This window comes from Streptomyces sp. NBC_00377 (assembly GCF_036075115.1).
In the GTDB taxonomy this organism is placed as follows: domain Bacteria; phylum Actinomycetota; class Actinomycetes; order Streptomycetales; family Streptomycetaceae; genus Streptomyces.
Window position 1 is genome coordinate 6,755,923 of record NZ_CP107958.1, and the last position, 57,671, is coordinate 6,813,593.

Sequence of the window (57,671 nt, forward strand, 5' to 3'; positions counted from 1 at the left end):
GCCGCCGCCGCGGCTACGGGCGTCCGCTGACCCGCCCCTGGAGCAGCCGCGACAGCGCCGAATGGACGTCGTCCAGGGACCGCTCCGGCTGGAAGGCCTGCCAGTCCAGCGCGGCCACCAGCACCATGCCCACCAGGGCCGCCGCCGTCAGCTGCACATCGATCTCCTCGCTGAACTCGCCGTTCTCGACGCCCTCGCGCAGCACCCCCTCGACGACGGCCACCGCCTCCTGCCTGACCACCATGAGCGTGGACTGCCAGGCCCGGTTGGTGCGCCACAGCTCGGCCACGTAGAGCTGGGTGAAGGACGGGTAGCGGTCGATGAAGACGAGTCCCGCGCGGACCATCGCGTCCAGGGCGTCGACCCTGCTGCCGCCCTCGCGGGCCGTGCGCTCGGCCGCTTCCCGCAGTGAGGCGGTGAGCAGACCCACGCCATGCCTGAGCAGCTCCTCGAAGAGGACCGACTTGCTCGCGAAGTTGTAGTAGACGGTGCCCTTCGCGACGCCGGCCCGTTCGGCGATCTCGTCCACTGTCGTCGCGGAGAAGCCCTGCTCGGCGATGAGCGTGACGGCTGCCTCGTAGAGCTTCTGCCGGGTGGCCTCGCGGCGGGTGCGGCCGCCCGGGGTGGTGCTGCTTTCCATGGTCTCGATTGTCACAGGTACCCCGCCCGCCGGACGCCCGATCCTCACAGGCTCAGCTCCGGGTGCAGCCGGTCCACGGTCCAGACCTGGCGGCGGCGTGCCGACAGGGCGGTCAGCGCGAGAGCGCCCGCGGTGAAGGCGACGAGCACCACGCACGCGTGCCACACCGGTCCCGGACCGCCGCCCGTGATCAGCCTGCGCAGCGCCTCGACGACGTAACTCATCGGCAGGTAGGGGTGGATGGCGCTGAAGAAGCCGGGGCTGGTCTGCACCGGGTAGGTGCCGCCGGCCGAGGTCAGCTGGAGCATCAGCAGGGCGAGGACGAGGATCCGGCCCGCTGCCCCGAAGCGCGCGTTGAGCCACTGCACGAGGGCCGCGAAGCACGCAGTCACCAGGAAGAGGAAGCCCACCGTGCCGGCCGCGTGCGCCATCTCCAGGCCGATCGCCCAGTGCAGCACGGCCATCAGGGCCGTCGTCTGGAGCACGCCGATCGCGACCACCGGCAGCCAGCCCGCCAGCGCGATCCGCCACGCCGGGGCGCCCGCGGCGAGCGCGCGCCGGTTCATCGGCGAGATCAGCATGTACGCCACCATGGCGCCCACCCACAGCGACAGCGGGATGAAGTACGGGGCGAAACCGGTGCCGTAGTTGGGTGCCTTGTGCAGGTCCTGCGAGGCGAGCTGCACCGGGTCGGCCATGACGGCGGTGCGCGCGTCCCGCTGCCGCGCGTCGTAGTCGGGGATCTGCCCGGCGCCGTCGTGCAGGCCGTCGGCGAGCTTGCCGGAGCCGTCGGAGAGCTTGTAGATGCCGCCGTTGAGGTCCTGGGCACCCGTCTCGAGCTTGGTGACGCCCGCGTCGAGGTCGACCGACCCGGTCCTGGCCGTGCCGATCCCGGTGTGCAGCGCCTTGGCGCCCTTGGCGACCTTGGCGGCGCCCGTGTTGAGCGCGTTGACCTTGGTCACGGCGTCGTCGAGGTCCTCGGAGAGATGCGGGGCGCTGTCGGCGAGCGACTGCGCCTGCTTCTGGAGGGCGGCCAGGTTCGTGCGGAGCGTCTTGAGGTCGCCGTCCTGGTCGGCGACGAGCGTGTTGAGGTCGTCGGCGACCTTCGCGACGTCGGCGGCCGCGTCCTTCGCCTTCTTCAGGTCGGCGCACGCGGTGTCGGGCAGCACCGGCGTCTCACAGCGTGCCTCGTACACGGCGGCGAGCGTGTCCGAGGCCGTGTGGGCACCCTCGGCGGCGGTCGGCGCCACCTTCACCAGGGTCGCGAGGTTGTCGCGGATCACCTTGGCGGAGTCGGCCACCAGCTGGGCGGTGTCCCCGATGGTCTTCTCGTTCTTCTTGACGAAGGGCCCCAGGGTGTCGGCGACCCCGTTGACCTTGTCGGCGAGTGTCTGGGTGCCGTCCGCGACCTTCTGCGACCCGTCCTCGAGGTCGTCGGCGCCCTTGTCGAGCTTCTTCAGGCCCTTCGCCAGCTTGCCGCTGCCGTCCTGGGCGTCGCTCAGCCCGTCGGCGAGGTCCTTGGAGCCCTTCTCGGCCTTACCGATTCCCCCGGTGAGGTCGTCTGCCCCGTCGGCGGCCTTCGCGGTCGCGCCGTGGATGTCGGAGAACGAGACGAAGATCTTGTCGAGGAAGGACCGCGAGGCCTTCGTGGACGCCGCCCTGCGCACCTCGCCGAAGACCGTGCGCGAGATCTGCCCGACGATGTAGTTGTTCGCGTCGTTCGTGCGTACCTGGAGGGCGCTCGTCTCGGGGGAGTCGCCCGCGCTGGAGGCGATCCGCCTGCTGAAGTCGGCCGGCATGGTCAGTGACAGGTAGTACCTGCCGTCCTCCACGCCCGCACGCGCCTCGGCTGCGCTCACCTCACGCCAGTCGAAGACCTCGCTGTCGCGCAGGCCCTTGGTGATGTCGTCCCCGGCGCTGAGCCTCTTCCCGTCGGCGGTGGCCCCCTTGTCGTCGTTCACGAGCGCCACGGGGATGCGGTCGAGGTGCCCGTACGGGTCCCAGAACGACCACAGGTACAGCGCGCCGTACAGCAGGGGCAGCAGCAGGAGCGCGACGAGAGCGGCCCGGGGAAGCCTGCCCCGTCCGAAGCGCCGCAGCTCAAGGACGGCCAGTCTCGGCGATCGCATCCGTCTTCTCCTCTTCCTGCTCGGTGCCGGTGGACGGGGTGGAGCCGGCGGGCTCGGCGGGCTCGCTGGGCTCCTTGGGCTCGGCGGGCTCGGTGGGCTCGCTGGGCTTGACGGACTGCGTCGATGCGGCGGTCCCGGTGGACGCGTCGGGCAGGGCGATCGAGCCCGTGGAGACCACGACCGCGCCCTCGGGGGCCTCGCCGCACACCGCGAGGACCGTCGTCCCGGCCTCGGCGAGGGACCTGAGCAGAGCCCAGGCCTCCTCCCGCTCGGCGTCCGCGAGCTTCAGGTCGACGTCGTCGACGCCGAGGAGGCCGGGGCGCCCGATGAGCGCCAGCGCCACGGACAGCCGCAGCGCTTCGAGCCGCTCCAGATCGCGGACGGCGGTCCGCGGCCCCTTGGGCAGGGATTCCTGGTCGAGCCCGGCGGCCGACAGGGCGGCGTCGACGCGCAGCCGCACCCCGGCCGCCCGCTCCGCGCGCGGTCGCAGCAACTCGCGTACGGAGCCGCCGAACCGCCGCTCCAGCAGCGCCCGTTCGCGCAGGTGCTCCCCGACGGTCAGGGCCGGGTCGAGATCGGTCACGCCGGTGACGTGCGCGAGCGCGCCGACGCGCCGCACGGCCGCCGACTGCTTCGGCAGCCGTGCCCCGCCCACCGTCGCCGTCCCCTCGGTGGCCTTCATCCGCCCGGTGAGGGCGAGCAGCAGGCTGGTCCGGCCGGAGCCGGAGGGCCCCTTGACCGCGATCAGCGAGCCGGGCTCCGCGTCGACGCCGATGCCTCGGAACACCCATCCCCGAGGGCCTCGGAGCCCGAAGCCGTCGGCTGTGACACCGACTCCGTCCACAGGTCCCCCTGGTTTCAACAATTTGAACTGACTGGTCAGTGCAAAAAATAACCCGAACCTGCGCTCGAAGCAAAAGCCCAGGTCAGAACGGATTGTCAGTGGCATACCGCACGATGGGCCCATACGGCACCCCGTATCGGGGCGTGCCGTCACACAGACGACAGGAGGTTCGTCATGGCCACCTACCACGCAGCCGCCGCACACCGGCGCCGCGCCACCGGCCCTGCACCCTCACTGAACGGCCCGGCGAGCGATGTGCACCCCGTGCTGCGCCGCACCACGGCCCCGCCCGCCGCCCTCGACCTGCTCGCCCAGGCCCGCGCCGGGCTCGACGAGGCGGCCGTCCTCGAAACCCCCAACGAGCGCTACGCGACGGCCCATCTCGCGGCCCTGCGCACCGCGGCGGCCGTGCTCGCCGCCCGGGGCCGCCCGGAACCCTCCCCGCGCCGCCGGGCCCGCATCCGCAGCGCCTGGGAGGTACTCCCCGAGATCGCAACCGAACTCGCCGAGTGGAGCGCGCTGTTCGCCTCCGGAGCCCGGCGCCGCGCCCGGGCCGAGGCGGGCATCCAGGGCGCGGCCACCCGACGGGACGCCGACGACCTGATACGCGACGTGGCGATGTTCCTCCGTCTCGTCGAACGCATGCTGGTGCTCCAGCCGGTCCTGCCGCAGCCACGCCAGGAGGGGGACGACCCGGACGGCTCCGGGGCGGGGCGTGACCTCCCGGACGCGGGCTGACGTGGGCCCCCGCCACGGCGTACCGCCGTGACCGGGCGAGGTGCCGGAGGCAATAGGGTGGAAGGCGCCTGAAGCCTTCTCTCCGCCCGCCCGCTCTGCGGGCCGGACCGGCCCGGGGAGGCAGCCCGTTCGCTCCGCCGCGCAAGAGGCGGTGCCGCGCCGAGGAGTCAACTGCCGTGTCGGACCCGATGCGCCCGCCCGTCTCCCCCCACCGCCCCGGAACGACCCCGCAACGCTCCGAAACCCCTCGGCCCCGGGCCGCCCTCCGCACCGCCGTGGTCTGGGAGGTCCTCCAAGAGGCTCTCGATCGCCGGGTCAAGGCGACCGGGCGGGAGTCGCTCGACGTCCTCGACACCGGCGGCGGCAGCGGCAACTTCGCGGTGCCCGTCGCCCTCCTCGGGCACCGGGTCACGGTCGTCGACCCCAGCCCCAACGCGCTGTTCGCCCTGGAGCGCCGTACGGCCGAGGCCGGCGTCGCCGACCGGGTCACGGGTGTCCAGGGCGATGCCCACGGACTCTTCGACGTGGTCGAGCGGGGCGGCTTCGACGCGGTCCTGTGCCACGGCGTCCTGGAGTACGTCGACGACCCGGCCGAGGGTGTCCGCAACGTGGTGGCCGCGCTGCGTTCCGAGGGCGTCCTCAGCCTGCTCGCGGCGGGCCTCGGCGGAGCCGTGCTCGCGCGCGCCCTCGCCGGCCACTTCAAAGAGGCCCGGCAGGCCCTCACCGGCCCGGACGGGCGCTGGGGCGCGGGCGACCCCGTGCCGCGCCGTTTCACGGCGGAGCAGCTCACCTCCCTGGTCGAGGGCGCGGGCCTGCGCGTCGGGTCGGTGCACGGCGTGCGGGTCTTCGCCGATCTCGTCCCGGGTGTGCTCGTGGACACCGAGCCCGGCGCCCTGGAAGCCCTGCTGAAGCTCGAGGAGGCAGCCGCCGCGCTGCCCGCCTTCCACTCCGTGGCCACCCAGCTTCATGTGCTGGGGGAGACACGGGGGACCGACGGGACCTGAGCGTCTCCCGGGGCGGAGCGCTGATCAGGGCCTTGGCCGCGCATGGAGTACGCCACAGGCCCCCCGTTCGGGCGCGCTGCGCCGTATGATCGGGGGAGACCGCCCGGCATGACGGGTCGGCCGCCGGGGAATGGAATCCTCAGCGAGTCGGGACGTCCATGACGGGATCCGGTTGGCCAATTGGCGTAGAGGGGCGGGTTTCACGGGGGCGATTCCCTGCCTATCCTGAAGGGACCCCCCGGGTCGCCCCCCGGCGACTGCACGATGAGGAGGACTCCGTGCCGCTCTCGGAGCACGAGCAGCGCATGCTCGAGCAGATGGAGCGAGCGCTGTACGCCGAAGATCCCAAGTTCGCGTCGGCGCTCGAGGGAAGCGGGCTGCGTACGTACACCCGGCGGCGGGTCTACCAGGCGGTCGCAGGCTTCCTCGTGGGTATCGCGCTCCTCATGGCCGGTATGGTCGCCAAACAGGTCTGGCTGAGCGTGGTGGGCTTCCTCGTCATGCTGGGCTGCGCGGTTCTCGCGGTGACCGGCTGGCGCAAGGCCCCCAAGCCGGGCGAGCAGTCCTCGGCAGGAGCCCCGGGCGCCCCGCACACCCGCGTGCAGGGTCGGCAGAAGCGCTCCATGATGGACCGGATCGAACAGCGCTGGCAGCGCCGCCGTGACGAACAGGGCGGTCACTGACATCCCGACATCACCCACAGACGGACAGTGTTGAGGGGCGACCACCCGGCCGGGTGGTCGCCCCTCAACACTGTCCCGCCACAACCCGACCCCGCCCCGCCCCGACCCCGCCTGCCGGGCCCCGAGCCGTGCCAGACCCCCGCCGACCCCGTGCCCAGCGCTTAGGGCCCGCCCCAGGGCCACCACCCCGGGCCTCACCTCTGGACCCTCCTGAACCCGGCCCCCGCCTCGCGCCCCGCGCTGTGGGCGCGTGTCAGGTGAGGCCTTCCGCCGATGCGTCGCGGGTTGTGCCCGTGGCCGTGTCGTGCCGACGCGAGGGGTCCCGGGGCGCGTGCCAGGTCGGGCCACGACGCCCCGCCCCGCGCTGTGGGCGCGTGTCAGGTGAGGCCTTCCGCCGATGCGTCGCGGGTTGTGCCCGTGGCTGTGTCGTGCCGACGCGAGGGATCCCGGGGCGCGTGCCAGGTCGGGCCACGACGCCCCGCCCCGCGCTGTGGGCGCGTGTCAGGTGAGGCCTTCCGCCGATGCGTCGCGGGTTGTACCCGTGGCCGTGTCGTGCCGACGCGAGGGGTCCCGGGGCGCGTGCCCCGTCCCGCAGACCTCGCGTCCGGGGCCGCCCCGGCAGAGGCTGGGGCCGGGCCCCCCAGCCTCTGCCGGCCGCCCCAGGCCTCCTCGGGCTCGCCCCAGGGCCTCCTCGGGCCCAGGGCGGCTCCTCCGCCTCGGGGCCGGTTCGGCTCACAGGGCGGGCGGATCGGATCTCTCGGCTCAGCCGCCCTGCTGCTGGCCTGACGGGCGGCGTACGAGGGCTGCCAGACGAGCCGCCCAGGACGCCTTGCGGGACTTCCAGCGGTCGGACAGGTCCCATACCGCGCGGACGGCCGAACGCGGCGCCACGACGGCACGCACGCGCGCGGACCAGCCGGCCTTCTCCCGCAGAGCCGCCCGCACCCTGCGGACGTCGTCGGCGAGCCCGGCCTCGGCCCTGGGTTCCGGGGCGAACAGCACCTGTTCCACGGCGCCCGCGACCCGGTGCACCGAACGGCCCACAGTCTCGTCCAGCTCCCCGATCCGGACGATCCGCGCCGCCGCCCGCCGTGGGGTCAACGCCTCGTTCGGCTCGATGCCGTAGTCCCAGGCCGTGTCGGTCAGCTCGCGCCACACTGCCAGCACATGCCCGACGGCCACGTCGTCGGCCTCCTGCGGCGGCACGTCCAGCAGGACTCCCGGACCGGTGTCGTCCGGCTGCTCACCGTGGGCGCCGTCCTTGCGCCGGCCCGGGGGCGCCCCGGCCTGCGAGGACGTGGAGTGCTGAGCGGACGCCAGCCGCACCGAACGCCGTCGCAGCCGCCACAGCATCGGCAGCAGCGGTACGGCGAGTACCGCCAGGCCCAGCAGCGTCCACCCGGCGATCGCGTACCAGCGGGGACCGTCGCCGTCCTGCTGCGTCGGGTCCAGCGGCAGCGCCGCGGCGCACCCCTCGAGCTTCTTGTCCTGGGCCGAGCAGCTGGTGCTCGCCGAAGGCTCGGTCGAAGGCGCCGCGTTCGCCGAGCCGGAGGGCTGCGGCAGCGCGGGGACGTCCTCGCCCGTGCTGTCGGGCAAGGTGTAGGTGGGCGTCGAGCCCCGGGTCGGGGTCGGCTCGAAACGGGTCCAGCCGACACCCTCGAAGTACAGTTCGGGCCAGGCGTGCGCGTCCTTCAGCCCGACCGCGACCGAGCCGTCCGACTGCGGAGTCCCCGGCGCGAAGCCCACCGCGACCCGCGCCGGTATGCCCAGCGTGCGGGCCATCGCGGCCATCGCGAACGAGAAGTGGACGCAGAAGCCCTGCTTGTCCCGCAGGAAGCGGGCGATCGCGTTGGAACCGCTGCCGACCTCGACCTCGGTGTCGTACTCGAAGCCGCCCGTCACCGCGAAGTAGTTCTGGAGCTCGACCGCCTTCTGGTAGTCGCTCGTGGCGCCCTTGGTGATCTCCCGGGCCTGCCGTGCCACCACCGGCGGGAGGGAGTCCGGAACCTTGGTGTACGCACTCTTCACGGAGCCGGGCGCGTTGGGTGCCGAGGCCAGCTGCTCCGCCGTCGGCTGCACATCCAGGCTCGTCACCTGGTACGTCTTGCCGCTGGTGTTCTGGCCGTGGTCGCCGACCAGTGTCATGCCGACCGGCTCGTACCGCCAGTTGCCCTTGATCCGGACGCGGCTCGGCGGGTACGGCATCGGCAGCCAGTCCTGCGCGTACCCGGCGGCGGCCGCGATGCGGGTGGTGATCTCCGCGCGCTTGACGTCCGGGCCCAGTCCGGTGGGCGAGGGGAACTCGTCCGGGACGGCGACGATGTGACGCTTCGCCGGTTTCCACGTCGTGCCGTCGAAGTCGTCGAGCGACACGATCCGCAGGTACATGTCCGAGATGTTCGCCGCGTTGGTCCGCAGCGTGAGGACCGTGCGGTCCTCGTCCACGTTCAGGCTGTCGCGCAGCGAGACGAGCGGGTTGACCGCGGAGATGGTGCCCCCGCTGCCGTTGCCCATGCCCACGCCGGTGCCCGTGCCGCCCAGCAGGCCGCCCTGTATGGCGGGCAGCGGGAGGAGCGGCACCACGAGGGCCACGCCCAGCGCGGCCATGCCGATCCGCCGGCCGGTGCGTACCGGAGCCACCGGGCCGGGTTGCTCGCCCGCTCTGCGCGGCCCGCCGCCGAAGACCCGGCCCCACTGCGAGAGCCGCTCCCGGCCCTCGGCGAGCAGCAGCATCAGATAGCCGGCCGCGGCGACGAGGAACCACAGCCAGTCGGTCGCCCCGTCGGACAGGCCCGCGGCGACCGAGTACAGCGCCAGCAGCGGCAGACCGGCCGGAGCCGCGTTGCGGTAGGTCACCGCGAGGGTGTCCACCGCCAGGCCGATCACCAGCACGCCGCCGATGACCATCAGCCGGATGCCGTCGGACAGCGGGGCCGGGATCGCGTACCGCCCCACGTCGTCGGCGCCCGTCTGGAGCAGATCACCGAGGTGGCGGAAGACGTCAGGGCCGGGAACGAGGCCGGCGAGGGCGTACTCCCGGGCGAACAGCAGGGTCAGCAGCACCAGCGTGACCAGGGACTGGGCGGCCACGGTCAACGGCCGGGCCATCGGCACCCGCCGGGTCGCCACGCCCACCCCGGACTGGATCGCCAGCAGGAACGCCGCCTGGAGGAGCCAGGTCGCCGGGGTGACGAGAGGCAGCATGGCGCACGCGGCCATCAGCGTCGCCGCCGCCGAACACAGCGTCATCCGAGCCCGCCCGCTCATGCCCTGCCCTCCCCGCCGCTCGTCCCGCCCGCCGTCGTCAGACCCGCCCGCTCACGGTCCGCCTGGCGCCACAGCTCGCTCAGCGAAGCGCCCCGCGGCACGCTGAGGGCCGTCCAGCCCGCCTCGCGCAGCATCCGCAGCCGCTCCTCCTGCCTGTTCATCGGATCGGGTGCGCCGTTCGGTTCACGCACCCAGCTGTCCCCGTCCAGCAGGAAGGCCACCGCGCCGCCGCTGCGCTGGCGCATCTTCGCGGCCACCGCGGCCTGCTCCTCGTCGAGATCGCCGAGAAAAGCCACCAGCAGCCCCTCGTTGCCGCCGCGCAGCACGTCGTACGACCGGGACAGGCCCGTGCCGTCGGAGTGGTCGACCACCGCGAGGGTGTCCATCATCAGACCGGCCGCGTCCGCCGACTCCTGGCTCGGACCGGCGAATCCGTCGGCGCCCTCCCCGGGCACCGAGTCGCCCGTGTCCGTCAGCAGCCGCACCGAGAAACCCCGCTCCAGCATGTGCACCAGCGCGGAGGCCGCGCCCGAGACCGCCCACTCGAACGCGGAGTCCGGGCCCGCCCCCTGGTAGGCCAGGCCCCGGGTGTCCAGCAGCACCGTGCAGCGGGACCGCTGGGGCTGTTCCTCGCGGCGCACCATCAGCTCGCCGTAGCGGGCGGTCAGCCGCCAGTGCACCCGGCGCAGGTCGTCGCCGTGGCGGTAGGCGCGCGGGATCACGTCGTCCTCGCCGGCCAGCGCCAGCGAGCGCTGCCGTCCGTCGCCGTACCCCTTGGCCTCGCCGCTCAGACGGACCGGGGGCAGCGGCTCCACGCGCGGGATCACCGTCAGGGTGTCGTAGGTGGAGAAGGCCCTGGTGAGCTCGCACATGCCGAACGGATCACTCAGGCGCAGCTGGAGCGGGCCCAGCGGATAGCGGCCGCGCAGGTCGGAGCGGACCCGGTAGGAGACCTCGCGGCGGCCGCCCGCCTCGACCCGGTCCAGGACGAAGCGGGGACGCGGGCCGAGCACGTAGGGCACCCGGTCCTGGAGCATCAGCAGGCCGGTGGGCAGCCGCGAGACGTTGTCCATCCGCAGGTGGACGCGGGCCTCGCTGCCGGCGGGCACGCGCGCGGGGGAGAGCCGTCGGCTGCCCGCGACCCGGTAGCGGGTGCGGTAGACGACGGCCGCGCAGATCAGCGGCAGTGCGGCGAGCAGCAGCCCGACCCGCAGCAGGTCGGGCTGTCCGAGCACATAGGCGCAGATGGCGGCCGCGATGCCGGCGGCCAGGAAGGAGCGGCCGCGGGTGGTCAGACCGGCCAGGGCCGTGCGTGCGCCGCTTCTCTCGCTCTTGTCCCCGCGGCCCGTCGACGACTGCCCGGCCCCGCCGGCGGCCATCACAGCCTCCGCGACTGCTGGCCGTACGCCGGTGTGCCGTGGGCCAGCCCGTACCCGTGCTGCTGGGGGGAGGCGGGCACCGAGGTGTGCTGGATGATCTCCTCGACGACCTGCTCCGCCGTGCGGCGGTTCAGCTGCGCCTGCGCGGTGGGCAGCAGACGGTGGGCCAGGACCGCCACGGCGAGGTTCTGCACGTCGTCCGGCAGCGCGTAGTCCCGGCCGCTGAGGGCGGCGGTGGCCTTGGCGGCGCGCACCAGGTGCAGCGTGGCGCGCGGGGAGGCGCCGAGTCTGAGGTCGGGGTGGGTGCGGGTGGCGGAGACCAGGTCGACCGCGTATCGGCGGACAGAGTCGGCGACGTGGACACCGCGCACGGCGTCGATCAGCTTCACGATCTCGTGGGCGTGGGCGACCGGCTGAAGGTCGTCCAGCGGGCTGACCCCGCCGTGCACGTCGAGCATCTGGAGCTCGGCCTCCGCGCTCGGGTAGCCGATGGACACCCGCGCCATGAAGCGGTCGCGCTGGGCCTCGGGCAGCGGGTACGTGCCCTCCATCTCGACCGGGTTCTGCGTGGCCACCACCATGAACGGGCTGGGGAGCTCGTAGGTCGTCCCGTCGACGGTGACCTGGCGCTCCTCCAGTGATTCCAGGAGCGCCGACTGCGTCTTGGGCGAGGCACGGTTGATCTCGTCGCCGATCACGATCTGCGAGAAGATCGCGCCCGGCTTGAACTCGAATTCGCGGCGCTGCTGGTCCCAGATGGACACACCGGTGATGTCCGAGGGCAGCAGGTCGGGCGTGAACTGGATACGGCGGACGGAACAGTCGATGGACTTCGCCAGTGCCTTGGCGAGCATCGTCTTGCCGACGCCCGGCACGTCCTCGATCAGCAGATGCCCCTCGGCGAGGAGCACGGTCAGCGAAAGCCGTACGACCTCGGGCTTGCCCTCGATCACTCCCTCCACCGAACTGCGGACACGCTCCACAGTGGCGGTCAGATCTGTGAGGCTCGCTCGCTCGTCATAGGTCGTCACCCGGCCCTCCTCGGCCCAAAACTTTCTCCGGGCCGACGCTCTGTGCGGCAAACCGGCCCACCCCGAATCACGGACGCCGTCCAAGAACTGCTCAGCGTGGCGTCACACCCGCATTCTTGCCGCCGTTACCGATTCGTGTCACTCGCCTGTGGACAACTGTCCGCGATATGTCGGTGTTATGGCCATATGGGCGCCCACGGTGCGGAAATCAACAGCGAAACGACAGCGAACGACAGTGACGGACGGCACGCAGGACGGCGCCCGTGAACGGTCGCACAGGGTCCGAGGGGTGTTTACGCGGGGTCGACCTCGCGCAGCAGACCCGTCTTCACGTCGAAGACGAACCCGCGCACGTCGTCGGCGTGCACCAGGAACGGTGAGGTGCGCACCCGCTGCATCGACTGCCGTACGTCCTGGTCGACGTCCCGGAAGGCCTCAACCGCCCAGGCCGGACGCTGGCCGACCTCCATTTCCAGCTCGGTGCGGAAGTCCTCGGTGATCGCCTCCAGACCGCAGCCGGTGTGGTGGATGAGAACGATGCTGCGCGTGCCCAGCTTGCGCTGGCTGATGGTGAGCGAGCGGATCACGTCGTCCGTGACTACGCCGCCGGCGTTGCGGATCGTGTGGCAGTCGCCGAGCTCGAGACCGAGCGCCGCGTGCAGGTCGAGACGGGCGTCCATGCAGGCCACGACCGCCACGCGCAGAACGGGACGGGCGTCCATGCCGGGATCGGTGAAGGCGGCCGCGTACCGCTCGTTCGCCTCGACGAGGCGGTCGGTGACGGGGCTGGTGGCGCCGTCGATTATGGCGCCTTCGGGCCGTGCGGGAACCGATGCGGAAGTCGTCATACCTATGACGGTACTGGTCACGGCCCTCCCGGTCCTGCTGTGAGAACGGAAAAAGAGCGTCATCACGTGCTCTTTGTGAGGTAAGCCACAGGTGGGAGGGCGGCTGATCCGGCCGGGCCGCGCCGCGCAGGCCGGTTGATTGACCGCGAGACAGCGTGGACTAAAGTGACGCGGAGCGGGAGGCGACGATCTCCCTGCTGGACTGAACCCCGTGAGACCCCGGCCCGGCCGCCGAGATCTCCCCGCGGCGCCGGCAGGCCTTCCCTTCCTGAGGGGGCGGGGGACCCGGCGGTGCGTACATCCGCCGGATCTGAGAGGGCCCCTTGAGTCACAGTCGACACGTCCCGGTGATGCTCCAGCGGTGCCTGGACCTGTTGGCCCCCGCCCTCCAGCAGCCGGGATCGGTGGTGGTCGACTGCACGCTCGGCCTCGGCGGCCACAGCGAGGCCCTGCTGACCCGGTTCCCCGAGGCCCGGCTCGTCGCTCTCGACCGCGACAAGGAGGCGCTGCGCCTGTCCGGTGAGCGCCTCGCCCCGTTCGGCGAGCGCGCCACCCTCGTGCATGCGGTCTACGACGAACTGCCCGAGGTACTGGACCGGCTCGGCATCGCGCGCGTGCAGGGCGTCCTGTTCGACCTCGGCGTCTCCTCCATGCAACTCGACGAGGCCGACCGCGGCTTCGCCTACGCCCAGGACGCCCCGCTCGACATGCGGATGGACCAGACGACCGGCGTCAGTGCCGCCGAGGTCCTCAACACCTATCCGCCCGGCGAACTCGTGCGGATCCTGCGGGCGTACGGCGAGGAGAAGCAGGCCAAGCGGATCGTCTCCGCGGTCGTGCGCGAGCGCGCCAAGGATCCGTTCACCAACAGCGCGCGGCTCGTGGAGCTGATCCGGGGTGCGCTTCCCCAGGCCGCCAAGCGCACCGGGGGCAACCCGGCGAAGCGCACCTTCCAGGCGCTGCGCATCGAGGTCAACGGCGAACTCTCCGTCCTGGAACGGGCGATCCCGGCCGCGGTGCAGGCGATCGACGTGGGCGGGCGGATCGCCGTCCTTTCGTACCACTCGCTCGAAGACCGGCTGGTCAAGCAGGTGTTCGCGGCCGGCGCCGCCAACACGGCGCCGCCCGGGCTGCCGGTCGTCCCCGAGCGCTATCAGCCCCGGCTCAAGCTGCTCACCCGTGGTGCCGAACTTCCCACGGAGGAAGAGGTCGCCGAGAACCGGCGTGCCGCTCCGGCGCGCCTGCGCGGGGCCGAGCGGATCAGGGAGTCCATCGAATGACGGGCGTGAGCCGAGGGTCCGGAGCTTCCGGCCCGGGGGAGGGCGAGTGAGCAGGAAACCCGAACTGAAGGGGAGGGCCGCCCGGCTCGCGCGGCTTTTCCCGGCCGGCCCCCGGCAGGCGGCCCGCACCCCGTTCGTCCTCCTGGTCGTCCTCCTCCTGGGCGGCGGGCTCATCGGACTGCTCGTGCTGAACTCCGCGCTCAGCGAGGGCTCGTTCAGGATGGACGACCTCCGGAAGGACACCAAGAGCCTCACCGACGAGCAGCAGGCGCTCCAGCGGGACATCGACTCATACTCCGCCCCCGACGCCCTCCAGCGCCGCGCGCGCGAACTCGGCATGGTCCCTGGTGGGGACCCGGCCTTCCTGAACCCCGACGGCACCGTGAAGGGCGTCCCCTCGGCCGCCGCCGAGCAGTCGCAGGACGTCCCCGTCGCCGTCCGGCCGCCCGAGGCCGTCTCGCTCCCCCGGACGCTCGGGGCGCCGCCCTCGGCCGCGGGGCCCACGCCGGGCACCCCCACAGGACCGAGCGAGCCCCCCGCTCCGAGCGCCGCCCCGACCGAAGCCATCCCCGAGACCCCCGGCAGGTGACGGAAGTGTCCGACAGGGAACCGCCGCGCCGGCGCGTACCCGGCCCCGCCCGGCCCTCCCGCCCCGCGTCCGCCCAGCGGCGCCCGGGACCCGGCGCCCGTCCCGCCCGCCGCCCGACCGCACCCGCCGCACGCCCCGGGGCCGCCCGCGCCATCAGGCTGGGCAGCCCCCGCCCCCGGCTGCGGATGGTCGGCCTCGCGCTCGCCCTGGTGCTGATCGCCTTCGTCGTCCGCCTCCTCCAGGTGCAGGCCGTCGACGCGAGTACCTACGCCGCCAAGGCCGAGCAGAACCGGTACGTCGGCCAGGTGCTGGCCGCCGAGCGCGGCGAGATCACCGACCGCACCGGAGTGGCCTTCGCGACCAGCGTCGACGCCTACGACATCACCGCCGACCCCACGATGTTCACGCGCCGGCAGCTGAAGGTCGACGACGGTCCCGAGCAGGCGGCCGCCCTTCTCGCGCCGATCCTCGGCCAGGACCAGTCCGCGCTCGTCAGGAAGCTGCGCCCCGAGGACGCGAACCTGCGCTACGTCAAACTCGCCGGCCGGCAGACCCCGCAGGTCTGGAAGCAGATCAGGGACCTGAGGTCCGCCCTGTCCGCCAAGGCGGAGACGGACCCCTCCACGGTCAACGCCCTCGCGGGCGTCTTCTCCGTCCCCAGCAGCAAGCGCGTGTACCCCAACGGCGAACTCGCCGCCGGGATACTGGGCTGGGTCAACGCCGACGGCAAGGGCGGCGGAGGTGTCGAGCAGCAGCTGAACTCGACTCTGACGGGCAAGGACGGCAAGATCCGCTACGCGCAGTCCGGTGGCCGCCAGGTGCCCACCGCGGGCTCCACGGAGACCCCCGCGGTGCCCGGCGCCGACGTCGAGCTGACGATCGACCGGGACATCCAGTGGGCCGCGCAGAACGCCATCACCGAGCAGGTGAAGGCGTCCCGCGCGGACCGCGGTTACGTCATCGTCCAGGACAACCGCACCGGCGAGATCCTGGCCATGGCCAACTCGCCCGGCTTCGACCCGGGCGACCTCTCGCGGGCCGACTCCGCGGACCTGGGCAACCCGTCCGTCCAGGATGCCTACGAGCCCGGCTCCACCGCCAAGGTCATGTCGATGGCCGCCGTGCTGGAGGAGAACGCCGCCACCCCGCTCACCCATGTCACCGTGCCCAACCGGCTGCACCGCGGCGACCGGCTCTTCCAGGACGACATCGACCACCCCACCTGGTACCTCACGCTCAACGGCGTGCTCGCCAAGTCCAGCAACATCGGCACCATCCTGGCCACCGGCCAGCTCGGCAGGACGCAGGCGCAGGCCAACCAGGTGCTCTACTCCTACCTGCGCAAGTTCGGCATCGGCAGCCTCACCGGACTGGACTTCCCCGGTGAGACGCGGGGCATCCTGGCCCCGCCCGGCAAGTGGTCGACCTCGCAGCAGTACACGATCCCCTTCGGCCAGGGCATGTCGCTCAACGCGCTCCAGGCGGCCTCCGTGTACTCGACGATCGCCAACGGCGGGGTGCGCGTCGAACCGACCCTGGTGCGCGGCACCAAGGGTCCCGACGGACGCTTCACGCCGGCCGAGGCTCCCGCGAAGACCCGGGTCGTCAGCCAGAAGACGGCGAAGGCCCTCGCCCAGATGCTGGAGTCGGTCGTGGACGACCAGGAGGGCACGGGCGCCAAGGCGCGTATCCCGGGCTACCGCGTCGCGGGCAAGACCGGTACCGCCAACCGTGTGGATCCGGCCACCGGCACCTACAAGGGCTACACCTCGTCGTTCGCCGGGTTCGCGCCCGCCGACAACCCGCGGGTCACCGTGTACTGCGCCATCCAGAACGCCACCCAGGGCAGCTACTTCGGGGGCCAGATCTGCGGTCCCGTCTTCAAGCAGGTCATGGAGTTCGCCCTGAAGACCCTCCAGGTCCCGCCGACCGGCGCCAAGGCCGCGAACCTCCCGGTCACCTTCACCCCCTGACCGTCCCGCACCCGCCCGCACCCGACCCCGACCCGTCACTGTTCAGCGCCGAACAAGCCAGGAACCAGCCCGTGACCATGATCACTCCCGACCCCGGGAACCCCGCACCGCCCGCGACGTCCCCCGCGTCCCCGCCCTCGCTTCGCCCGCAGGCGGGTGCGCCCGGTACGCTCACCGCCGTGCCACACGCTGATCAGTCCCAAATCACCCAGAAGGGCGCTTCCGTGACATATCCGGGGCCGCCGCGACCGGTCCGGGTCTCCGCCACACCCCTCGCGGAGCTCGCCGGCCAGCTGGGTGCCGAGCCGCCGGAGAGCGCCGCCGTCGAGGTCACGGGCATCACCCATGACTCACGCGCGGTCCGCCCCGGCGACCTGTACGCCGCGCTTCCGGGCGCCCGCCTGCACGGCGCCGACTTCGTCACGCAGGCCGCGGGACTGGGCGCCGTCGCCGTCCTGACCGACCCCGCCGGCGCGGAACGCGCCGCCGGGACCGGTCTGCCGGTCCTCGTGGCCGACGATCCGCGCGGGCGGATGGGCGAACTGGCCGCCACGATCTACGGGCGCCCCGGCCGCGGCCTGCTCCAGATCGGGATCACGGGGACCTCCGGCAAGACCACCACCGCCTACCTCGTCGAGGGGGGCCTCAAGCCGGTGAGGTCCACCGGGCTGATCGGCACCGTCGAGACGCGCATCGGCGACGAGCGCATCAAGTCCGAGCGCACCACCCCCGAGGCCACCGACCTCCAGGCGCTGTTCGCCGTCATGCGCGAGCGCGGTGTCGAGGCGGTCGCCATGGAGGTCTCCAGCCACGCGCTGGTCCTGGGCCGGGTCGACGGCTGCGTCTTCGACATCGCCGTCTTCAACAACCTCAGCCCGGAGCACATGGAGTTCCACTCCGGCATGGAGGACTACTTCCAGGCCAAGGCGCAGCTGTTCACCCGGAAACGCAGCAAACTCGGCGTGGTCAACTTCGACGACGAGTACGGCCGCCGGCTGATCCAGGAGGCGGAGGTCCCGGTCGTCACCTTCTCCGCCGAGGGCCACCCGGACGCGGACTGGCGCGCGGTCGACGTCGAGGTCGGCCCGATGGACTCCACGTTCACCGTGCTGGGTCCGGACGGGGTCCGGGTCGCCGCCAGGTCGCCGCTGCCCGGCTCCTTCAACGTGGCGAACACCCTCGCCGCGATCGTCTCCCTGGCCGCCGCGGGCCTCGACCCGCGGACCGCCGCCGACGGCGTCGCCGCGGTGCCGGGGGTGCCGGGCCGGCTGGAACGCGTGGACGCCGGACAGTCCTACCTCGCGGTCGTCGACTACGCGCACAAGACGGACGCCGTCGAGTCGGTCCTCAGGGCGCTGCGCAAGGTCACCAAGGGCCGGCTGCACGTCGTCCTCGGCTGCGGCGGGGACCGGGACCGCACCAAGCGGGCCCCGATGGGCGCCGCGGCCGCCCGGCTCGCCGACATCGCCGTACTGACCTCCGACAACCCTCGCTCCGAGGACCCCCTCGCCATCCTCGCGGCCATGCTCGAGGGCGCGGCGTCCGTGCCCGCGCACGAGCGGGGTGAGGTCCTGCTGTTCGAGGACCGGGCCGCGGCGATCGCCGCGGTCGTCGCCCGCGCGCATGCCGGGGACACCGTGCTGGTCGCGGGCAAGGGCCACGAGCAGGGCCAGGACATCGCCGGGGTGGTCCGTCCGTTCGACGACCGCCAGGTGCTTCGCGAAGCTATCCAGCAGACCCAGGGATGAACTTGTGATCGCCCTCTCCCTCGCCGAGATCGCAGCAGTCGTCGGCGGGCAGACGTACGACATACCGGATCCGTCCGCGGAAGTCACCGGACCGGTCGTCCGGGACTCCCGTGACGTGGTGCCCGGCAGCCTCTTCGTCGCCTTCGTCGGCGAACGCGTGGACGGCCACGACTACGCGGCCGCGGTCGTCGAGGCGGGGGCGGCGGCCGTACTGGCCTCGCGCCCCGTCGGCGTTCCCGCGATCGTCGTGGACGACGTCCAGACGGCGCTGGGCGCCCTCGCCCGGCACGTCGTGCACAAGCTCGGCACGACCCTCGTCGCGCTCACCGGCTCGGCCGGCAAGACCAGTACCAAGGACCTCATCGCGCAGGTCCTCATGCGCAAGGCGCCCACCGTCTTCACACCGGGCTCGCTCAACAACGAGATCGGGCTGCCGCTGACCGCCCTGTCCGCGACCGAGGAGACGAGGTTCCTCGTCCTCGAGATGGGCGCCCGCGGCATCGGCCACATCCGTTACCTCGCCGATCTGACGCCCCCGAGGATCGGCCTCGTCCTCAACGTCGGCACCGCCCACATCGGCGAGTTCGGCGGCCGCGAACAGATCGCACAGGCAAAGGGCGAGCTCGTCGAGAGCCTGCCGCCGGCCGCTGGGGGCGGCGTCGCGATCCTCAACGCCGACGACCCGTTGGTACGGGCCATGGCCTCCCGTACGAAGGCGAAGGTGGTCTTTTTCGGAGAGTCCGGCGAAGCGGACGTTCGGGCCGAGAACGTGCGACTCACGGACAGCGGACAGCCCGCCTTCAGCCTTCACACACCCTCCGGGTGCAGCGATGTGACCATGCGCCTGTACGGTGAGCATCACGTGTCGAACGCGCTCGCAGCGGCCGCCGTCGCCCATGAGCTGGGCATGTCCGCGGAAGAGATCGCCACCGCGCTCTCCGAGGCGGGCTCCCTCTCCCGCTGGCGGATGGAGGTCACCGAGCGCCCGGACGGCGTGACGATCGTCAACGACGCCTACAACGCGAACCCCGAGTCCATGCGAGCCGCTCTGCGCGCGCTCGCTGCAATGGGCAAAGCCTCACAGGCAAGGGGGGGCCGGACCTGGGCGGTGCTCGGCAAGATGGCCGAGCTCGGGGACGAGGCGCTCGCCGAGCACGACGCGGTCGGACGGCTCGCCGTCCGGCTCAATGTCGGCAAGCTCGTCGCGGTCGGGGGCAGGGAAGCCGCCTGGCTGCAACTGGGCGCATATAACGAGGGTTCGTGGGGTGAGGAGTCGGTGCACGTGTCCGACGCACAGGCGGCGGTCGACCTGTTGCGCAGCGAGTTGCGCCCGGGGGACGTCGTGCTCGTGAAGGCGTCCCGTTCGGTCGGCCTGGAGAGCGTCGCGCAGGCGCTGCTCGCGACCGGCGCCGAGGGTGAGGGCGTCGCCCGATGATGAATCAGATCCTGTTCGCGGGTGTGATCGGCCTCTTCCTGACGCTGGTCGGCACGCCGCTGCTGATCAAGCTGCTGGCGCGCAAGGGCTACGGCCAGTACATCCGCGACGACGGCCCGCGCGAGCACGCCAGCAAGCGCGGTACGCCGACCATGGGCGGCATCGCCTTCATCTTCGCGACGATCGCCGCGTACTTCCTGTCCAAGGTGATCACCGGCAAGCCGCCGACCTACACCGGTCTGCTGGTGCTGGGCCTGATGTGCGGCATGGGCCTGGTCGGCTTCCTCGACGACTACATCAAGATCGTCAAGCGGCGTTCGCTGGGTCTGCGGGCCAAGGCGAAGATGGCCGGCCAGCTGATCGTCGGTATCTCTTTCGCGGTGCTCTCACTCCAGTTCTCCGACTCGCGCGGCAACACCCCGGCCTCGACGAAGCTGTCGTTCATCACGGACTTCGGCTGGACGATCGGCCCCGTGCTGTTCGTCGTCTGGGCGCTGTTCATGATCCTCGCGATGTCCAACGGCGTGAACCTGACGGACGGTCTGGACGGCCTCGCCACCGGCGCCTCCGTCCTCGTCTTCGGCGCCTACACGTTCATCGGCGTCTGGCAGTTCCAGGAGTCCTGCGCCAACGGCGAGACCCTGACCAACCCCAGCGCCTGTTACGAGGTGCGCGATCCACTGGACCTCGCGGTCATCGCCTCCGCGCTGATGGGCGCCTGCCTGGGCTTCCTGTGGTGGAACACCTCGCCGGCCAAGATCTTCATGGGCGACACCGGCTCGCTGGCGCTCGGCGGTGTGCTCGCGGGTCTCGCGATCTGCTCCCGCACCGAGCTGCTGATCGCCCTCCTGGGCGGCCTGTTCGTGCTGATCACGATGTCCGTGGTCATCCAGGTCGGCTCCTTCAAGCTCACCGGCAAGCGCGTCTTCCGCATGGCGCCGCTCCAGCACCACTTCGAACTCAAGGGCTGGTCCGAAGTCCTTGTGGTGGTCCGCTTCTGGATCATCCAGGGCATCTGCGTGATCGTCGGACTTGGCCTCTTCTACGCGGGATGGGCAGCGGACAAGTGACCGACTGGCAGGGGAAGAACGTCACCGTCGCCGGGCTCGGCGTCTCCGGGATCCCGGCGGCCAGGGTCCTGCACGGGCTCGGCGCGAAGGTCACCGTCGTCAACGACGGCGACGACGCACGCGCGCGTGAGCAGGCCGCCGAGCTGGAGGCGCTGGGCGTCACCGTGCGCCTCGGTGACGGGGCGACCCTGCCCGAGGGCACCGAACTCATCGTCACCGCACCCGGCTGGAAGCCCGACAAGCCGCTGTTCACAGCGGCCCACGAGGCCGGGGTGCCGATCTGGGGCGACGTCGAACTCGCCTGGCGGCTCAGGGAACTGGACGGCAGACGAGCCGCGCCCTGGCTGTGCGTGACCGGCACCAACGGCAAGACGACCACCACACAGATGCTGGCGTCGATCCTGAAGGCGGCCGGCCTGCGTACGGCGGCCGTCGGCAACATCGGCGTCTCCCTGCTGGACGCCGTCCTCGGCGAGGAGCACTACGACGTCCTCGCCGTGGAACTCTCCAGCTACCAGCTGCACTGGGCGCCCTCCCTGCGCGCCCACTCGGCCGCCGTCCTGAACCTCGCCCCCGACCACCTCGACTGGCACGGCTCCATGGAGGCGTACGCGAAGGACAAGGGGCGCGTCTACGAGGGCAATCGGATCGCCTGCGTCTACAACGTGGCCGACAAGGCCACCGAGGACCTGGTGCGCGAGGCCGATGTCGAGGAGGGCTGCCGGGCCGTCGGCTTCACCCTCGGAGCTCCGGCGCCGTCCCAACTCGGCGTCGTGGACGGCATCCTGGTGGACCGCGCCTTCGTCGAGAACCGGCAGACGAACGCGCAGGAGCTGGCCGAGGTCTCCGACGTCGACCCGCCGGCCCCGCACAACATCGCCAACGCCCTTGCGGCGGCGGGTCTCGCGCGCGCCTTCGGCGTCCCCGCCAAGGCCGTACGCGACGGCCTGCGGGCCTTCACCCCGGACGCCCATCGCATCGCCCACGTGGCGGACGTGGACGGCGTGGCGTACGTCGACGACTCCAAGGCGACCAACACGCACGCCGCACAAGCCTCGTTGGCGGCCTACGAGTCGATCGTCTGGATCGCCGGCGGACTGGCCAAGGGCGCCACCTTCGACGAGCTGGTCGCCAAGTCGGCGGAGCGGCTTCGTGGCGTCGTGCTCATCGGCGCCGATCGCGCCCTGATCCGTGAAGCCCTGGCGCGACACGCCCCGGAAGTACCCGTCGTCGACCTCGACCGGACGGACACTGGGGCGATGCTCGCGGCTGTCCAGGAGGCCCGGCGCCTCGCCGTCGAAGGCGACACGGTGCTCCTCGCCCCTGCCTGCGCCTCCATGGACATGTTCGTCAACTACAACCAGCGCGGTGACGTGTTCGCTCAGGCGGTTAGCGAACTCGGAGCCTGACCCGGCCGCCTGCCGGGCGACCTTGGGAGGGACGCGTGGGACCGTCACGGCCGACGTACGGCGCGGCAGCCGAGCACAACGCCGGCACCGCGCCCTGTGGAGCAGCAGATGCCTGGTAGCCGTACCGGGCGTCCGCCCGTCCAGCGGACCGTCCGCAGACCCGCCGACGCCTCACGCCAGCGCCGCGACAACCCCGTACGACGGCTCTACACGCGGGTGCACAAGGCCTGGGACCGGCCGCTGACCGCCTACTACCTGATCTTCGGCGGCAGCCTGCTGATCACCGTGCTGGGCCTCGTGATGGTCTACTCCGCCTCCCAGATCACCGCGCTCCAGATGTCGTTGCCGGGATCGTTCTTCTTCCGCAAACAGTTCCTGGCCGCCTCCATCGGGGCCGCGCTGCTGCTGGTCGCCTCCCGGATGCCGGTCAAACTGCACCGGGGGCTCGCCTATCCGATCCTCGCGGGCGCCGTCTTCACGATGGCGCTGGTGCAGGTGCCGGGCATAGGGATGTCGGTCAACGGCAACCAGAACTGGATCTCGCTGGGCGGCTCCTTCCAGATCCAGCCCAGCGAGTTCGGCAAGCTCGCGCTGGTGCTGTGGAGCGCCGATCTGCTCGCCCGCAAACAGGAGAAGAACCTGCTCGCGCAGTGGAAGCACATGCTGGTGCCGCTGGTGCCGGTCGCGTTCATGCTGCTCGGGCTGATCATGCTCGGCGGCGACATGGGCACGGCGATCATCCTCACGGCGATCCTGTTCGGGTTGCTGTGGCTGGCGGGGGCGCCCACCCGGCTCTTCGTCGGAGTGCTGTCGATCACCGCCACCCTCGGTGTGATCCTCATCAAGACCAGCCCCAACCGCATGGCCCGGCTCCAGTGCATCGGAGCGACCGATCCGGGACCGGGCGACGCCTGCTGGCAGGCCGTGCACGGGATCTACGCTCTGGCGTCCGGCGGGATCTTCGGCTCGGGGCTCGGCGCGAGTGTGGAGAAATGGGGTCAACTTCCCGAAGCGCACACCGACTTCATCTTCGCCGTCACCGGCGAGGAACTGGGTCTGGCGGGGACGCTGTCGGTACTCGCCCTGTTCGCGGCTCTAGGCTATGCGGGTATCCGCGTGGCCGGACGCACGGAGGACCCCTTCGTCAGGTATGCCGCGGGAGGCGTGACCACCTGGATCACCGCTCAGGCGGTGATCAACATCGGTGCGGTGCTCGGCCTGCTGCCGATCGCCGGCGTCCCTCTCCCGCTGTTCTCCTACGGGGGTTCCGCCCTGCTGCCGACCATGTTCGCCATCGGGCTGCTGATCGCCTTCGCACGCGACGAGCCCGCTGCGCGAGCGGCGCTTGCGATGCGACACCCCCGCTTTGGTAGAAAGCGGGGGACCGGGGGCCCTGCGTTCGACCGGGGTCCCCGGAGATGGAACACGATGCGACGGCGTGCCTCGGCGGCGCGCTCGTCCGGAGAGCGGTGAATTTCGGTGCATGTCGTACTCGCTGGTGGGGGGACCGCCGGCCACATCGAGCCCGCGCTTGCCCTCGCGGACGCCCTGCGCAGGCAGGACCCCACTGTGGGGATCACGGCCCTGGGCACGGAGCGCGGCCTGGAGACCACGCTCGTTCCGCAGCGGGGCTACGACCTCGCGCTGATCCCCGCCGTACCGCTGCCGCGCAAGCCCACTCCTGAGCTGATCACCGTCCCGGGCCGGCTGCGCGGCACGATCAAGGCCGCCGAGCAGATCCTCGAGCGCACGAAGGCGGACGCCGTCGTCGGCTTCGGCGGTTACGTGGCCCTGCCCGGCTACCTGGCGGCCAAGCGCCTCGGCGTCCCGATCGTCGTCCACGAGGCGAACGCCCGCCCCGGTCTGGCCAACAAGATCGGCTCGCGGTACGCGGCCCGGGTCGCCGTTTCCACGCCCGACAGCAAGCTCCGGGACGCCCGCTACATCGGCATCCCGCTGCGCCGCTCCATCGCCACCCTGGACCGCGCCGCCGCCCGCCCCGAGGCACGGCACATGTTCGGCCTCGACCCCAACCTGCCGACCCTGCTGGTCTCCGGCGGTTCGCAGGGCGCCCGGCGCCTCAACGAGGTCGTCCAGCAGGTCGCGCCCTGGTTGCAGCAGGCCGGTATTCAGATCCTGCACGCGGTCGGCCCGAAGAACGAACTGCCGCACGTGCAGCAGATGCCGGGAATGCCCCCCTACATCCCGGTACCGTACGTGGAGCGGATGGACCTCGCGTACGCCGCCGCCGACATGATGCTCTGCCGCGCGGGCGCGATGACCGTCGCCGAACTCTCGGCCGTGGGACTCCCGGCCGCCTATGTCCCGCTGCCCATCGGCAACGGCGAACAGCGGCTCAACGCCCAGCCGGTGGTCAAGGCGGGCGGCGGACTGCTGGTGGACGACGCGGAACTGACCCCCGACTGGGTCAGGGAGACCGTTCTGCCCGTCCTCGCCGACCCGCACCGGCTGTACGAGATGTCCCGCGCGGCCAGCGAGTTCGGCCGCCGCGACGCCGACGACCTGCTCGTCGGCTTGGTGTACGAGGCGATCGCCGCCTCCCGTGCGCGCCGTTAGGCACGAGGGACGAAAGGACAGGGGAGCGTGGCCGGATCCGCCACCGCCGAGCGCGGTGCACGCCAGCAGGAGTCGTCCGGCCCGCCCCTTCTCCGGCGGTTGGGGCCGCGCCGGCTTCGTATGATCATCATTCTCGCGCTGGCCGTCGTGCTCCTCGGCGCGGGCGCGGGCTGGGTGCTGTACGGCTCGCAGTGGCTGCGGGTGCAGCGGGTCTCCGTGACCGGCACGGACGTGCTGACCGTGCGGCAGGTGCGCGAGGCGGCCGCCGTGCCGGTCGGATCGCCCCTGGTCTCCGTCGACACGGACGCGATCGAGGCCCGGTTGCGCGCCGAACTGCCCCGGATCGACTCGGTCGACGTGGTCCGTTCCTGGCCCCATGGGATCGGCCTGAAGGTGACGGAACGGACGCCGGTCCTGCTGGTGCGGAAAGGGTCGGCCTTCGTGGAAGTGGACGACGAAGGCGTCCGTTTCGCTACGGTTTCCGAGGCTCCGAAGGGGGTACCGCTGCTCGATATGGCCGTGTCCTCGTCGCGTTCGGCCGCGGCGAGCCTGCGCCGCTTCGGCGAGGCACGGCTGGTGCGCGAGGCCGTGGAGGCCGCGGGCTCCCTCCCGGCCGCCGTCACCCGGGCCACCCGGGTCGTCAAGGTCCGTTCCTACGACGACATCTCGCTGGAGCTGACCGGCGGACGCACGGTGGCTTGGGGAAGTGCCGAGAACGGCGCCGCGAAGGGCCGTACACTCACCGCTCTCATGAAAGCCGCCCCGGCTGCCCGACACTTCGATGTCAGTGCTCCCACCGCCCCGGCGTCAGCGGGGAGTTGACGCGCATCCGCGCAGGCCAGCACCCTGGTTGGGCAGCGACATGGCTGATCACATAGGGTGAAAAGAAAAACGGGAGGTTCGGCGTGTTCGTTGAACGGGCGCCACTTGTCGACTTAGTGTCCTGTTCAGAAGACTCCAAGGAACGGACACACTGGTAACCCTAAACTTCAGGGTTAGGGTTCGGGTCGGCGAAACGGACCGCCCCATTCGGCATCAGTCGTCGGATCGCATCACCTGTGAGGCGACGACACGTAACTCGAGGCGAGAGGCCTTCGACGTGGCAGCACCGCAGAACTACCTCGCAGTCATCAAAGTCATCGGTGTCGGCGGCGGTGGTGTCAATGCCATCAACCGGATGATCGAGGTCGGTCTCAAGGGCGTCGAGTTCATCGCCATCAACACCGACGCGCAGGCGCTGTTGATGAGCGACGCCGACGTCAAGCTCGACGTCGGCCGTGAACTCACGCGCGGACTCGGCGCCGGCGCCAACCCGGCCGTGGGCCGCAAGGCCGCCGAGGACCACCGCGAGGAGATCGAGGAGGTCCTCAAGGGGGCCGACATGGTCTTCGTGACGGCCGGAGAGGGCGGCGGCACCGGCACCGGCGGCGCGCCCGTCGTGGCCAACATCGCGCGCAACCTCGGCGCCCTCACCATCGGCGTGGTCACCCGCCCCTTCACCTTCGAGGGCCGGCGCCGCGCCAACCAGGCGGAGGACGGCATCGCCGAACTCCGCGAAGAGGTCGACACCCTCATCGTCATCCCCAACGACCGGCTGCTGTCCATCTCGGACCGCCAGGTCTCGGTCCTCGACGCCTTCAAGTCGGCCGACCAGGTCCTGCTCTCCGGTGTCCAGGGCATCACCGACCTCATCACCACCCCCGGTCTGATCAACCTGGACTTCGCCGACGTCAAGTCGGTCATGTCCGAGGCCGGTTCGGCCCTCATGGGCATCGGTTCGGCCCGGGGCGACGACCGCGCGGTGGCCGCCGCCGAGATGGCGATCTCCTCGCCGCTCCTCGAGGCCTCCATCGACGGTGCCCGGGGCGTCCTGCTCTCCATCTCCGGCGGCTCCGACCTCGGCCTGTTCGAGATCAACGAGGCCGCCCAGCTGGTCAGCGAGGCCGCGCACCCCGAGGCCAACATCATCTTCGGCGCGGTCATCGACGACGCCCTGGGCGACGAAGTCCGGGTCACCGTCATCGCGGCGGGCTTCGACGGGGGGCAGCCCCCGGCCCGCCGGGAGACCGTCATGGGGTCGTCTTCGTCCACGGCCCGCCGCGACGAGCCCACCCCGGTACGGCAGTCCGAGAGCCGTCCGTCCTTCGGCTCGCTCGGCAGCGTGACCCCGAAGGAGGAGCCGGCGCCGGCCCCCGAGCCGGTGGCGGACCTCCCGTCCTCCCCGCCGGTGCCGCCGTCGCGGTCCTACTCGGACAGCGCCGCCGAGGAGCTGGACGTGCCGGACTTCCTGAAGTGATAGGACAGCGCGAGAGCGTGAGCGGCGCGCACTTCGCCTTCACCGACCGGTGGGGCGGGGTGAGCGCCGCTCCGTATGAGGAGCTCAACCTCGGCGGAGCGGTCGGCGACGACCCCGAGGCCGTGCGCACCAACCGGGAGCTGGCCGCCAAGTCGCTGGGAGCCGATCCCGGCCGGGTGGTCTGGATGAACCAGGTGCACGGCAATGATGTCGCCGAGGTCGAAGGACCGTGGACCACCCCGCTGACCCCGCCGGTCGACGCCCTGGTGACCGCTGCCCGTGGACTCGCCCTCGCCGTGCTGACGGCGGACTGCGTGCCGGTGCTGCTCGCCGACCCCGTCGCCGGGGTGGTCGCGGCCGCGCACGCCGGGCGGCCCGGCATGGTCAAGGGCATCGTGCCTGCCGCGGTCGACGCGATGCGGTCGCTCGGCGCGGACCCCTCCCGGATCGTCGCCCGCACCGGCCCCGCCGTGTGCGGGCGGTGCTACGAGGTGCCGGAGGCGATGCGCGCCGAGGTGGCCGCAGTCGAGCCGGCCGCGCACGCCGAGACGAGCTGGGGGACTCCCGCGGTCGACGTGACCGCCGGAGTGCACGCCCAGCTCGACCGGCTCGGAGTGCACGACCGGGAGCGGTCGCCCGTGTGCACACGGGAGTCGAAGGATCACTTCTCGTATCGCCGCGATCGCTCCACGGGGCGACTCGCGGGATATGTCTGGTTGGACTGATGGGGCATGACGGACCGTAAGGACGAACTCGCCGCAAACCTGGCGAAAGTGGAGGAGCGCATCGCGGCCGCCTGCGCCGCAGCCGGCCGCGCGCGGGACGAGGTGACCCTGATCGTGGTCACCAAGACCTACCCGGCGAGCGATGTGCGGATCCTGTCCGACCTCGGCGTGCGCCATGTCGCCGAGAACAAGGACCAGGACGCGGCGCCGAAGGCCGCCGAGTGTGCCGCGCTGCCCCTGCGCTGGCACTTCGTGGGCCAGTTGCAGACCAACAAGGTGCGCTCCGTGGTCGGTTACGCGGATGTGGTGCAGTCCGTCGACCGGGCCAGGCTGGTGACGGCCCTGTCGAAGGAGGCCGTGCGGGCCGGGCGCGAGGTGGGCTGCCTCCTCCAGGTCGCCCTGGACGCAGGGGCGAGCGAGCGGGGTGAGCGGGGCGGTGTCGCCCCGGGCGGTGTCGGGGAGTTGGCCACTCTGGTCGCCGGCTCACCGGGGCTGCGGCTTGACGGACTGATGACCGTCGCACCCCTGACCGGTGAGTACGCCGGGCGCCAACGGGAGGCCTTCGGGCGGTTGATGGATTTGTCGACTGACCTGCGCCGAAGCCATCCTGCTGCGAACATGGTGTCGGCAGGGATGAGTGCGGACCTCGAGGAGGCCGTGGCGGCCGGAGCGACACATGTACGCGTCGGCACCGCGGTACTCGGAGTCCGCCCCAGGCTCGGGTAACGTCGCCAGGAAGTCGGACCACAGCAGAAAATATGGTCATTACCGCCGAAAGGCGGACACAAGGGCCACGTGGATCGCGGGACTTGGCAGTCGAAAGTCGATCCACCACAGAGCGGAGGACTCAGAGAATGGCCGGCGCGATGCGCAAGATGGCGGTCTACCTCGGCCTCGTGGAGGACGATGGGTACGACGGCCGGGGATTCGACCCCGACGACGACTTCGAACCCGAGCTCGACCCGGAACCCGAGCGGGATCACCGGCGGCACGAGCCGTCCCACCAGTCGCACGGAGCACATCAGTCCCAAAGGGACGAAGAGGTGCGAATCGTGCAGCCTCCCGCCCAGCGCGAGCCGGTGGCGCGATCCGCTTCGCCAGGCGCGGAATCCGGGCGTCCGGCGCGCATCGCGCCCGTGGCATCCATCACACAAGAACGTCAGTCCCTGGAGAAGAACGCACCGGTGATCATGCCCAAGGTCGTGTCGGAACGAGAGCCGTACCGGATCACCACGCTTCACCCCCGGACCTACAACGAGGCCCGTACCATCGGGGAACACTTCCGTGAGGGCACCCCGGTGATCATGAATCTGACGGAGATGGACGACACGGACGCGAAGCGACTTGTCGACTTTGCGGCCGGTTTGGTGTTTGGTCTTCACGGCAGCATCGAGCGGGTGACGCAGAAGGTGTTCCTGTTGTCGCCTGCTAACGTCGATGTCACGGCGGAGGACAAGGCCCGCATCGCAGAGGGCGGGTTCTTCAACCAGAGCTGAGACGCAAGACCGGAAAAGCAGTACAGAGCAGTACAGAGCGGCACGGAACAGGGGAGAGGGAAGCACCGAACATGAGCGTGGTCCTGGATGTCGTCTACATCGCGCTGATGGTCTTCCTCATCGTGCTCATCTTCCGGTTGGTCATGGACTACGTGTTCCAGTTCGCCCGCTCATGGCAGCCCGGCAAGGCGATGGTGGTCGTTCTGGAGGCCACCTACACTGTCACCGATCCACCGCTCAAGCTTCTGCGGCGGGTCATCCCGCCGTTGCGTCTCGGGGGCGTGGCGCTCGACCTGTCCTTCTTCGTACTGATGATCATCGTCTACATCCTGATCTCGATCGTGAGCCGGCTGTGAGCGATGTGAACTACCGTCTTGCCGATGCCGACGACTACGTTGAGGTGAAGAGATGCCGTTGACCCCCGAGGACGTGCGGAACAAGCAGTTCACGACCGTCCGCCTCCGAGAAGGCTATGACGAGGACGAGGTCGATGCCTTCCTCGATGAGGTCGAAGCCGAACTGACCCGCCTGCTTCGTGAGAACGAAGACCTGCGCGCCAAGCTGGCCGCCGCCACGCGCGCTGCTGCCCAGAACCAGCAGAACATGCGCAAACCGCCGGAACAGGACCAGCAGCAGGGTGGCATGCCCCAGCAGGGCGGCATGCAGCAGGGCGGTATGCAGCAGCAGGGCATGCCCCAGCAGGGGATGCCTCCGCAGGGTATGCCGCAGCAGGGCATGCGAGGCCCGGGTGGCCCGGTGCCCGCCGGCATATCGGGCCCGCCGCAGCAGCAGATGGGTGGCCCCATGGGTGGCCCGCCCCAGCTGCCGAGCGGTGCGCCGCAGCTGCCTGCCGGTCCCGGTGGCGGCCAGGGTGGTCCGCAGGGTCAGGGTCCGATGGGCCAGGGTCCTATGGGCCAGGGTCCGATGGGCCAGGGCCCCATGGGCCAGGGACCGATGGGTCAAGGCCCCATGGGCCAGGGACCGATGGGCCAGGGCCCCATGGGCCAGAACCCCATGCAGCAGCAGATGGGCGGTCCGATGGGCGGCCCCATGGGCGGTCCGATGGGCGGCCCCGGTCAGGGCCCCGGTGGCGACAGCGCCGCCCGTGTCCTCTCGCTGGCCCAGCAGACCGCCGACCAGGCGATCGCCGAGGCCCGTTCCGAGGCCAACAAGATCGTCGGTGAGGCCCGCAGCCGCGCCGAGGGTCTCGAGCGCGACGCCCGTGCCAAGGCCGACGCCCTGGAGCGGGACGCGCAGGAGAAGCACCGCGTCGCGATGGGCTCCCTGGAGTCCGCCCGCGCCACGCTGGAGCGCAAGGTCGAGGACCTGCGTGGCTTCGAGCGCGAGTACCGGACGCGGCTGAAGTCGTACCTCGAGTCCCAGCTGCGCCAGCTGGAGACCCAGGCCGACGACTCCCTCGCCCCGCCGCGCACGCCGGCCACCGCCTCCCTGCCGCCGTCCCCGGCGCCTTCGATGGCTCCGGCCGGTGCCGGTGCCCCGTCCTACGGCAACCCCGGCATGGGGGCTCCCGGTCAGGCCGCTCCGTCCTACGGCGGTCAGCAGCAGATGTCCCCGGCGATGACCCAGCCGATGGCGCCGGTGCGGCCGCAGGGCCCGTCGCCGATGGGCCAGGCCCCCTCGCCGATGCGTGGCTTCCTCATCGACGAGGATGACAACTGACGGCCAGTAGTACGCCTTAGGCGTCGGCAGCGTTCAAAGGGCGGGACCCCGGATCACGATCCGGGGTCCCGCCCTTTTTACGCGTGTTGACAGCGATCAGGGCGACGGACGCCTCCTACGCGCGTCTTCGAGGCCCTTTCCTCGGCGTGAGCCCGCTGTGGACCCGCCCGCCGGACCCGTGGGGACCGGCCGGACATGAGGGAGGGCCCGGCACCCCCTTCGGGGAACCGGGCCCTCGTCACTGTGCCTCGCGTCACGCCTTGCGCAGGCGGAAGGTCAGCGTCAGACCGTCGTCCGTGAACGGGGCGCCGAACGTGTCGTCCGCCTCACCCCGGGCGAAGTCCGTGGCGAGGACCTCGTCGGCGATGAGGCCGGCGTGGCCTGACAGGGCGTCCACGGTGGCCGGGTCGGTCGCGGTCCAGCGGAGCGCGATGCGGTCGGCGACGTCGAGGCCGCTGTTCTTGCGGGCCTCCTGGATCAGCCGGATCGCGTCCCGGGCCAGGCCCGCACGGCGCAGCTCCTCGGTGATCTCCAGGTCGAGGGCGACCGTCGCGCCGGAGTCGGAGGCGACCGACCAGCCCTCGCGCGGGGTCTCCGTGATGATGACCTCGTCGGGCGCCAGGGTGACCGTCTCGCCGTCGATCTCCACCGACGCCGTACCCTCGCGCAGGGCGAGGGAGAGCGCGGCCGCGTCGGCGTTCGCGACGGCCTTCGCCACGTCCTGGACGCGCTTGCCGAACCGCTTGCCCAGGGCGCGGAAGTTGGCCTTGGCGGTCGTGTCGACCAGGCTGCCGCCGACCTCCGAGAGGGACGCCAGCGACTCGACGTTGAGCTCCTCCGTGATCTGCGCGTGCAGCTCGCGGTCGAGGGTGTCGAAGCCGCCTGCGGCGATCAGGGCGCGCTTGAGGGGCTGGCGCGTCTTGACGCCCGACTCCGCGCGCGTGGCGCGCCCCAGCTCCACCAGGCGGCGGACCAAGGCCATCTGCTTCGACAGCTCGGGGTCGATGGCGGAGAGGTCGGCCTCGGGCCAGGAGGACAGGTGCACGGACTCCGGGGCGCCCGGGGTGACGGGCACGATGAGGTCCTGCCAGACCCGCTCGGTGATGAACGGCGTCAGCGGGGCCATCAGCTTCGTGACCGTCTCGACGACCTCGTGCAGGGTGCGCAGCGCGGCCTTGTCGCCCTGCCAGAAGCGGCGGCGGGAACGGCGTACGTACCAGTTGGACAGATCGTCGACGAACGCGGAGAGCAGCTTGCCCGCGCGCTGCGTGTCGTAGGCCTCCAGAGCCTGCGTCACCTGGTCGGTGAGCGCGTGGAGTTCGGAGAGCAGCCAGCGGTCCAGGACCGGGCGGTCCGCGGGGGCCGGGTCGGCCCCGCTCGGCGCCCAGTTCGACGTACGCGCGTACAGCGCCTGGAAGGCGACCGTGTTCCAGTACGTCAGGAGGGTCTTGCGGACGACCTCCTGGATGGTTCCGTGGCCCACCCGGCGGGCCGCCCACGGGGAACCGCCGGCCGCCATGAACCAGCGCACCGCGTCCGCGCCGTGCCGGTCCATCAGCGGGATCGGTTCCAGGGTGTTGCCCAGGTGCTTGGACATCTTGCGGCCGTCCTCGGCGAGGATGTGGCCGAGGCAGACGACGTTCTCGTACGACGACTTGTCGAAGACCAGCGTGCCGACGGCCATCAGCGTGTAGAACCAGCCGCGCGTCTGGTCGATGGCCTCGCTGATGAACTGCGCCGGGTAGCGGGACTCGAAGAGGTCCTTGTTCTTGTACGGGTAGCCCCACTGCGCGAACGGCATCGAACCCGAGTCGTACCAGGCGTCGATGACCTCCGGCACGCGCGTGGCCGTCTGTCCGCAGTCGTCCTGCGGGCACGCGAAGGTGACGGCGTCGATGTACGGGCGGTGCGGGTCCAGCCCGGACTGGTCGGCACCGGTGAGCTCGCTGAGCTCCGCGCGGGACCCGACGACCGTGAGGTGGTCGTCGGTGCAGCGCCAGATCGGGAGCGGGGTGCCCCAGTAGCGGCTGCGGGAGAGCGCCCAGTCGATGTTGTTGTTCAGCCAGTCGCCGAAGCGGCCGTTCTTGACCGTCTCCGGGAACCAGTTGGTCTTCTCGTTCTCCTGGAGGAGGCGGTCCTTGACGGCCGTGGTGCGGATGTACCAGGACGGCTGCGCGTAGTAGAGCAGCGCGGTGTGGCAGCGCCAGCAGTGCGGATAGCTGTGCTCGTACGGGATGTGCTTGTAGAGGAGACCGCGCTGCTGGAGGTCATCGGTGAGCTTTTCGTCCGCCTTCTTGAAGAAGACGCCGCCGACCATCGGGACGGACTCCTCGAAGGTGCCGTCGGGGCGGACCGGGTTCACGACCGGCAGGCCGTACGCGCGGCAGACCTTGAGGTCGTCCTCACCGAAGGCGGGGGACTGGTGGACCAGACCCGTGCCGTCCTCTGTGGTGACGTACTCGGCGTTGACGACGTAGTGCGCCGGCGCCGGGAACTCCACGAGGTCGAACGGACGTTGATAGGTCCAGCGCTCCATCTCGGCGCCGGTGAAGGTCTGGCCGGTGGTCTCCCAGCCTTCGCCGAGCGCCTTGGCGAGCAGCGGCTCGGCGACGACGAGCTTCTCCTCGCCGTCGGTCGCGACGACGTAGGAGACCTCGGGGTGTGCGGCCACGGCCGTGTTGGAGACCAGTGTCCAGGGGGTCGTCGTCCAGACGAGAAGGGCGGCCTCGCCGGCGAGCGGACCGGAGGTGAGCGGGAAACGGACGTACACGGACGGGTCGACGACCGTCTCGTAGCCCTGGGCCAGCTCGTGGTCGGAGAGGCCCGTGCCGCACCGGGGGCACCAGGGGGCGACGCGGTGGTCCTGGACCAGCAGGCCCTTGTTGAAGATCTCCTTCAGCGACCACCAGACCGACTCGATGTACTCGGGGTCCATCGTGACGTAGGCGTCGTCGAGGTCGACCCAGTAGCCCATGCGGGTCGTCAGCTCGGAGAAGGCGTCGGTGTGGCGGAGCACGGACTCGCGGCACCTGTCGTTGAAGGCGGCGACACCGTAAGCCTCGATGTCCTGCTTGCCGGAGAAGCCGAGCTCCTTCTCGACCGCCAGCTCCACCGGGAGGCCATGGCAGTCCCAGCCGGCCTTGCGGGCCACGTGGTAGCCGCGCATCGTGCGGAAGCGGGGGAAGACGTCCTTGAAGACGCGCGCCTCGATGTGGTGGGCGCCCGGCATGCCGTTGGCGGTGGGCGGGCCCTCGTAGAACACCCACTCGGGGCGGCCCTCGGACTGGTCCAGGCTCTTGGCGAAGATCTTCTGCTCGCGCCAGAAGTCGAGCACCGCGTGCTCGAGGGCGGGCAGGTCGACCTGGGCGGGCACCTGACGGTACTGCGGCTGCGTGTTCAACGAGCTTCCTCCGGCGGACATACTGCCTTCCGTCGGAGGGACGAGAGCCGTCTTGCCTGTGTACGCCGTCTGCGGCGCGCTCCCGCGGTACCACCCTCCTTGGCCCTCCGGTGCGCCCTGTGCGCCGGTGAGCCCCCTCATTGGGGTCGCGATGCCGGTTCTACTGGCCCCCGCCTGACGGCTGCGGCTTTCTTCCGGCGGCTCCGGGGTGATCTTCGCGTCGCGCTCGCCCCCGGGCTCCCACCGTCCCCGGGTCGCTCTGGGCTGCGTACGCCGCTACTCGTCCCCATCCATGCTTTTCGCTGCGCCCAGTGTACGGCTCCACGACGACGGCGGCCGACCGGTTATCGGGGGCGCAGGGAGCGCGGCGGGGGCCGGTCGCGGATGACCCGAATGGTGGCTGTATGGGAGGGTTCGCTCGTTCGGATCGCGGGATGCCCGGATCGGCGGATTACCCGGCGGGGAGCTGGGCACAACGGATGCAGGCTTTCCGCGTGGCGTGCGCGAGGCGGGCGAATCGGGCGGTGCGTCCCGTTGCCGCGGGCTCGGAGTCGATTTATCGTCCCAGCACGATTCGCGTGCAAGATCACAATATGTGAAGGGGCCGCGGCCATGGTGGCGAAGAAGACCGCCGTACAGCAGTCGGCGTCCGGCAGGTCCACGAGTGCCTCGGGCGGTGCGGCCAAGGACGTCCGGGCCGTGAGCACGGTGCGGTCCGCTGCCGCCGGGGTCACGAAGAAGGCGGCCGGCGAGGACGCGGCCGAGCAGGCGGCGGCCCGAAGACCTGGGGATGAGGCCGAGGAGACGGCCGGCCGGGTCGGGAAGGACGGACCGGCCGAAACCGCGTCCGCTGCGAAGAAGGGCGCCGCGAAGAAGAGCGCGGCGAAGAAGCCGGCCGCGGAGAAGCCGGCCGCGGAGAAGCCGGCCGCCAGGAAGGCGGCCGGTAAGAAGGCGGCCTCGGCGAGGACGGCGACCGCCAGGAAGGCGACCGGCAGGAAGCCGGGGGGCGAGAAGATCGTCGGCGCCGAAGGCGTGACCGGGACGAGTGCGGGCAGTAAGAGCACGGCCAAGAAGGTGGGCGCGGCCTCGGCCGCGGAGCAGACGGGAGCCACGACTGTGGTTGCGAAGAAGACTCCGGGTACGGCCACAGCGGCGAAGACCGCCGTTCCGAAGGCACGCCTCGCCGCGGCGGAGCCGGGCGAGCTCGCGGTGCGCCCCGGCGAGGATCCGTGGACGCCGGAAGAGGCCGAGGAGGCCCGCGCCGAGCTCGAGTCCGAGCAGACGCGGCTGCGCGCGGAGCTGGCCTCGTCCGAGGCGGCCCTGACGGGACTGATGCGGGACTCCGGGGACGGCGCAGGCGACGACCAGGCGGACACCGGGACGAAGAACATCACCCGTGAGCACGAACTGGCGCTGGCAGCCAACGCGCGCGAGATGCTGATCCAGACCGAGCACGCCCTGGAGCGGCTGGATGCCGGGACGTACGGCCTGTGCGAGAACTGCGGCCAGGCCATCGGCAAGGCCCGGATGCAGGCCTTCCCGAGGGCCACGCTGTGCGTCGAGTGCAAGCAGAAGCAGGAGCGCCGGTACTGATCACCTGGCTGCCGGGGGGTGTGCCGTACCCTCGTCCTCAGTCAGGTACCTAGGTTGAGGGACTCACGTGGCAGAGGCGGAGCGCGTCATCGGTACGCCGGACACCCCAGAGGCGGAATCCGAGCCGGAGCAGTCGTCCGGCCCGGGCGGCCAGGAGAGCACCGAGGCGCGGCCCAGGGGCAAGCGCCGGATCGCCGTGCTCTTCGCCGTCGCCACGTTCGCGTACGCACTCGACCTGGTCAGCAAGATGATCGTGGTCGCCAAGCTGGAGCATCACGCGCCGATCGAGATCATCGGCGACTGGCTGCGGTTCGAGGCCATTCGCAACGCGGGCGCGGCCTTCGGCTTCGGCGAGGCCTTCACGATCATCTTCACGGTGATCGCGACGGCCGTGATCGTGGTGATCGCCCGGCTCGCCCGCAAGCTCCACAGCCTGCCCTGGGCGATCGCCCTCGGGCTGCTGCTCGGCGGTGCGCTGGGCAACCTCACCGACCGGATCTTCCGCGCGCCGGGCGTCTTCGAGGGCGCGGTCGTGGACTTCATCGCGCCGAAGCACTTCGCGGTCTTCAACCTGGCCGACTCGGCGATCGTCTGCGGCGGCATCCTGATCGTGCTGCTCTCCTTCAAGGGGCTGGACCCGGACGGGACCGTCCACAAGGACTGACCGCCCGGCGGTTGTCCACAGGCCCGTACGGCGGTACGGGAGTCGTCCGGCATACTCGACGGGTGAGCACGATTCCCGAGATCCGTACCCTGCCCGTGCCGGACGGCCTGGAGGGCGAGCGCGTCGACGCCGCCATCTCCCGCATGTTCGGCTTCTCCCGTACGAAGGCCGCCGAGCTGGCCGCGGCGGGGAAGGTCACGGTCGACGGCTCGGTGGTCGGCAAATCCGAGCGGGTGATCGGCGGGGCCTGGATGGAGGTCGAGATGCCGCAGGCCCCGGCGCCCGTGCAGATCGTCGCCGAGCCGGTCGAGGGCATGGAGATCGTGCACGACGACGACGACGTGGTCGTGATCGTCAAGCCGGTCGGCGTGGCCGCGCACCCGTCGCCCGGCTGGAGCGGGCCGACCGTCATCGGCGGGCTCGCCGCGGCCGGCTACCGCATCTCCACGTCGGGCGCCGCCGAGCGCCAGGGCATCGTGCACCGCCTCGACGTCGGCACCTCGGGGCTGATGGTGGTCGCCAAGTCGGAGCGGGCGTACACGTCGCTGAAGCGCCAGTTCAAGGAGCGCACGGTCGACAAGCGTTACCACACGCTCGTCCAGGGCCACCCGGACCCCACCAGCGGCACGATCGACGCGCCCATCGGCCGGCACCCCCAGCACGACTACAAGTGGGCGGTCACGGCCGAGGGCAAGCCGTCCGTCACGCACTACGACCTGATCGAGGCCTTCCGCGCGGCCTCCCTGCTGGACGTGAAGCTGGAGACGGGCCGTACGCACCAGATCCGTGTGCACATGGCCGCGCACCGCCACCCCTGCGTGGGAGACCTCACGTACGGCGCCGACCCGACGCTCGCCAAGCGCCTGCACCTCACCCGGCAGTGGCTGCACGCCGTACGGCTGGGCTTCGAGCACCCCGGGGACGGGCAGTGGGCGGAGTTCGCCAGCGACTATCCCGAGGACCTGAGCAAGGCGCTGGAGCGGGTCCGCGAGGAGACCTACGGATGAGCGGCCCGCGCGGGTACACGGTGCGGGTCGCCGAGGACCCGGCCGACCGCGAGGCGTGCTTCGCGGTGCGCAAGGAGGTCTTCGTCGGCGAGCAGGGCGTGCCCGAGGACCTGGAGTACGACGAGTTCGACGCTGTCGCCGTCCATGTGCTCGCGGTCCGGGACGACGACGGGCTGCCGCTCGGCGCCGGGCGGCTGCTGTACGGAGAGGCTGCCGCGAGCAGGACCGGCGGCGATCTGTCGGTGGGCTCGCTCGGGCGGCTCGCGGTGACGCGCGAGGCGCGCGGGCTGGGGCTCGGGGTCGCGTTGGTGCGGGCCGTCGAGGAGGCGGCACGCGCGCGTGGGCTCGCGGCCGTCGATCTGCACGCGCAGACGCAGGCGCTGGGTTTCTACGAACGGCTGGGGTACACGGCCTACGGGCCGGAGGACCTGGAGGCGGGCATTCCGCACCGGTCCATGCGGCGTTCGCTGTAGCCGACGGTGAGCGTGCGACGCTGGGGGTCCGGATGTTCTTGATCGTCTAGACCCGGAGCTGACCGTGGACCAGTTGGCCCTGTTGTTCGTCCTCTTGCTCGGGGCCGTGGTGAGTGTCCCGGTCGGCGACCGGTTCGGACTGCCCGCGCCGGTGCTCATGACCCTGCTGGGGATAGTCCTCGCGGTGCTCGACTTCGTGCCCAACGTGGAGGTCCCGCCGGAGCTGATCCTGCCTCTGCTGCTGCCTCCGTTGCTGTACGCGGCGGTGCGGCGGACCTCCTGGCGGCAGTTCGCGGCGAACGTGCGGCCGATCTTCCTGCTGGCCGTGGCGCTGGTGTTCGTCACGATGGTGTGCGTGGCCGCCGTGGCCCACGCCATCGTGCCCGGCCTGCCGATCGCGGCGGCCGTCGCGCTGGGCGCGCTGGTCGCGCCGCCCGACCCGGTGGCCGCCACCGCCGTGGCCGGGCAGCTCGGTCTGCCCCGCCGGCTGGTGTCCATCCTGGAGGGCGAGGGCCTGTTCAACGACGTGACGGCCATCGTGCTCTACCACGTCGCGATCGCCGCGGCCGTGAGCGGGTCGTTCTCGCCGTGGAAGGCCGCTCTCGACCTGGTGCTGTCCGCGGTGGTCGCGGTCGCGGTGGGTGTGGCGCTCGGCTGGGGCACGAACCGGCTGCTGGACGTCCTCGGGGACACGACGCTCCAGATCGGCCTGACGCTCCTGGTGCCGTACGCCTCGTACGTGCTGGCGGAGGAGTTCCACGGGTCCGGGGTGCTGGCCGTGCTGACCACCGCGCTGTTCCTCGCCGAGTACGCCACCGACCCCGACGACGTGCTGACCCGGCTGGCCGGCCACACCTTCTGGGACATCATCGACACGCTGGTGACCGGAGTCGCGTTCGGGCTGATCGGCCTGGAGCTGCACAACGCCATCCGCACGGCGTCCGGGAGGTGGGGCGAGATGCTGGGGTGGGCCGCGGTGATCGTGGCCGTGGTCGTCGTCGTACGGCTGCTGTGGCTGCTGCCGGCGACCTGGCTGACCCAGCGGCTGCACGCCAGGAAGGACCACCTCGAGGACATCCCGACCAACTGGCGGGAGACCCTCGTCATGTGGTGGTCCGGGATGCGCGGGGTGGCCTCGGTGGCGCTGGCGCTGGCCGTGCCGCTGAAGACCGAGGACGGGGGGCCGTTCCCCGACCGTGACGAGATCATCTTCATCGCGTTCGGTGTGATCATGGCGACGCTGGTCCTTCAGGGACTGACCCTGCCCTGGCTGGTGAAGCGGCTCGGCGTGCAGTCGGACACCGACCGCGAGAAGGCGTTCGAGAAGGAGCTGGCCGTGCGGGCCGCGAAGGCGGCCAAGCAGCGGCTGAAGGAGATCGAGACCGAGGAGGACCTGCCGGAGGAGCTGTCCGAGCAGATGCTGCGGCGGGCCTTCGACATCGGCCTGCGCATCAGCCCGGAGGTCGGGGAGGACGAACGGCGGGAGGGGCACGACCAGCGGGTGCGCAGGCTGAAGCGGGTCCGGCGGATCCAGGGGGAGATGCTGAGCGCGGCACGGCACGAGGTGGTCGCGGCGCGCAGCGAGCCGGGCGCCGACCCGGGGATCGTGGACCGGGTGCTGCGGCATCTGGACGTGCGCAGCCTGCGGTGAGGCGGGCGGACCCGCCGTCCGGCCCGCCCCGTCGGGCGCCCCCGACGAGGGCCCGGGCCGCACGGGCCCCATGGCTCCTCACCCCGGGGAACCCGGCAGCCGAAGGTGACGTGCCCGGCGCCCGGGGAGACCGGCCGGCGCAGCGAAGCAGGTCGTCCGGGCCGCGTGGGCACGCAGGGGGAAGGGGCGGGTCAGCGGACCGTGCGTGGTGCCTCGTGGGCGCGGTGGGCCGTGCCCTCCGGCGAGGCGGACTGGCCGGGCAGACGGCCCGGGGGCAGCGCCGCGTCGGTCGTGCTGACCTTCGGGAGCGCGTAGGGGTGCTCCTTGGACAGCCAGCGGATCATCTCCTCGCGGACCCTGACCCGCACCGTCCAGATGTCGTCGGCGTCCTTCGCCGTGACCAGGGCCCGCACCTGCATCGTGTTGGGTGTGGTGTCGGTCACGTCGAGCCCGTAGGCGCGGCCGTCCCAGGCCGGGCACTCGCGCAGGACGTCACGGAGCTTCTCGCGCATGAGTTCCACGGGCGCGGTGTGGTCGACGTGCCAGTAGACGATCCCGGTCATCTGCGGGGTGCCGCGCGACCAGTTCTCGAAGGGCTTCGAGGTGAAGTACGAGACCGGCATCGTGATCCGCCGCTCGTCCCAGGTCCGTACGGTCAGGAAGGTCAGGGTGATCTCCTCGACCGTGCCCCACTCGCCGTCCACCACGACCGTGTCGCCGATGCGCACCATGTCGCCGAAGGCGATCTGGAGGCCGGCGAACATGTTGCTGAGCGTCGACTGGGCGGCCACACCGGCGACGATGCCGAGGATCCCGGCCGAGGCCAGCAGGGAGGCGCCCGCCGCGCGCATGGGCGGGAACGTCAGCAGCATCGAGGCGGCCGCCACCACTCCGACGACGGCCGACACCACCCGCATGATCAGCGTGACCTGGGTCCGCACCCGCCGGACCCGGGCCGGATCGTGGTGCATGCGCGCGTAGCGCGAGTACGACGTCTCGACGATCGCCGCCGCGATCCTGATGACCAGCCAGGCCGTGGAGCCGATGAGCACCAGGGTGAGGGCCTGGCCGATTCCGGTCCGGCGGTCCTGGAGCAACTGCGCGGCGTCGTAGGACCCTCTCAGCATCGCCACGCCGAGCACCAGCTGATAGGGGATGCGGCCACGGCGCAGCAGACCCCACAGCGGGGTCTCGGGGTGCCGTCGGTCGGCCTTGCACAGCAGGCGGTCGGTGGCCCAGCCGATGAGGACTGTCAGCACCACCGAGCCGCCGACCACGATCACGGGGCGGAGCAGGTTCTCCATGCCTTCGAACGTAACCGGGTCTCAGGGGCCTTGAACCTGTGGTTTTTGTGAGGAGGCGCACGCGCGGCGCTGTCGGCGCGGGCTGGCACCATGGGCTCATGAACATCATGCTCTTTCACTCGACCTACGGTCTGCGGCCCGCGGTGCGCGCCGCGGCGGACCGGCTGCGTGCCGCCGGGCACGAGGTCCGGACGCCGGACCTCTTCGGGGGGCGCACGTTCGACACGGTCGAGGAGGGCATGGCGTACAACGAGGAGATCGGCAAGGACGAGCTGCTGAAGAGGGCGGTCCTGGCGGCCGCGCCCTACTCCGAGCGCGGGCTGGTGTACGCCGGGTTCTCGCTCGGCGCGTCGGTCGCGCAGACCCTCGCCCTCGGCGACGCGAAGGCGCGTGGTCTGCTCCTCCTGCACGGCACCTCGGACCTGGCGCCGAACGTCTCGGTGGACGGCCTCCCGGTGCAGCTGCATGTCGCGGAGCCGGATCCGTTCGAGACGGACGACTGGCTGAGCGCCTGGTACCTCCAGATGGGCAGAGCGGGCGCCGATGTGGAGGTCTACCGGTACGCGGGTGCCGGGCACCTGTACACCGACCCCGAGCTGCCCGACTACGACGAGGAGGCGGCCGAGGCCACCTGGCGGGTGGCGGCCGGCTTCCTCGAGACGCTGTAGCGGTCGCCGCACCGGGGGGCCGGGGCGCGACGGAGGGGGCCCGGGCCGTCCGCCGACGACCCGGGCCCCCTCTGTTCACCTCCGGCCGACCACGACCGCCGGCCTGGCCGGTGCGTCGCGGACCTGGCGGTGCCTCGCGGAACCTAGCCCGGGAAGCACTCCTTGGGCGGGTGCACCTGTGACGGGAAGTGCCCCGACCACACCCACGAGGTGGGCAGGGAGTTGTAGATCCTGAACCACCGTGCACCGGACGGCGTCTTGGTGGTCGAGCACTGGATCCGCAGGGTGGTGCCCCTCGGCTCCGTGCGGTACCTCGTCGACGACGACGTGGGCTCGGCGTATATGGGAGAGCTCTCGGCCGTCGTCAGGTTGACGTATGCCGGTGCCGCAGCCGCTGTGACCTCCGCCGCTTCGGCGGAGGTGGCGGTGAGTCCGGCGAGGGCAAGGGCGGCGCCGAGCACGGCGGTCTTCGTCAGGACACTCTGGGGGGTGGCCATGTGACTCCAATCGTGACGGAACTGACGGGCCGTCAGTGTGACGATCCGACAACGCTGGCGACGCTATCAAGATCCTCTCCGGCTCACCCGGAATTGTTTTCTACACCGGGTCGTAGGTGCGCTCGACCTTCTGTGTGCCGCTGAGCGTGCGGTACGAACGGGACCAGGCCGAGGTCGCCTTCGGATTCGCGCGGTCCGACAGAACGTAGTAGTCCATCTGCGCGCGCTCGGCGGTGATGTCCAGGACGCCGTAGCCGTGGCGGTCGGTGTCGACGAAGTGGACGTGCCGGTTCGCGGCCCGGATGATCGGGGAGGCGATCGCGGTGAGCGTGCCCTCGGGGACCTTCACGATGTCGTCGAGGTTGTCGGAGGTCACCGAGGTGACCACGAACTCCGTCGCCGCCGAGGCCGACAGCGGGTACGTCCCGGCGTCCACCGGCACGTCGTTGGCCCACGCCATGTGGATGTCACCGGTCAGGAAGACGGTGTTGCGGATGGCGTTCGAGCGCAGATGGGCGAGGAGCTCGCGGCGGTCGTCGGTGTAGCCGTCCCACTGGTCGGTGTTGAGGCCGAGGCCCTCCTGCGGCAGACCGAGCAGCTTGGCGAGCGGCTTGAGCAGGTCGGCGGAGAGCGAGCCGATCGCGAACGGCGAGATCATCACCGAGTTGCCGACCAGCCGCCAGGCCGTGTCGGACGCCTTCAGTCCGGACTTCAGCCAGTCGAGCTGGGCGCGGCCGGTGATCGTGCGCTCCGGGTCGTCCACGGCGCCCTTGCCGACGGCGACCTGCTGCGAGCGGAAGGACCGCAGGTCCAGCAGGGACAGATCGGCGAGTTTCCCGAAGCGCAGCCTGCGGTAGGTGGTGCCGGCGATGGCCGGACGGACCGGCATCCACTCGAAGTAGGCCTGCTTGGCGGCCGCCTGACGGGCCGGCCAGGCGCCCTCGGTTCCCTCGGTGTGGTTCTCGGCGCCGCCCGACCAGGTGTCGTTGGCGAACTCGTGGTCGTCCCAGATCGCGACGACCGGCGCCTTCGCGTGCAGGGCCTGGAGGTCGGGGTCGGTCTTGTACTTGCCGTGCCGGATCCGGTAGTCGGCGAGGGTGAGGATCTCGTGGGTGGGCGCCGTCTGCCGTACGACGGTCCCGCGCGTCCCGTACTCGCCGGTGCCGTACTCGTAGATGTAGTCGCCGAGGTGCAGCCAGGCGTCCAGGTCGCCGCGGGCCGCGAGGTGACGGTACGAGGAGAAGTAGCCGGCCTCCCAGTTCGCACAGGAGACCACGCCGAAGCGCAGGCCGGTCACGGTGGCGTCCGCCGCCGGCGCGGTGCGGGTACGCGCCGCCGGGGAGTCCGTGCCGCCGGCCGAGAAGCGGAAGTAGTAGTCGGTGGCGGGCGCCAGGCCGCGGACGTCGGCCTTGACCGTGTGGTCGGTCGCGGCGGTCGCGGTGACGGAGCCCTTGGCGACGATGTTCGTCAGGCCCCTGTCCGTGGCGACGACCCAGCCCACCTCGGTGTCCGGGCCGAGCCCGGAGCCGGGTATCGCCTCGGGGCCGGGCGTCACCCGGGTCCACAGCAGGACACCGTCGGGCAGCGGGTCGCCCGAGGCGACACCGTGCAGGAAGGCCGGAGTGTCCGCGGCGGCGCGGGCCGGGAGGGCGGCGGCGAGCGGGCCGGCCAGGACGGCGGTCGCCGCCGCGGCCTTGACGACCGTACGGCGGCGGGGTGAAAGGGAGTTGGGGCCCTGAGGCGCCTCGGATGATCTGTATCGACTGGTCACGACCGATCAGGTTACTGATCGGTACATGGCGAGAGCGGGCGAACTCGGAAAGTTCGCCCGCTCTTCACCCGGAGGCCCCGACTCCGCGCCGGTGTCAGCCCTTGAGGGCCTCGCCCACGACCTTCTCGAAGTCGGCCACCGTCAGCAGCGGGTTGCCGCCGTTGAGCTGCTTGCCGTCCATGACGAAGCCCGGCGTGCCGTTCACGCCTTCCTTGTTGTCGTCGAACGTCTTCGACATGGCCATCGCCCAGGCGTCGTAGGTGCCCTTCTTGACCGCGTCCTGGAACTTCGTGTTGCCCTTCAGCGCGGTGACGGTGTCCGCCACCTTGATGAGGTACGCGTCGTCCTTGAACTTGTCGGTCGTCTCGTCCGGGTGCCACTTCGCCGAGTACAGCGCGGTCTTGTACTCGAGGAACGCCTCAGGGCTGACGTTCAGAGCGGCGCCCAGAGCGCTCAGCGCGTTCTTGGAGCCCTCGCCGTTGTCCTTGTTGTCGATGAACGTGGCGCCGACGTACTGGAACTTGTACTTGCCGGCGTCGATGTCCTTCTTCACCGTCGGGCCGACGGTCTGCTCGAACTGGGCGCACACCGGGCAGCGCGGGTCCTCGTAGATCTTGAGGGTCTTCTTCGCGGTGCTCTTGCCGATGACGACGGTCGTGCCCTCGGAACCCGTCGTGTTGGCGGGAGCGACGACCTTGGCGTCCTTCGCCGCGTCCCAGTAGCTGGGCTTGTTCGCCTGGACGACGGCGTAACCTATGCCGCCGGCCAGGGCCAGCACGCCGACGACCGAGCAGGCGACGATGATCTGCCGCCTGACCTTGGCGCGCTTGGCCTCGCGCTCGCGCTCGATGCGCAGCCGCTCCCGGGCCGCCGTCTTCGATGCCGCGCTGTTCCGCTTGCTCATGGTGTTCTCCTGATGGACGCGCACTCGTCGTACGCGGAAGTTCGTGTGGGGACCGAGGGACTGAGACGGTGCTCAGCTGCCCGGTCTGGGCAGACGTCCCGGTCTGGGCAGAGGTGCCGGCCCGTACGGACGCGCCGGTGCGTTCAGACCGCGGCGGGCGAGCACGGCGGTCCACGCCGTCCCACGGAGTGCACGAGGAACCGCTCACGGACGGTGGCCGTACGGCGCGTGGGCCGCGGCAGGCGGCGGGCCGCCGGGGCGCGTCGCACCGTCACGGCGGCGACGGCCAGCAGCAGCGGCCGGAAGGTGGTCGCGGTGGCCGCGCGCAGCAGCTGGGCCAGCGCCCGCTCGCCCCGGCGCAGCCAGGCGGCCGCGATCAGCCCGACGCCGACGTGCGCGGCGAGCAGCAGCCACGCCGTGGCCGGGTCGGCATGGGCGAGGAGCCCGCCGAGCCTGTCGGTGTCGGTGCCGGTGACCTGGGCCAGCGGGGTGCCGACTGCGGTGCCGTCACCGCACAGCACGTCCCAGCCGACCGAGGCGAGCGGGCCGGCGACCGGGCCGCCCGCACGGCCGTAGCAGACGTGCTGGCCGGTGGTGAAGACGGTGTCGGCCGCCAGCTCCAGCGGAATCAGCAGGGCGGCGATCCGCCCGAACCCGCACTCGCGGCCGGCCAGCGCGTACGCGAGGGCGAACACGGCGGCCGTGACGGCGGCCACCGTGTTGAGCGGCAGCGGGGCCCGGGACAGCAGCACGTGCGACGCGGTGCTGAGCGTCACGACGCATGCCGTGAACAGCGCCGCGCGTACGGCTCTGAGGCGGGTCCCGGATATGTCCATAGCGGAGGAGAGTGTGTCACGTGCTCCCGTAGGAGACCCCTAAAGGGTCCCTGTGAGAAGGCTGACCGTCACAGACCCGGAATCCGGCCGTTGCGGAACAGGTCGACGAAAACCTGGTGGTCGGCACGCGCGCGTGCGCCGTAACTGTGGGCGAAGTCGACCAGGAGAGGCGCGAAGCCCTCCTCGTCGGCCGCGATCGCCGCGTCGATGGCCCGCTCGGTGGAGAAGGGGACCAGGGACTCGCCCGAGGTGTCGTCCGCCGCCGCGTGCATGGTCGCCGTGGCCCGGCCCAGGTCGGCGACGACGCCCGCGATCTCCTCCGGGTCGTCGATGTCACCCCAGTCCAGGTCGACGGCGTACGGCGAGACCTCGGCGACCAGCTGGCCGGCCCCGCCGAGCTCGGTCCAGCCCAGCCACGGGTCCGCGTGCTGCTGGAGGGCGCGCTGGGAGATCACCGTGCGGTGGCCCTCGTGCTGGAAGTAGTCGCGGATCGACGGATCGGTGATGTGCCGCGAGACGGCCGGCGTCTGGGCCTGCTTGATGTAGATCACGACGTCGTTCTCCAGGGCGTCGCTGTGGCCCTCCAGCAGGATGTTGTACGAGGGCAGACCGGCCGAGCCGATGCCGATCCCGCGACGGCCGACGACGTCCTTCACGCGGTAGGAGTCAGGGCGGGCCAGCGAGGTCTCCGGCAGCGTCTCCAGATAGCCGTCGAAGGCCGCCAGGACCTTGTAGCGGGTGGCCGCGTCCAGCTCGATGGAGCCGCCCCCCGGCGCGAAGCGGCGCTCGAAGTCCCGGATCTCCGTCATCGAGTCCAGCAGCCCGAAGCGGGTCAGCGAGCGGGCGTCGCGCAGCGCGTCCAGGAGCGGGCCCTGCGCGGTGTCCAGCGTGAACGGCGGCACCTCGTCGCTCTTGGCGCCGGTGGCCAGCGCGTGGATGCGCTCGCGGTACGCGTCCGCGTACACCTCCACCAGCTCGCTGATCTGGGCGTCGCCGAGCGCCTTCGCGTACCCGATGAGGGCGACGGAGGCGGAGAAGCGCTTCAGGTCCCAGGTGAAGGGGCCGACGTACGCCTCGTCGAAGTCGTTGACGTTGAAGATCAGCCGGCCCGTGGCGTCCATGTACGTGCCGAAGTTCTCCGCGTGCAGGTCGCCGTGGATCCACACGCGCGAGGTGCGCTCGTCGAGGAACGGGCCGCCCCGCTTCTCGGCGTCGAGATCGTGGTAGAAGAGGCCCGCGGTGCCCCGGTAGAACGCGAACGCGGAGGCCGCCATCTTGCGGAACTTCACCCGGAACGCGGCCGGGTCGGCGGCCAGGAGCTCGCCGAACGCGGTGTCGAAGACGGCGAGGATCTCCTCGCCGCGGTGCTCGTCGTTGAGCTGCGGAACCGACATCGCTGGGTGCCTCCTGGTGCATGACATGTACGACAGCGTCTCTGTCGTCTCCAACGGAAGAAGGTACGCGGGAGTGCCCGTTTCCCTCCGGTGAAGGTACGCGGGGAAGCGGCCGCGGTGTCAGTCGTCAGGCATAGACTTCGACGCTGTCCCCCGGAGTGTCCGCAACCGGTGGGACACCAGTCGACCCATGTTCCCCTTGGAGGCCGCAGCCGTGTCAAAGCCGCCGTTCACGCACCTGCACGTCCACACCCAGTACTCGCTGCTGGACGGTGCCGCGCGGCTCAAGGACATGTTCGACGCGTGCAACGAGATGGGCATGACCCACATCGCCATGTCCGACCACGGCAACCTGCACGGGGCGTACGACTTCTTCCACACCGCGAAGAAGGCCGGAGTCACCCCGATCATCGGGATCGAGGCGTATGTCGCCCCCGAGTCGCGCCGCAACAAACGCAAGATCCAGTGGGGCCAGCCGCACCAGAAGCGCGACGACGTCTCCGGTTCCGGCGGCTACACCCACAAGACCATCTGGGCGGCCGACGCGACGGGCCTGCACAACCTCTTCCGGCTCTCCTCGGACGCGTACGCCGAGGGCTGGCTCCAGAAGTGGCCCCGGATGGACAAGGAGACCATCTCCCAGTGGTCCGAGGGGCTCATCGCCTCCACCGGCTGCCCCTCGGGCGAGCTCCAGACCCGGCTGCGCCTCGGCCAGAAGGAAGAGGCACTGAAGGCGGCCGCCGACTACCAGGACATCTTCGGCAAGGACCGGTACTTCCTGGAGCTGATGGACCACGGCATCGAGATCGAGAGCCGGGTGCGTGACGGTCTCCTGGAGATCGGCAAGAAGCTCGGCATCCCGCCGCTGGTCACCAACGACTCGCACTACACGTACGCGCACGAGGCGACCGCGCACGACGCGCTGCTGTGCATCCAGACCGGCAAGAACCTCTCCGACCCGGACCGCTTCCGCTTCGACGGGACCGGCTACTACCTGAAGTCCACGGACGAGATGTACGCCATCGACTCCTCGGACGCCTGGCAGGAGGGCTGCGCCAACACCCTCCTGGTGGCCGAGCAGATCGACACCACCGGCATGTTCGAGGCGAAGAACCTCATGCCGAAGTTCGACATCCCCGACGGCTTCACCGAGATCACCTGGTTCAAGGAGGAGGTCCGCCGGGGCATGGACCGCCGCTTCCCGGGCGGCGTCCCCGACGACCGCCAGCGGCAGGTCGAGTACGAGATGGACGTCATCATCCAGATGGGGTTCCCGGGCTACTTCCTCGTCGTCGCCGACTTCATCATGTGGGCGAAGAACCAGGGCATCGCGGTCGGCCCCGGCCGTGGCTCCGCGGCCGGCTCGATCGTCGCCTACGCGATGGGCATCACCGACCTCGACCCCATCCCGCACGGCCTGATCTTCGAGCGGTTCCTCAACCCCGAGCGCGTCTCCATGCCCGATGTCGACATCGACTTCGACGAGCGCAGGCGCGTCGAGGTGATCCGCTACGTCACGGAGAAGTACGGCGCCGACAAGGTCGCCATGATCGGAACCTACGGCAAGATCAAGGCGAAGAACGCCATCAAGGACTCCGCGCGCGTGCTGGGCTACCCGTACGCGATGGGCGACCGCCTCACCAAGGCCATGCCCGCCGACGTCCTGGGCAAGGGCATCGACCTCAACGGCATCACCGACCCCTCGCACCCGCGGTACAGCGAGGCGGGCGAGATCCGGGCGATGTACGAGAACGAGCCGGACGTGAAGAAGGTCATCGACACCGCCAAGGGCGTCGAGGGCCTGGTCCGGCAGATGGGTGTGCACGCGGCCGGCGTGATCATGTCCAGCGAGCCCATCGTCGACCACGCCCCCATCTGGGTGCGGCACACGGACGGCGTGACCATCACCCAGTGGGACTACCCGCAGTGCGAGTCGCTCGGCCTGCTGAAGATGGACTTCCTCGGGCTGCGCAACCTGACGATCATGGACGACGCCGTCAAGATGGTGAAGTCCAACAAGGGCATCGACCTCGACCTGCTGGCCCTGCCGCTCGACGACCCGAAGACCTTCGAACTCCTCCAGCGCGGTGAGACCCTCGGCGTCTTCCAGTTCGACGGCGGCCCCATGCGCTCCCTGCTGCGCCTGATGAAGCCCGACAACTTCGAAGACATCTCCGCCGTCTCGGCGCTCTACCGTCCCGGCCCGATGGGCATGGACTCGCACACCAACTACGCGCTGCGCAAGAACAAGCTCCAGGAGATCACCCCGATCCACAAGGAGCTGGAGGAGCCCCTCCAGGAGGTCCTGGCCGTCACCTACGGCCTGATCGTCTACCAGGAGCAGGTGCAGAAGGCCGCGCAGATCATCGCCGGGTACTCGCTCGGCGAGGCCGACATCCTCCGCCGCGTGATGGGCAAGAAGAAGCCCGACGAACTGGCGAAGAACTTCACCATCTTCCAGGCCGGCGCGAAGAAGAACGGCTACAGCGACGAGGCGATCCAGGCCCTGTGGGACGTGCTGGTCCCCTTCGCCGGCTATGCCTTCAACAAGGCGCACTCCGCCGCGTACGGCCTGGTCTCGTACTGGACCGCCTACCTGAAGGCGAACCACCCCGCCGAGTACATGGCCGGGCTGCTCACCTCGGTCAAGGACGACAAGGACAAGTCGGCCGTCTACCTGAACGAGTGCCGGCGCATGGGTATCAAGGTGCTCCCGCCGAACGTCAACGAGTCGGTGCACAACTTCGCCGCGCAGGGCGACGACGTGATCCTCTTCGGCCTCGAGGCCGTGCGCAACGTCGGCACCAACGTGGTGGAGTCGATCATCAGGAGCCGCAAGGCCAAGGGCAAGTACGGCTCTTTCCCCGACTACCTGGACAAGGTCGAGGCGGTCGCGTGCAACAAGCGCACCACCGAGTCGCTGATCAAGGCGGGCGCGTTCGACACCCTGGGGCACACCCGCAAGGGCCTCACCGCGCACTTCGAGCCGATGATCGACAACGTGGTCGCCGTCAAGCGCAAGGAGGCCGAGGGGCAGTTCGACCTCTTCGGCGGCATGGGCGAGGAGGAGACCAGCGAGCCCGGCTTCGGACTGGACGTCGAGTTCACGACCGACGAGTGGGAGAAGACGTATCTGCTCGCCCAGGAGCGGGAGATGCTCGGTCTGTACGTGTCCGACCACCCGCTGTTCGGTCTGGAGCACGTGCTGTCCGACAAGGCCGACGCGGGCATCGCCCAGCTCACCGGAGGCGAGCACGCGGACGGCGCGGTCGTCACCATCGGCGGGATCATCTCCGGTCTCCAGCGCAAGATGACCAAGCAGGGCAACGCCTGGGCGATCGCCACCGTCGAGGACCTCGCGGGCTCCATCGAGTGCATGTTCTTCCCGGCGACCTACCAGCTCGTCTCGACCCAACTCGTCGAGGACGCCGTCGTCTTCGTCAAGGGCCGCCTCGACAAGCGGGAGGACGTGCCGCGGCTCGTCGCGATGGAGCTCCAGGTCCCGGACCTGTCGAACGCGGGCACCAACGCGCCCGTGATCCTCACCATCCCGGCCACCCGGGTCACCCCGCCGATGATCAACCGCCTCGGCGAGATCCTCACCCACCACCGGGGCGACAGCGAGGTCCGGATCAGGCTCCAGGGCCCGACCAAGACGACCGTCCTGCGTCTGGACCGGCACCGGGTCAAGCCCGATCCCGCGCTGTTCGGCGATCTGAAGGTGCTGCTCGGCCCGTCCTGCCTGGCCGGCTGATCGCGGCGGACGCCGGGCGGAGACACGCACCGAGGGGCGCATCCGGTACCGGATGCGCCCCTCGGTGCGTCCGAGCCGCAACGGCCCGCCGCGCGGATGCCGGTTGCGGACGTCAGTTGTGGCCGAAGCGCTTCTGCCGGCCCTTGCGGGCCATGTCGGCGGGCGTCACCTGCACGATGTGCTGCTCGGCCTGCGACTCCATCGAGGGCTGCTGTGCCGCCTGCTGACCACGCGCGGACTGCGGCTGCTTGCGATCCTGCTTCTTGTTCTTGGCCATGGTGATCTGCCTCCTGTGGGGGATCTGGGGGCCAGAGACGGGACCAGATTCACATAGGCTGACTTACGACGCATTTCGGATAATTACCGTCTGTAACAGGGGTTGTCGGAACGCAAGCCCCCGAAACGCCACGCCGAAGATCGAGTTCCGGCCGTTAACCCCCGCGCAGTCGGGCAGACTCGAAGGAAGCCCGAAGCAAACCTCCCGGAAAGAGGGTGAGTCGTGTGGACCGCTGCATCGTCCTGGTGGACGCCGGGTATCTGCTGGGGGCCGCCGCAAGTCTCCTCGCCGGAGAGCCCTCGCGATCGAGGATCACCGTCGACCACTCCGCCCTCGTCCAGGGCCTGCGCGAACAGGCCGAGTCGGAGACCGAGCGGCCACTGCTGCGCATCTACTGGTTCGACGGCGCCCCGGACCGCGTCCCCCAGCCCGAACACCGCAGACTGCGGGTGATGCCCCGGGTCACCGTCCGGCTGGGCGCACTGACCCGCAGCGACGGCCGCTGGGCGCAGAAGGGCGTCGACGCCGCCATGCACGCCGAGCTGACCGAACTGGCCCGCAACCGCGCCTGCTCCGACGTCGTGCTCGTCACCGGCGACGGCGATCTGCTGCCCGGCATGATGGCCGCCAAGGAGCACGGAGTCGCCGTCCACCTGTGGGCCGTCCAGGCCGCCGACGGCGACTACAACCAGTCGGAGGACCTGGTCGCCGAGGCCGACGAACGGCGCGTCCTGGACCGCAACTGGATCACCAAGGCCGTTCGCGCCAAGGAACTCGGCGGGAACTGCGCGCCGCAGCCCGCGCCCCGGCCCGAGATCGCCGCGATCCTCTCCGCGCCGCTGCCCGACTCCGGGCTCGCCGCCCAGCGCAGCGCCGAGGAGGTCGAGCACGCCTCCGCGGCCGGCGTCTCGGAGAACGGCGCCCAGGAACGCGTGCCCGCCCCCAAGGCAGGCGTGCCGACCCCCAAGGACCTGGCAGCCCTGCGCGCCCCCGGCGCCCCGGCGGCCCCGCCTCCCACCACCGCGACCCTGCGCTGGTCCTCCGACAAGGGCTGGGTCGACCGTCCCGGGATCGCCGCCGAGCCCTCCGAGGTCGCCGCGATGCCGACCCTCGCGCAGCTCACCACGGCGGAGCAGCGCTGGGCCGACCGCGAGGAGGACATCACCACCGTCGGCGGCGACCCCTACGAGGTGGGGCAGGTCTTCGCCCGCCGCTGGATGGGCCGCCTGGGCGAACAGGGCCAGCTGCAGAAGCTGTCGGGGATGTACCCGCGGATCCCGCACCGCATCGACGGCGAGCTGCTGAGATACGCGGCCCGCTTCGGACTGCTCGCGCACAAGGACGACCAGATCGACGAACACGACCGGTACGCCATCCGGGCGGGTTTCTGGCGTGAGATCGACGTACGGACCACCGCCGAACACGCCCCGGCAGGGGACTGAACGGGCAGGACGGGACGCCCCCGACGGCGAGCGGTGGTCCGCGACCCCGTAGTCTCGTCCTTTGTGAGCAAGCGCGCGGCACCGCCCATCCGGCAGGGGGACGAGGTCGTATGTGCTGTGCGCGGGCTGACCAAGACCTATCCGGCGGTCCGCGGCCGGCGCGGCACCCCCGCGACCCCCGAGGTCCGGGCCACCGACGACGTGCGGCTGGACATCCGGCGCGGTGAGATCTTCGGGCTGCTCGGGCCGAACGGCGCGGGCAAGACCACCCTCGTCCGGCAGATGACCGGACTGATGCGGCCCGACGCGGGCAGTGTGGAGATCCTCGGGCACGACATCGTGCGCCATCCGGAGCGGGCCGCCCGGATCCTCGCCTACCTCGGGCAGGAGTCCACCGCCCTCGACGACCTCACCGTCTCGCTGGCCGCCGAGACCACCGGACGGCTGCGCGGTCTCGACGTGCGCACGGCACGCCGGGAGCGGGACGCCGTCCTCGACGAACTGGGTCTCACGCCGATCGCCGGGCGGCCGCTGCGCAAGCTGTCCGGCGGACAGCGGCGGCTGGCCTGCTTCGCCACCGCGCTGGTGGGGGAGCGGCCCCTGCTCGTGCTGGACGAGCCGACCACGGGGATGGACCCGGTGGCCCGGCGGGCCGTCTGGGCCTCCGTGGACCGGCGGCGGGCCGAGCGTGGGGCGACCGTGCTGCTCGTCACCCACAACGTCATCGAGGCGGAGACCGTCCTCGACCGGGTCGCCGTGCTCGACCAGGGCCGGGTCATCGCGTGTGACACCCCCGCGGGGCTCAAGGAGCAGGTCGCCGACGAGGTGCGGGTCGAGCTGGTGTGGCGGGAGCGGGCGCCGCTGGACGTGCCCGAGGTCGCCGCTCTGCGCGAGCGGGCCGTGGAAGCGGGCCGCCGCTGGACGCTGCGGCTGGCACCCGAGGAGGCCCGCGCGGTCGTCGCCACCGTCACCGGCGGGGCCGCCTTCGCCGCCTTGGACGACTTCACCCTGGCCACTCCGAGCCTGGAGGACGTCTATCTGGCGCTCGGCGGAGCGGCACGTCAGGGGCTGGTGCGGGCGTGAACGCGGTGGGAGGGACGAGCACGGCGGGAGCGCCGGGCGCCGAGGTGAGTGCGCGAGCCTGCGGGTCCGTATGGGACGGTATGAGAACCGTAGGGAAGAGGAGCAGCGTCACGTGAGTGTCGTACCCGCCGAGGTTCTGCCGGGCAGCGCCCGGGCCGTCACGCAGACCGTGCCCCGCGCCGCCGCCGAGCTGGCTCCCCGCGCCCGGCTGTGGCCGTCGCTGGTCGCCGTGTACCGGGCGCAGCTGTCCCGGGCCCGGGTGGCGCGCATCCCCCTGCTGTTCGTGGCGACCTTCCAGTCGGTCGGCATCCTGATCATGATGCGGGGCGTGGTGGACGGCGGCCACGAGGCGGAGGCCGTCGTGGCGGGCTCCGCGGTCCTCGTCGTCGCCTTCGTGGCGCTGAACCTGCTCGCGCAGTACTTCGGCCAGTTGCGCGCGAGCGGCGGACTGGACCACTACGCGACCCTTCCCGTGCCGCCGGCGGCCGTGGTGCTGGGAGCGGCGGGGGCGTACGCCTCCTTCACCGTCCCCGGGACCCTGGTGACCGCGGTGTTCGGGTGCGTGCTGTTCGGACTCCCCCTCACCCACCTGTGGGTGCTCGCGGCCGTGATCCCGCTGGCCGGCGCCGCCCTGTCCGGCCTCGGTGCGGCCTTCGGGCTGCTCGCGCCGCGGCCCGAGCTGGCCACGGTGCTGGGACAGCTCGGCATGTCGGCTGCGCTGCTGCTGGGCGTGCTGCCGCCGGACCGGATGCCGGAGGCGGTGCGCTTCGCCCGCGATCTGCTGCCCTCCACATACGGCGTCGAGGCGTTCGCCCGGACCTTCCGGGCCAGTCCCGACTGGGCGTTCGTCCTCGGTGACCTCGCCGTGTGCGCGGGTGTCGGCGTCGTGTCGCTGGCGGTCGCCACCTGGGCGTACCGCCGGGCCGCCGTCCGGTGACGCGCCGCTCGGGCGGGCCTGGCACGATGGCAGGGTGACCGCACCGCTGACTCCCCCTCCGCCGCCGCACGAACCCTCTCCACACGCGGCCTGGCCGCCGTCGCCCGGCGGGTACGCGGGGACGGCCGCGCCCCACGACGTCGCGTACGGACAGGACGGGCCCGGCATGAAGACCGAACTGCGGGAAGCCGCCGTGATCACCGCGGCGGTCGCGCTCGCCGGGTTGCTGCTCGGGCTGCTGTGGGTGTGGCTGGCGCCGAAGGTGCCGCTCGTCGGTGAACTGACGGACGGCAACTGGGTCGTCTACTTCAAGGACACCGAGGGCGAGCAGGCGATCGGCGTGGACGGCACGTTCACTCTGCTGGCCCTGGCGTGCGGCGCCTTGAGCGCGGTGGCGGTGTTCCTCCGGCGGCGCCGTGGCGGGGTGCCGCTGGTGATCGCTCTCGGCCTCGGGGGGCTCCTCGGGTCCCTGCTGGCGTGGCGGCTGGGGGTGTGGCTGGGGCCCGACTCCGATGTGATCGCGCATGCGCAGGCGGCCGGCAAGGGGGTCACGTTCTCGGCTCCCCTGAAGCTGGGGGCGAAGGGGGCACTGCTGGCATGGTCGTTCGCGGCGGTGCTGGTGCATCTGGGGCTCATGGCGTTGTTCGGGCCCAGGGATCCCGATCCGTACCAGATGGATGTCGGCGTGCCCAAGGACGGATACGGGGCGCCGATGGCGTAGGACGGTCCTCCTGCCCCCGCCGCGGGCGGTCCTCCCGCCCCCGCCGCGCCTTCCCGTCCGCGGGAGCTGCGCCCCTTCCCGTCCCCGGCGCCTGTGTCCCGGACGGCCCCGCCTCCGGACGGCCCCGCCCCCGGGCTCCGGGCGGGCGGTTCACGCCCGGGCGATGGGGGACAACGTGGCCGCCGTGAGGGTGGCCAGGTCCTTGGGGGAGAGTTCGACCTCCAAGCCCCTCCTGCCCGCCGAGACGCAGATGGTGGGGTGGGTCGTGGCCGAGGCGTCCACGACCGTGGGCAGCTTCCTGCGCTGCCCCAGGGGGGAGATGCCGCCCCGGACGTAGCCCGTGGTGCGTTCCGCGAGGGCCGGGTCGGCCATCGCCGCCCGTTTGCCGCCCACCGCCGACGCCAGGGCCTTCAGGTCCAGGGAGCCGGCCACCGGGACCACGGCCACCGTCAGGGCGCCGTCCACGTCCGCGACCAGGGTCTTGAAGACCCGGTCGGGGGAGACGCCCATCGCCTCGGCCGCCTCCTCGCCGTAGGACGGGTGGCCCGGGTCGTGCTCGTAGGCGTGCACCGTGAACTCCACGCCCGCGGCGCTCAGGGCCACCGTGGCCGGGGTCCCGCCGGACTGTTGCTGCTTCTTCGGCTTCTTCGCCATGCGGGCCTTCAGTTGAGACTGGTCGGGCCGCGCGTCAGGTCCGACGCGGGCAACGAGGGCAGGCTGCGGATGATCGCCGTCTCCGCGCGCAGCAGCGTCAGCTCGTCCCGCAGCCGGGACGCCGTGTCGGGAGCCTGGAGCAGGCGCTGCTTGGCCGGCGTGTCCAGCATCATCGCGGCAGCCACCAGGTACGACACCACCGACGGGTCGTCCGGGAGGTCCGCCCCGGTGGCCAGTGAGCGTTCGCGGGCGCCCGCCAGCCGCTTCTGGTACTGCCGGAAGGCGCGCAGCACGCCCTCGGCGAGGGCGCCCGCCTCGTCGCCCGGCTCCTCCGGCAGCTCCTGGAGCTCGGCCGTGAGGAACGGGCCCGAAGCGTCCACCGACAGCAGTTTCACCCGGGTCGTGCCCGTCGCCAGTACCTCGAAGGTGCCGTCGGCGCGCTCGCGGATCGTCGCCGCGTCGGCCACGCAGCCCACGTCGTGGAAGGCCTTCAGCGGGGCGTCGCCGAAGCCGGCCGTGGGACCGCGCTCGGCCGGCGAGGTCGGATCGGGCAGGCCCGGTGAACTGGGCGCCACCTCGTGGCCGTCGCGGACGGCCACGACGGCGAACCGGCGCGATTCGTCCTCGGAGGTCTTCAACAGGTCGCGCATCATGGCGCGATAGCGCTCCTCGAAGACGTTGAGCGGGAGCACGAGTCCCGGGAACAGCACCGAGTTCAGGGGGAAGAGCGGCAGACGGACGATGGTCACGACGCAGAAGCCTAGTGGTCCGCGGGACGGGCTCGTTCGCCGTGTCCGTTCCCTGGATGCCACGCAGGCTGCCCGGACGGTCCCGAGCGCACTTCCTCGCGTACCGCCAGGAAGTGGCCGAGCGGGTCGTCCGACAGCCTGCCCCAGGGGAAGGACGTCGCGTACGGGCCGATCAGGCGCAGTTGCGCGAGGGCGTCGTCGCGACGGCCGAGGCGGACCAGGACGTAGGTCAGCACATTGCGGATCTCGGCCGGCCACGGGTCGACGGACGGGAAGCGGGCGGACAGTGCGACGGCGCGGTCGGCGGCCGCCTCCAGTCGCTCGCGCGGCACCTCCGGCCCGCAGCCGTCGGTCAGGTAGGCGAAAGCGGCCCGGGCCGGCAGCGCCTGGACGAGGGAGTCGGCCGGCGCGTCCTGCGCGGCCCGGTCGGCGAAGTCGAAGCACTCCCGGTGGGAGCCGTGCCACGACTCGGCGAGATAGCGCTTGGCGGCCACATGGCAGCCGTAGTGGTGCGGGGCGCGGCGGACCGCCGCCTCCCACAGTTCCCCGAAGTACTTGTGCCCGGCACGCGCACCGCGCGCGTGGTCCAGGGCGATCCGCCACGGCACCGGGTCGCGGACGTCGCTCTGCGCGGCCGCCGTGATCAGCGGGCTCACCTCGCGCAGCAGCTCGGCCCGGGCCGGCGACCGCCAGGCCCGGTCCACCGCGAGCTGGGCGGCGACCAGCAGGACGTCCGGGTCGCGAGGAGCGGCGGCACGCCACTCCTCGAACCACTCCGGACGTGAGTGCGCGAAGGAGGCCAGCCGCATCGTGTACCGGTCGCGGTACTCCCACTCGGCCCGTTCCCGGGTGTGGGCCATGAGCTGGGCGGCTGGTGCGTAGGCGTCCAGGCCGGCGGCGACCAGGGCGGGACCGAGACGGTCGTCGGGCACGTCGAGGAGCACCTCGTCGTCGGTGGGGAGCCCGGCGGCGCTGTGGGGGGCGGCGGCGTTCCGTGTCGTCCTGGATGCCCGGGAGACGCGGATGAAGGGGGGCAGCAGAGCCATGGTGT

Annotated in this window: 48 protein-coding genes (1 of these 48 running past the window's edge); 30 read left to right on the forward strand and 18 right to left on the reverse strand. The window is 71.3% G+C overall.

Going from position 1 to position 57,671, the window contains the following annotated elements; all coding sequences use genetic code 11:
• Positions 1 to 13 precede the first annotated feature (13 nt).
• The 3 genes from OHS71_RS29965 to OHS71_RS29975 are packed head-to-tail and all read right to left on the reverse strand — an operon-like array spanning position 14 to position 3,613.
• The gene (locus tag OHS71_RS29965; RefSeq protein WP_328482439.1) at positions 14 to 640 is read right to left on the reverse strand and encodes a TetR/AcrR family transcriptional regulator; all 627 of its coding nucleotides are present in this window, start codon (positions 638 to 640) and stop codon (positions 14 to 16) included.
• Between the two features lie 44 nt (positions 641 to 684).
• Positions 685 to 2,769 carry a YhgE/Pip domain-containing protein gene (locus OHS71_RS29970; protein WP_328482440.1) on the reverse strand — a complete coding sequence of 695 codons (2,085 nt, stop codon included), beginning with the start codon at positions 2,767 to 2,769 and terminating at the stop codon, positions 685 to 687.
• The gene (locus tag OHS71_RS29975) at positions 2,741 to 3,613 is read right to left on the reverse strand and encodes an ATP-binding cassette domain-containing protein (RefSeq protein ID WP_328482441.1); all 873 of its coding nucleotides are present in this window, start codon (positions 3,611 to 3,613) and stop codon (positions 2,741 to 2,743) included. The genes OHS71_RS29970 and OHS71_RS29975 overlap by 29 nt, the downstream gene beginning before the upstream one ends.
• A 174-nt stretch (positions 3,614 to 3,787) precedes the next feature.
• Between OHS71_RS29975 and OHS71_RS29980 the strand changes: the two genes are divergently transcribed.
• From OHS71_RS29980 to OHS71_RS29990, 3 genes are all read left to right on the forward strand, one after another.
• Complete coding sequence (locus OHS71_RS29980; protein ID WP_328482442.1) at positions 3,788 to 4,351, forward strand: SAV_6107 family HEPN domain-containing protein; 564 nt, start codon at positions 3,788 to 3,790, stop codon at positions 4,349 to 4,351.
• Between the two features lie 176 nt (positions 4,352 to 4,527).
• Entirely contained in the window at positions 4,528 to 5,355 is an 828-nt protein-coding gene (locus tag OHS71_RS29985; protein WP_328482443.1) for a methyltransferase, read from the forward strand.
• 278 nt (positions 5,356 to 5,633) lie between these two features.
• Positions 5,634 to 6,038 carry a DUF3040 domain-containing protein gene (locus OHS71_RS29990; RefSeq protein ID WP_328482444.1) on the forward strand — a complete coding sequence of 135 codons (405 nt, stop codon included), beginning with the start codon at positions 5,634 to 5,636 and terminating at the stop codon, positions 6,036 to 6,038.
• A gap of 762 nt (positions 6,039 to 6,800) precedes the next feature.
• Here the strand turns inward: OHS71_RS29990 and OHS71_RS29995 are convergent.
• The 4 genes from OHS71_RS29995 to OHS71_RS30010 form a co-directional block, all read right to left on the reverse strand.
• On the reverse strand, positions 6,801 to 9,305 hold the full coding sequence (locus OHS71_RS29995) for a transglutaminase TgpA family protein (protein WP_328482445.1): 2,505 nt from the start codon (positions 9,303 to 9,305) through the stop codon (positions 6,801 to 6,803).
• Entirely contained in the window at positions 9,302 to 10,684 is a 1,383-nt protein-coding gene (locus tag OHS71_RS30000; protein WP_328482446.1) for a DUF58 domain-containing protein, read from the reverse strand. The genes OHS71_RS29995 and OHS71_RS30000 overlap by 4 nt, the downstream gene beginning before the upstream one ends.
• Entirely contained in the window at positions 10,684 to 11,715 is a 1,032-nt protein-coding gene (locus OHS71_RS30005; RefSeq protein WP_328482447.1) for an AAA family ATPase, read from the reverse strand. The genes OHS71_RS30000 and OHS71_RS30005 overlap by 1 nt, the downstream gene beginning before the upstream one ends.
• 293 nt (positions 11,716 to 12,008) lie before the next feature.
• Positions 12,009 to 12,626, reverse strand: a complete 618-nt coding sequence (locus tag OHS71_RS30010; protein WP_398150724.1) for a beta-class carbonic anhydrase — start codon at positions 12,624 to 12,626, stop codon at positions 12,009 to 12,011.
• A gap of 260 nt (positions 12,627 to 12,886) precedes the next feature.
• Between OHS71_RS30010 and rsmH the strand changes: the two genes are divergently transcribed.
• From rsmH to OHS71_RS30090, 16 genes are all read left to right on the forward strand, one after another.
• The gene (rsmH, locus tag OHS71_RS30015) at positions 12,887 to 13,843 is read left to right on the forward strand and encodes a 16S rRNA (cytosine(1402)-N(4))-methyltransferase RsmH (protein WP_328482449.1); all 957 of its coding nucleotides are present in this window, start codon (positions 12,887 to 12,889) and stop codon (positions 13,841 to 13,843) included.
• A gap of 46 nt (positions 13,844 to 13,889) precedes the next feature.
• Positions 13,890 to 14,432, forward strand: a complete 543-nt coding sequence (locus OHS71_RS30020; RefSeq protein WP_328482450.1) for a septum formation initiator family protein — start codon at positions 13,890 to 13,892, stop codon at positions 14,430 to 14,432.
• A gap of 5 nt (positions 14,433 to 14,437) precedes the next feature.
• The gene (locus OHS71_RS30025) at positions 14,438 to 16,405 is read left to right on the forward strand and encodes a peptidoglycan D,D-transpeptidase FtsI family protein (RefSeq protein ID WP_328482451.1); all 1,968 of its coding nucleotides are present in this window, start codon (positions 14,438 to 14,440) and stop codon (positions 16,403 to 16,405) included.
• Positions 16,406 to 16,476: 71 nt separating this feature from the next.
• A complete protein-coding gene (locus tag OHS71_RS30030; protein ID WP_443047094.1) occupies positions 16,477 to 18,153 on the forward strand; it encodes a UDP-N-acetylmuramoyl-L-alanyl-D-glutamate--2,6-diaminopimelate ligase in 1,677 nt (558 codons plus the stop codon).
• Between the two features lie 4 nt (positions 18,154 to 18,157).
• Complete coding sequence (locus tag OHS71_RS30035) at positions 18,158 to 19,588, forward strand: UDP-N-acetylmuramoyl-tripeptide--D-alanyl-D-alanine ligase (protein WP_328482453.1); 1,431 nt, start codon at positions 18,158 to 18,160, stop codon at positions 19,586 to 19,588.
• Entirely contained in the window at positions 19,585 to 20,658 is a 1,074-nt protein-coding gene (gene mraY / locus OHS71_RS30040; protein WP_328482454.1) for a phospho-N-acetylmuramoyl-pentapeptide-transferase, read from the forward strand. Before OHS71_RS30035 ends, mraY begins: the two co-directional genes overlap by 4 nt.
• Positions 20,640 to 22,067, forward strand: coding sequence for a UDP-N-acetylmuramoyl-L-alanine--D-glutamate ligase (gene murD / locus OHS71_RS30045; RefSeq protein WP_328482455.1), 1,428 nt, complete (start codon positions 20,640 to 20,642; stop codon positions 22,065 to 22,067). The genes mraY and murD overlap by 19 nt, the downstream gene beginning before the upstream one ends.
• Before the next feature lie 108 nt (positions 22,068 to 22,175).
• A complete protein-coding gene (gene ftsW / locus OHS71_RS30050; protein ID WP_328482456.1) occupies positions 22,176 to 23,540 on the forward strand; it encodes a putative lipid II flippase FtsW in 1,365 nt (454 codons plus the stop codon).
• Between the two features lie 6 nt (positions 23,541 to 23,546).
• Entirely contained in the window at positions 23,547 to 24,644 is a 1,098-nt protein-coding gene (murG, locus tag OHS71_RS30055; protein ID WP_328482457.1) for an undecaprenyldiphospho-muramoylpentapeptide beta-N-acetylglucosaminyltransferase, read from the forward strand.
• 27 nt (positions 24,645 to 24,671) lie between these two features.
• Positions 24,672 to 25,466: a cell division protein FtsQ/DivIB gene (locus OHS71_RS30060; protein ID WP_328482458.1), complete on the forward strand. Its 795-nt coding sequence runs from the start codon at positions 24,672 to 24,674 to the stop codon at positions 25,464 to 25,466.
• Between the two features lie 277 nt (positions 25,467 to 25,743).
• Positions 25,744 to 26,940, forward strand: a complete 1,197-nt coding sequence (gene ftsZ / locus OHS71_RS30065) for a cell division protein FtsZ (protein WP_328482459.1) — start codon at positions 25,744 to 25,746, stop codon at positions 26,938 to 26,940.
• Positions 26,937 to 27,665, forward strand: a complete 729-nt coding sequence (gene pgeF, locus OHS71_RS30070; RefSeq protein ID WP_328482460.1) for a peptidoglycan editing factor PgeF — start codon at positions 26,937 to 26,939, stop codon at positions 27,663 to 27,665. The genes ftsZ and pgeF overlap by 4 nt, the downstream gene beginning before the upstream one ends.
• 6 nt (positions 27,666 to 27,671) lie before the next feature.
• A complete protein-coding gene (locus OHS71_RS30075) occupies positions 27,672 to 28,391 on the forward strand; it encodes a YggS family pyridoxal phosphate-dependent enzyme (RefSeq protein WP_328482461.1) in 720 nt (239 codons plus the stop codon).
• Between the two features lie 128 nt (positions 28,392 to 28,519).
• On the forward strand, positions 28,520 to 29,161 hold the full coding sequence (gene sepF, locus OHS71_RS30080) for a cell division protein SepF (RefSeq protein ID WP_310434648.1): 642 nt from the start codon (positions 28,520 to 28,522) through the stop codon (positions 29,159 to 29,161).
• A gap of 71 nt (positions 29,162 to 29,232) precedes the next feature.
• Positions 29,233 to 29,517, forward strand: a complete 285-nt coding sequence (locus OHS71_RS30085; RefSeq protein WP_020129925.1) for a YggT family protein — start codon at positions 29,233 to 29,235, stop codon at positions 29,515 to 29,517.
• Between the two features lie 52 nt (positions 29,518 to 29,569).
• On the forward strand, positions 29,570 to 30,841 hold the full coding sequence (locus OHS71_RS30090) for a DivIVA domain-containing protein (protein ID WP_328482462.1): 1,272 nt from the start codon (positions 29,570 to 29,572) through the stop codon (positions 30,839 to 30,841).
• A 253-nt stretch (positions 30,842 to 31,094) separates the two neighbouring features.
• On the opposite strand, the gene ileS is transcribed toward OHS71_RS30090, so the two are convergent.
• The gene (ileS, locus tag OHS71_RS30095) at positions 31,095 to 34,241 is read right to left on the reverse strand and encodes an isoleucine--tRNA ligase (protein ID WP_328482463.1); all 3,147 of its coding nucleotides are present in this window, start codon (positions 34,239 to 34,241) and stop codon (positions 31,095 to 31,097) included.
• A gap of 612 nt (positions 34,242 to 34,853) precedes the next feature.
• On the opposite strand from ileS, the gene OHS71_RS30100 reads away from it, so the two are divergent.
• From OHS71_RS30100 to OHS71_RS30120, 5 genes are all read left to right on the forward strand, one after another.
• Positions 34,854 to 35,834, forward strand: coding sequence for a TraR/DksA family transcriptional regulator (locus OHS71_RS30100; RefSeq protein ID WP_328482464.1), 981 nt, complete (start codon positions 34,854 to 34,856; stop codon positions 35,832 to 35,834).
• Between the two features lie 67 nt (positions 35,835 to 35,901).
• Positions 35,902 to 36,498, forward strand: coding sequence for a signal peptidase II (gene lspA, locus OHS71_RS30105; RefSeq protein WP_328482465.1), 597 nt, complete (start codon positions 35,902 to 35,904; stop codon positions 36,496 to 36,498).
• Between the two features lie 62 nt (positions 36,499 to 36,560).
• Entirely contained in the window at positions 36,561 to 37,505 is a 945-nt protein-coding gene (locus OHS71_RS30110; protein WP_328482466.1) for an RluA family pseudouridine synthase, read from the forward strand.
• Complete coding sequence (locus OHS71_RS30115; RefSeq protein ID WP_328482467.1) at positions 37,502 to 37,978, forward strand: GNAT family N-acetyltransferase; 477 nt, start codon at positions 37,502 to 37,504, stop codon at positions 37,976 to 37,978. The genes OHS71_RS30110 and OHS71_RS30115 overlap by 4 nt, the downstream gene beginning before the upstream one ends.
• 64 nt (positions 37,979 to 38,042) lie before the next feature.
• Positions 38,043 to 39,629 carry a Na+/H+ antiporter gene (locus tag OHS71_RS30120; protein WP_328482468.1) on the forward strand — a complete coding sequence of 529 codons (1,587 nt, stop codon included), beginning with the start codon at positions 38,043 to 38,045 and terminating at the stop codon, positions 39,627 to 39,629.
• A 191-nt stretch (positions 39,630 to 39,820) separates the two neighbouring features.
• On the opposite strand, the gene OHS71_RS30125 is transcribed toward OHS71_RS30120, so the two are convergent.
• Positions 39,821 to 40,933 (reverse strand): mechanosensitive ion channel family protein, encoded by a 1,113-nt coding sequence (locus tag OHS71_RS30125; RefSeq protein WP_328482469.1) that lies wholly within the window; start codon positions 40,931 to 40,933, stop codon positions 39,821 to 39,823.
• A 98-nt stretch (positions 40,934 to 41,031) separates the two neighbouring features.
• On the opposite strand from OHS71_RS30125, the gene OHS71_RS30130 reads away from it, so the two are divergent.
• Positions 41,032 to 41,601, forward strand: coding sequence for a dienelactone hydrolase family protein (locus OHS71_RS30130; protein ID WP_328482470.1), 570 nt, complete (start codon positions 41,032 to 41,034; stop codon positions 41,599 to 41,601).
• A gap of 143 nt (positions 41,602 to 41,744) precedes the next feature.
• On the opposite strand, the gene OHS71_RS30135 is transcribed toward OHS71_RS30130, so the two are convergent.
• The 5 genes from OHS71_RS30135 to OHS71_RS30155 all read right to left on the reverse strand — a co-directional run bounded on the left by OHS71_RS30135 (position 41,745) and on the right by OHS71_RS30155 (position 47,003).
• Positions 41,745 to 42,098: a hypothetical protein gene (locus OHS71_RS30135; protein WP_328482471.1), complete on the reverse strand. Its 354-nt coding sequence runs from the start codon at positions 42,096 to 42,098 to the stop codon at positions 41,745 to 41,747.
• A gap of 100 nt (positions 42,099 to 42,198) precedes the next feature.
• The gene (locus OHS71_RS30140) at positions 42,199 to 43,869 is read right to left on the reverse strand and encodes an alkaline phosphatase D family protein (protein ID WP_328482472.1); all 1,671 of its coding nucleotides are present in this window, start codon (positions 43,867 to 43,869) and stop codon (positions 42,199 to 42,201) included.
• Positions 43,870 to 43,963: 94 nt separating this feature from the next.
• The gene (locus OHS71_RS30145) at positions 43,964 to 44,773 is read right to left on the reverse strand and encodes a thioredoxin domain-containing protein (RefSeq protein ID WP_328482473.1); all 810 of its coding nucleotides are present in this window, start codon (positions 44,771 to 44,773) and stop codon (positions 43,964 to 43,966) included.
• Between the two features lie 143 nt (positions 44,774 to 44,916).
• Positions 44,917 to 45,609, reverse strand: coding sequence for a hypothetical protein (locus OHS71_RS30150; protein ID WP_328482474.1), 693 nt, complete (start codon positions 45,607 to 45,609; stop codon positions 44,917 to 44,919).
• 68 nt (positions 45,610 to 45,677) lie between these two features.
• Positions 45,678 to 47,003: a DUF2252 domain-containing protein gene (locus OHS71_RS30155; protein WP_328482475.1), complete on the reverse strand. Its 1,326-nt coding sequence runs from the start codon at positions 47,001 to 47,003 to the stop codon at positions 45,678 to 45,680.
• A gap of 214 nt (positions 47,004 to 47,217) precedes the next feature.
• On the opposite strand from OHS71_RS30155, the gene dnaE reads away from it, so the two are divergent.
• Positions 47,218 to 50,757: a DNA polymerase III subunit alpha gene (gene dnaE, locus OHS71_RS30160; protein WP_328482476.1), complete on the forward strand. Its 3,540-nt coding sequence runs from the start codon at positions 47,218 to 47,220 to the stop codon at positions 50,755 to 50,757.
• A gap of 112 nt (positions 50,758 to 50,869) precedes the next feature.
• Here the strand turns inward: dnaE and OHS71_RS30165 are convergent, their stop codons facing one another.
• On the reverse strand, positions 50,870 to 51,034 hold the full coding sequence (locus OHS71_RS30165; protein WP_328482477.1) for a hypothetical protein: 165 nt from the start codon (positions 51,032 to 51,034) through the stop codon (positions 50,870 to 50,872).
• Positions 51,035 to 51,258: 224 nt separating this feature from the next.
• On the opposite strand from OHS71_RS30165, the gene OHS71_RS30170 reads away from it, so the two are divergent.
• The 4 genes from OHS71_RS30170 (at position 51,259) to OHS71_RS30185 (ending at position 55,217) form a co-directional block, all read left to right on the forward strand.
• Positions 51,259 to 52,476, forward strand: coding sequence for an NYN domain-containing protein (locus OHS71_RS30170; RefSeq protein WP_328482478.1), 1,218 nt, complete (start codon positions 51,259 to 51,261; stop codon positions 52,474 to 52,476).
• A gap of 63 nt (positions 52,477 to 52,539) precedes the next feature.
• Complete coding sequence (locus OHS71_RS30175; RefSeq protein WP_328482479.1) at positions 52,540 to 53,559, forward strand: ABC transporter ATP-binding protein; 1,020 nt, start codon at positions 52,540 to 52,542, stop codon at positions 53,557 to 53,559.
• Positions 53,560 to 53,671: 112 nt separating this feature from the next.
• The gene (locus OHS71_RS30180) at positions 53,672 to 54,496 is read left to right on the forward strand and encodes an ABC transporter permease (protein WP_328482480.1); all 825 of its coding nucleotides are present in this window, start codon (positions 53,672 to 53,674) and stop codon (positions 54,494 to 54,496) included.
• Positions 54,497 to 54,530: 34 nt separating this feature from the next.
• The gene (locus OHS71_RS30185) at positions 54,531 to 55,217 is read left to right on the forward strand and encodes a DUF2567 domain-containing protein (protein ID WP_328482481.1); all 687 of its coding nucleotides are present in this window, start codon (positions 54,531 to 54,533) and stop codon (positions 55,215 to 55,217) included.
• A gap of 150 nt (positions 55,218 to 55,367) precedes the next feature.
• On the opposite strand, the gene ybaK is transcribed toward OHS71_RS30185, so the two are convergent.
• The 3 genes in view from ybaK to OHS71_RS30200 are tightly spaced (at most 11 nt apart) and all read right to left on the reverse strand, a layout consistent with a single transcriptional unit that may run on beyond the window.
• Positions 55,368 to 55,871 carry a Cys-tRNA(Pro) deacylase gene (gene ybaK / locus OHS71_RS30190; RefSeq protein ID WP_328482482.1) on the reverse strand — a complete coding sequence of 168 codons (504 nt, stop codon included), beginning with the start codon at positions 55,869 to 55,871 and terminating at the stop codon, positions 55,368 to 55,370.
• 8 nt (positions 55,872 to 55,879) lie between these two features.
• Positions 55,880 to 56,620, reverse strand: a complete 741-nt coding sequence (locus OHS71_RS30195; protein WP_328482483.1) for an LON peptidase substrate-binding domain-containing protein — start codon at positions 56,618 to 56,620, stop codon at positions 55,880 to 55,882.
• 11 nt (positions 56,621 to 56,631) lie between these two features.
• Positions 56,632 to 57,671, reverse strand: the 3' portion of a protein-coding gene (locus tag OHS71_RS30200) for a hypothetical protein (RefSeq protein ID WP_328482484.1). It continues 7 nt past the right edge of the window; the window shows 1,040 of its 1,047 coding nt (coding positions 8-1,047); the start codon falls outside the window, past its right edge — the gene reads right to left on this strand; it ends in the stop codon at positions 56,632 to 56,634.

Excerpts from the sequence above, each read along its gene's own strand:
- OHS71_RS29980 (WP_328482442.1), top strand. The coding sequence starts at position 3,788 with ATGGCCACCTACCACGCAGCCGCCGCACACCGGCGCCGCGCCACCGGC.
- sepF (WP_310434648.1), top strand. The coding sequence starts at position 28,520 with ATGGCCGGCGCGATGCGCAAGATGGCGGTCTACCTCGGCCTCGTGGAG.
- OHS71_RS30085 (WP_020129925.1), top strand. The coding sequence starts at position 29,233 with ATGAGCGTGGTCCTGGATGTCGTCTACATCGCGCTGATGGTCTTCCTC.
- murD (WP_328482455.1), top strand. The coding sequence starts at position 20,640 with ATGGGCAGCGGACAAGTGACCGACTGGCAGGGGAAGAACGTCACCGTC.
- OHS71_RS30075 (WP_328482461.1), top strand. The coding sequence starts at position 27,672 with ATGACGGACCGTAAGGACGAACTCGCCGCAAACCTGGCGAAAGTGGAG.
- OHS71_RS30165 (WP_328482477.1), bottom strand. The coding sequence starts at position 51,034 with ATGGCCAAGAACAAGAAGCAGGATCGCAAGCAGCCGCAGTCCGCGCGT.
- OHS71_RS29965 (WP_328482439.1), bottom strand. The coding sequence starts at position 640 with ATGGAAAGCAGCACCACCCCGGGCGGCCGCACCCGCCGCGAGGCCACC.
- OHS71_RS30090 (WP_328482462.1), top strand. The coding sequence starts at position 29,570 with ATGCCGTTGACCCCCGAGGACGTGCGGAACAAGCAGTTCACGACCGTC.
- OHS71_RS30010 (WP_398150724.1), bottom strand. The coding sequence starts at position 12,626 with ATGACGCTCTTTTTCCGTTCTCACAGCAGGACCGGGAGGGCCGTGACC.
- OHS71_RS30000 (WP_328482446.1), bottom strand. The coding sequence starts at position 10,684 with ATGGCCGCCGGCGGGGCCGGGCAGTCGTCGACGGGCCGCGGGGACAAG.
- OHS71_RS29970 (WP_328482440.1), bottom strand. The coding sequence starts at position 2,769 with ATGCGATCGCCGAGACTGGCCGTCCTTGAGCTGCGGCGCTTCGGACGG.
- ybaK (WP_328482482.1), bottom strand. The coding sequence starts at position 55,871 with ATGGCGAAGAAGCCGAAGAAGCAGCAACAGTCCGGCGGGACCCCGGCC.
- OHS71_RS29995 (WP_328482445.1), bottom strand. The coding sequence starts at position 9,305 with ATGAGCGGGCGGGCTCGGATGACGCTGTGTTCGGCGGCGGCGACGCTG.
- OHS71_RS30135 (WP_328482471.1), bottom strand. The coding sequence starts at position 42,098 with ATGGCCACCCCCCAGAGTGTCCTGACGAAGACCGCCGTGCTCGGCGCC.
- OHS71_RS30145 (WP_328482473.1), bottom strand. The coding sequence starts at position 44,773 with ATGAGCAAGCGGAACAGCGCGGCATCGAAGACGGCGGCCCGGGAGCGG.
- OHS71_RS30130 (WP_328482470.1), top strand. The coding sequence starts at position 41,032 with ATGAACATCATGCTCTTTCACTCGACCTACGGTCTGCGGCCCGCGGTG.
- OHS71_RS30155 (WP_328482475.1), bottom strand. The coding sequence starts at position 47,003 with ATGTCGGTTCCGCAGCTCAACGACGAGCACCGCGGCGAGGAGATCCTC.
- OHS71_RS30115 (WP_328482467.1), top strand. The coding sequence starts at position 37,502 with ATGAGCGGCCCGCGCGGGTACACGGTGCGGGTCGCCGAGGACCCGGCC.
- mraY (WP_328482454.1), top strand. The coding sequence starts at position 19,585 with ATGATGAATCAGATCCTGTTCGCGGGTGTGATCGGCCTCTTCCTGACG.
- OHS71_RS30125 (WP_328482469.1), bottom strand. The coding sequence starts at position 40,933 with ATGGAGAACCTGCTCCGCCCCGTGATCGTGGTCGGCGGCTCGGTGGTG.
- ftsW (WP_328482456.1), top strand. The coding sequence starts at position 22,176 with ATGCCTGGTAGCCGTACCGGGCGTCCGCCCGTCCAGCGGACCGTCCGC.
- OHS71_RS30150 (WP_328482474.1), bottom strand. The coding sequence starts at position 45,609 with ATGGACATATCCGGGACCCGCCTCAGAGCCGTACGCGCGGCGCTGTTC.
- OHS71_RS30100 (WP_328482464.1), top strand. The coding sequence starts at position 34,854 with ATGGTGGCGAAGAAGACCGCCGTACAGCAGTCGGCGTCCGGCAGGTCC.